The organism is Bacillus sp. 7894-2, from assembly GCF_002272225.1.
Lineage (GTDB): Bacteria > Bacillota > Bacilli > Bacillales > Cytobacillaceae > Cytobacillus.
Genome location: NZ_NPDG01000037.1, coordinates 1 through 44425 on the forward strand (window position 1 = coordinate 1; position 44425 = coordinate 44425).

Below are 44425 nucleotides of genomic sequence, written 5' to 3' on the forward strand. Positions count from 1 at the left end.
AAAGCGAGTGCCTGCAGCGGAAATCAACACCCCCCACTTCAACAGACAATATCTCCTACTTTTAATTGATAACACACTGTAATGTTCCAGCAAAACCAGTGTAACCAAGCAGCGTTATACTCCTATATAAGGGAAACTATTGTCTGGAAACAGAAGGGGAGGTCATTATGGAGGATTATTTAGCGAAGTCACTGGAAGAATGGAAAGAAGATATTTCTGAAGTTTTAGACCAGATTAATAATGAATACGAGGATGTTAAAAAAGAGCTGAAAGTATATTCCTACAAATACGGAATTACAAAGCAGGTTATCCAGTCTACTGTGAACGAAGAGATCATTGATAATATCCGTGAAATGTATCATAAGCCTTTTGAAGAAAAGTATAACGAATTGAAAGAATACATACGTGATTTGGATGAAAAACGAAAGGTTTTCCAGATGTTTGTCAATAAAATCGACGAAGTGAAAAAGAAGGAAGCGCCGCGCACCGACCTGGCAGCTGCCTATAAATAGCCAAAAAACCGTCTTTGAATAAAAGGCGGTTTTTTTATAAGTAAAGCTATGAGACTTGAGGCCATGGAACCCATCAGCCTGCAGATGTATTTTTAAAAATATGGAGGTAAATGCTCCGTTGATTTTCTATAATGAAGAGGAAGCTGAAACTTTTACCGCACCAGTTCCGTATTACAGACATAAAGGAGCTGAGAACATTGGAAACAAGAAAGGTTCTATCTGCTTTAAGTTATTTTAGCATTATGTTCGCAGGATTTATTTTTCCGCTTATTGTATTTTTTGCTTCAGAAGACAGGGAAGTGAAGCGGCATGCAAAGAGTGCATTCTTATCACATTTGATCCCGCTAATTCCTGTTCCATTCATTGTTTTTGCAGCGGTTACTCAGTTTACAGTTAATGATCAGGAAATTCCGGTATTTTTTCTTGCAGCTGTCGGCATCACAATCATTCTGCTATTAATTGTATTTATATGGAATATCATTAAAGGGGTAAAAGTCCTGATACAGGAATAGAACTAATAGAGGAGGGCCAGAAAATGAAAGAGGAACGCAAACGTATTTTGAAAATGGTCGAGGATGGAAAGCTTACAGTTGATGAAGCTTTAACTCTGCTGGAACAGCTTGAACAAACAAATCAGACGATGGAGCAGAAGCAGGAGGACTTAATTAAGGAGCTATCTGCTGAGGTTAAGTTTGAAGAAGCTAAAAAAGGCGAGCCATATAGCTCAAAGCATCAAAGTGCCAAGGAAAAGATCATTGATTTTGTAGATTCAGCATTTAAGAAAGTGAAGGATCTGGATCTAGATTTTAATTTTGGGAAAAGTGTTGAAATCTCTCATATATTTCAGCATGCAGACGCATACTTAAAAGATCTGGACATTGATGTTGCCAATGGAACAGTTAAGGTAATTCCGTGGGATCAAAGTGATGTGCGTGTTGAATGCAAAGCCAAGGTCTATCGTGTGGATAATCAGGATGAAGCCCGCAGGAATTTTTTGAAGGATGTTATTTTTGCCATTGAAGGGCAGAGGCTGAGATTTTCGACTCAGCAAAAATGGATGAAGCTTGAAGCAGTCATCTATATTCCAAAGTCGGAATATGAAAATGTGAAAATCCGCATGTTTAATGGGCCGATTGAAAGCCAAAACTTATCAGTGGAAAACTTTAAAGCGAAAACAGCTAATGGAAAAATAACGGTTAGTGATTTGAACAGCCGTAATGTGGAGGCTGAAACAGCCAACGGGCAGATTACCATTCAAAAAAGCCGGATCGATCATGTGGAAGCCGAAACGTTAAATGGTGCCATTCTGGCTGATGGCGACTTCAAAAAAGCTGAACTGCAATCCTTTAATGGAAATGTAACATGCAGGGCAGAAAATGAGCGCTGCGAATGGATCGAAGCGAAGGCGGCGACGGGCAGCATTGATCTGTTTGTTCCGGATTTCGCTGTTGTCAGCGGAGAGCTGCGCACCAATCTGGGCAGTTTTCATCCTGACATTGAGGGTATTGAAGTAATAGAAGAAAAGAGCGAAGTGATTCAGAAAATGATGCGTTTTAAATCTGTGAAAGAAAGCGGCAGCGGACTTAAGCTGCGGGCTGACTCCAAAACAGGTGCCATCACAATCAAGCGGACAACAGCCTGGTAAAACGGGGCGGAAGGGCGCCTTCCGCTTTTCCAGATAGGAGGGATTCTTAATGAACAAATTAATTCGCTCCCGCAGCAACCGGAAGTTAGCGGGAGTATTGGGCGGCTTATCAAAATCGATCGGGATAGACGCTACCATACTCAGGGTCATTTTCATTGTTTTATTATTTACAACAGGTGTTTTCCCAATGGCACTCGTTTATGCTCTGCTTGTGTTTGTGCTTCCTAATGAAGAGGTGCTGTAGGACATGAGATGGATCCTGGGAATATTGATAAATGCGGTCCTGTTTGTAGCGATCGCAGGTTTTTTTAAGGATTCGTTTTACTTGTCGGGATTTGGGGCTGCCGTTGGTGCCAGCTTCATGCTTTCCATCCTGAACATTCTTGTGAAGCCTATCCTGATTATTTTAACTCTGCCCGTTACTGTTTTAACGCTCGGCTTGTTTCTGTTCGTCATCAATGCTGTCACGCTTATGATAACGGATGGATTTATGGGTGATTCATTTGAAATTGCCGGGTTTGGCACAGCGATTCTTGTATCGGTGATTATGTCAATCGTTAACCTGATCATTCAAAAAGCAATCCTGGAACCGGCGAGGGAAAAGTAAATGCGATAAAAAGCCAGCATGCGTAATGCTGGCTTTTTTCTTATTCTATAATCGTGGCATTAAAGCCGTCCTTCTTCAGGTTCCCGGCGAGATTCTCAGCAAGCTGCTTTTCGGAAAAGGCAACTTGAACTTTGTATTGTTTGATTCTATCATGCTTTCTTAAGCCATATTGTTCGGCAATTGCTTTTACAATAGCCTGTGCACAGCGTTTTCGGTAGATGGGGGTCCGAAGAAGGGAGGCTTCCTCTTTATTGGTCATAAACCCGCATTCCACAAGAACGGCAGTAATTTTTGTCTCACGCAGCACATGGAAATCAGCTGTTTTGACTCCCCGGTCCCGCAAACCTGTAGAACTGATTAAGTTTCGCTGGATCTTTTGGGCCAGTGCCAATGCTTCCCGGGGTTTGGAAGGGTAGACATATGTTTCAATTCCGCCTGCGCTGTTCCATTCGCCTGTTCCGTACGCATTGGCATGGATGGACACATAGCAGTCAGCGTTTTGATTATTTGCGAGAGAGGTCCTTTCGGCAAGCGGCACGTCCCGCTCATCGGAGTGGGCAAAGTGAACTTCTGTGTTTTGATACTTTCCCAGCATCTCCTTTGCCAGGCTGGCGACTGCCCGGTTGAATTCAAATTCTCTCATTCCATCAGGGCTCCGTTTGCCGGGGGTGCTATAGCCATGTCCGGCATCCAATATGATTTTCATCTAATCGCTCCTTTCTGTTAAAAATATCTTCATCTATATAATATGGACAAACCTTTCAAAAGGACATGGTAAAATGAAAATAGGAGAAAACCCTAAGGGCTTTCTCCTATTTTGCAGCGCGCTGCATCGTATGAACAAATTTGTAGCGGTCTGCGCGATATGCTGATTTTACAAGCTCAAAAGGCGTGCCATCCTCTAAGAAGGAAGTGCGGGCGATAAGGAGTACAGGAGATCCAGGATCTACCTGCAGGTGGTTTACCTCTGTTTCCTTAGCGATTGAGGCTTCAATCTGCTGGGTGGCTTCCCTGATGGTGAGTGACAGTTTTTCTTCGATATGCTGATAAAGTGACTTGTTGATGATTTCCTCTGTAAGCCCTTTAACGAGATTAGCAGGCAGGTAGGTGGTTTCCAGGGCCATTGGCAGGTTATCTGCCATCCGCACCCGTTTAATTTCATAAACCGGTGTGTTTTCTTTTATATCAAGCTTTCTCGCCAGCTGCGGCTCGGCCGGGATGATTTCAAAGGATATGAGGCGGCTGCTCGGCACCATGCCGCGCTCTTTCATATCCTCAGTAAAGCTCGTCAATCCCTGAAGCTTTTGTTCGACCTTCTGTTTGTTGACAAAAGTTCCGCGTCCTTTTTGCCTGTATAGATAACCATCGTTGACAAGGTTATTTAATGCCTGTCTGACTGTCATTCGGCTGATCTGATATTGCTCCGAATATTCGCGCTCAGAAGGAATGGCTTCATCAGGCTTTAACTTGCCGTTATCTATTAAATGTTTAATATACTCTTCCAATTGGTGATATATCGGGATGGGTGATTGCTTATCGATCATGAAAATTCTCCTATCACTATTAGTACTGATCATCAGTCCTGACTGACAAGGCTAAGTGCTTCTTCATCGGCGATGATGGTTACATTCGGATGAAGCTTCAAGGCTGAAGCGGGAAACTGTTCATCAGGCTCTCCGTTAACCAATTGTCTGATGGCTTCTGCCTTGGCTGAACCTGATGCGAGCAGGATGATTTCCCGGCTATCAAGAATCGAAGCGATTCCCATTGTAATGGCCTGGGCTGGAACGTCTTCTATAGAACTGAAAAATCTTGCGTTAGCCTTGCGCGTGCTTTCCGCAAGGTCCACGACATGCGTACGGCTGTTAAAAGCAGTGCCAGGTTCATTGAATCCGATATGTCCGTTGCGGCCGATTCCGAGCAGCTGGAGGTCGATATCCACCAGATCCTTGATCAGCTGTTCATACCGTTCGCATTCCCTGGACATATCTTCTGCGGAACCATTGGGAAGATGCGTGTTTTCGAGCTGGATGTCCAGATGATCAAATAGTTCGCTATTCATGAAATGCCTGTAGCTATTAGGATCAGTTGGAGGCAGGCCGATATACTCGTCCAAATTAATCGTCGTGATTTTTTCATAAGAAGTGCCATTTTCCTGATGATCTTTAATCAGTTCGGCATAAACTCCTTTTGGTGTACTTCCGGTAGCAAGCCCTAATGTCATATCAGAATGCCGGCGGACTTTATCAATTATAAGCCTGGCAGCTTTTCGGCTCATATCGTGATAATCGGCTGTTCGAATGATTTTCAATTCCCTTTCACCTCACGTTCAAAGGCTTTGACGCCTCGGCAGAAGGTCATGGCAACCTCAAGGTTCTCATCGAGTACAACCAGGTCCGCATCCTTGCCTTCTGAAATGCTGCCTTTCCGGTCGAAAATATTGAGCTGTCTGGCCGGGTTGGTGCTTGCAAGCCGGACAGCTTCATGCAGCTGTATATCTGTAAAGTCAATCATGTTTTTTATGGAGTCTTTCATTTTTAAAATGCTTCCGGCCAATGTGCCGTCAGCAAGCAGTGCCTGGCCATTTTCGACCTTTACATCCTGTCCGCCAAGATCATAATGGCCATTCTTCAGGCATTTGGCTCTCATCGAATCTGTTATCAGGATCATACCACCTGTGCCTTTGGCGTTTAGTGCAAGCTTGATCATCTCCGGACGGACATGGATGCCGTCAGCGATCATTTCAACGATCAATTCCTTAAATAAAAGAGCAGCGCCGGCAACACCAGGTTCACGGTGATGCATGCCTCTCATTCCGTTAAACAGGTGGGTCACCTGTTTAGCTCCAGCCTGAACAGCTTTTTCCATTTCGGTAAAAACGGCATCACTATGGCCGATTGAAGGGACAACGCCATTTTCACTTAAATAGCGGATAAATTCATAGCCATTTGCTTTTTCCGGTGCTAGTGTGATCAGTTTGATCGTCCCGTCCGCTGCTTCCTGCCAGCGCTTAAAGAGTTCAATATCAGGCTCAAGGATATGATCCTTCGGCTGGGCTCCGCCTCTTGCTTCATTAATAAACGGGCCTTCGAGATGGATTCCGATTACTTCCGCCTTGCCGGGAGTATTTTGTTCTTTTTGAAAGTGAGCTGCATTGACCAGCGCTGCTTCTATTTTTTCTTTTTCCTGTGTGATGGTTGTGGCCAGGAAGCTTGTAGTTCCTTCTTCAGGCAAAACGCCGGCCATCGTGTTCAGCGCTTCAAATGTGGCATCCATCGTATCGGCACCGCCAGCGCCATGAATGTGGACATCAATAAACCCCGGACTGATTGTGTGCTCAGGGGAAAGCTCTATAATTTCTGTATCCTGGAAGCTGGCAGGAAGTTCCTCCAAGGTTCCAGTCTGCAGGATTTGCTCATTTTCTATTAAAATAAACCCTTTATCAATCGTGCTGTTCTCCAGAAGAATTCTGGCATTTTTCAGTAATAGACGGCTCATTTTCAGTTCATCTCCGTTTGAATGATACTTTTATTATAAAAGGTTTGCACTAAGATGTCTATACCAGTTAGCGGATTTAACTCCCTATAACTTTTTGGTCTATACAACCAAAAAAAGGATAGAAGGCGATCGGACGCTTTCTATCCTATTTATTTGAGTTTTAGAAGAAATACATGCAAAAAATGATTATTTTGTATCTGCAGCTGCTTCCCGTAAATAGCCATTATGCTTTTTCAGAAGCTCGGCGGCTGCTTCACCTTTTAATCCTGTTAAAATCTGAAGAATGGCTGCCTTTGTATGATAGTTTTGTTCTTTAAGTGCTTCCCGGGCTTCTTCATCTGATGCACCAGTAGCCATTTTAACGATATTTTCCGCACGCTTAAACAGCTTCTCGTTTGTCATCTGCACATCTACCATTAAATTGCCGTACACTTTTCCCAGCTTGATCATGGATGCTGTTGTCAGCATGTTCAGGACAAGCTTTTGTGCAGTGCCTGCTTTCATTCTTGTAGAGCCTGTAACGACTTCCGGACCTGTGATAGGTGCAATCGTATATTTAGAGATTTTCCCCATTTCGGAATCCTTGGTGCAGGCAACTGAAACAGTAACAGCACCGACTTCATTTCCGTATTGAAGAGCTCCGATCGTATATGGCGTACGGCCGCTCGCGGCAATGCCGACAAGCACATCCTTGTCAGATAATTGAATATCGGCGACATCCTGGCGTCCCTGTTCACTGTCATCCTCAGCGCCTTCAACCGCCTCGGTCATGGCTTCCTTGCCCCCGGCGATAATGCCGACAACCATTTCTGGGTCTGTTCCATAGGTCGGCGGGCATTCTGAAGCATCGATAATCCCGAGGCGTCCTGAGGTGCCGGCTCCAACATAAATTAAGCGGCCACCTTTTTTGAAGCTCTCCGTAATTTCATCCACCACTTTGACAATGTGAGGGATTTCTCTTGCGATGGCATTAGGAACAATTGTATCCTCCTGATTGATGATTGTAATAATTTCTTCTGTTGTCATTAAATCGATTTCCATTGTTTTTGGATTTCGCTGCTCTGTATTCAGCTTTGTAATATTCATTATTTATCCCTCACTATTAATTGAAATTTAGTTCCTGCTTTAATCTGATCCAGCAGGGGCATGTCTTCTTCTATTACTCTGGCGATTACATTCACGCGTTCATCCCGAGGGAGATCTGTCAGTGTAATTTGCAGCTCTCCTGCGTATCGGCCGTATAGTATGTTATCAACTGTGACACTGCCTTTTTTACGTTCCAGCTGGTTCACAGGTTCCCATTTATTTGATCCCTGCCCGGCGTAAGATCTTGATTCAACCGACCTGACAACATCCCTGGCAGGATCCATCCGGTTTGTATGAGGTTTATTATAAAGATCTTCATAGATTTGTCCGCCGATCAGCTCGATTCGGAGAGGCACAGCATCTTCCGAGATTTTCTCCAGCTGTGCAAGAGTCCCGTCTTTTACTGAATGGTCACCAATCAGTACTTTGTCTGTATAACAGCTGTTCATCAGTTCAGCCGCCGCAGCAGCAGGTGACGAGCCCCGGTGTTTTTCAAGAGTAGGCAAACTGGCAAAAAGGGGCCCGCGAAGTTCCCCGTCACCAGGCACAAATGCCATGGTAGTTATTCCTATGCCTTTTAGGAGCTTATTTCGCTCTATTAAAAAGTCTTTATCCAAACCGGTTTCCGGCCGCGGGTAAAAGTTATGCCAGGCTTCTATATTATTGGAGTTTAATCCCATTTCCATCCATTCCCGCAATTCTTCAGCAGAGATGGTACTGGCATTGATTCCAAGTTTCATTTTTTTTGAGAGTTCAACAATCTGTTCAGAAGTGAAGCCGTAATCAGCCCGGATTCCGGTAAGGCCCCATTCGAGAAGTGTATCAATCGAATCCCAGCCCAATCCTAAATGGCCCAATGACTGGGGGGAAACATCTGCGAGGAGTTCCATATGATGCTGCTTTGCCAAGGCCCCAAGATTCTGAAGCAAATGTTTATAAGTACTGTGGTCATCTTCGGGAATATGGAGGGATGTGAAAATGGATGTGAGGCCATGAGTAGCCGCCCTTTCTATCCATTCCGCATTTTGATATTGGCGCTCTTCTGATAAGTAAACTGATATTCCAAACATCCTGGTCACCTCTACAAATCTGAATTTTATAAAAATGGGGACTCATAAGTAAAGAAGGAGGAATGCTCCTCCTTCTCCTTGTTTATTATATGTTTTTCGCCATTTCCTCTTTGAATCCGAACAGCCATGTGAACAGGAAGCCAAAAGCATAGGCAATTAATAGGCCAATCAGATACAGTATGATTTGATGGGTATGAACGAGGAAGGCAAGCGGTATGCCTGAAACCCCGATGGCTACTGTAGCAATTTTGAAGAACGCCTGGAAAGCGCCGCCGACAGCAGCTCCGAGACACGCTGTCAGGAAAGGACGTCCCAGCGGCAGGGTAACCCCGAAAATAAGCGGTTCGCCGATTCCGAGTATTCCAACCGGAAGTCCGCCTTTAATGACTCTTTTCAGACGCGCATTTTTGGTTTTGAAATAAATGGCGAATGCCGCACCTACCTGGCCTGCGCCGCCCATTGCAAGAATCGGAAGCAGCGGGTCATCGCCGATTGAGTTAATCAATTCCATGTGAACTGGTGTTAAACCTTGATGCAAACCAGTTACAACTAAAGGAAGGAATGTTCCGGCAAGTACTAATCCAGCCAGGATGCCGCCGACATCAAGTATGCCAAGCAAGCCTTTAGTAATGATATCTGACAGGAATCCGCCAACAGGCTGCAGGATGAAGAAGGTTGCAAAGCCTGTAATTAATAATGCGAGCGTCGGTGTTACGATTATATCAATAGCTGAAGGAACGAATCTGCGGATTCTTTTTTCCAAGAAGGCCACCAATGCAGCAGCGAGCATGACTCCGATAAGTCCTCCGCGGCCTGGCACCAGCGCTTCACCGAATAAAGTGATATTGGCAAGGCCTGGATTGATTAATAGAATACCGGCCGCACCGCCAAGAGCAGGAGATCCTCCAAACTCCTTAGCCGTGTTAATACCAACAAACACACCCAGGTAACCGAATAAACCCCAGCCAATCAGATCAAGCATTTGCACAAGAGTAGATTCCGGATCTCCGCCTGATTTGATGATTACATTATTGATCCCTGCAATCAAACCGGAAGCAACGATAGCCGGGATCAGCGGGATGAAGATACTTGCAATTTTTCGTAAAAACAGCTTGAAAGGAGTAGCATTTTTCTCATTGAGTCCGGCTTTCGTCCGGGCTGCCAGTCCTTCCAATGAAGTGTCAATCTCTTCTTCATCATCAACGGAAGAAACATTTTTGCCTGTCATTCTGGAAACTTCGTCAGCTACTTTGGTGACGATTCCTGGTCCCAGTATGATTTGGAGTGTTTCTGCTTCCACAACACCCATAACGCCGTCAATATCCTTGATGCCATTCAGATTGACTTTGCTTTCATCGACCGGCTTCACGCGAAGACGGGTCATGCAGGAGGCCAGTTCCGCAATATTGCCGGTGCCGCCCAACTGCTCCGTAATCTCTTTCGCCAAGCGTTCTTCTTTACGCATGAGCTTTTCCCCCTCTTTTTTTTAAAATGAATAAACGTAATAAGAGCCAAAAAAAATAAATGAATTCGCTTACATCCCCATATTAACAAGGTTAAGTCTAGTTGTCTATACCATTTATAAATTTTTATATGGGCATGTCACCATATTTATACGCAGAACAATCCGGAAAATTGTCCTTTTTAAACAGGATTAAGCATATGGGCCTAGTGTTAATTTTGAAAAAATCGATTTCAGAAATTTGGTTCTGGGTTAAAAAGTGCTAAAATAAAGAGAACTTCAGTATGAACTTAATTAAAGAGTTACATATAAAGAGATCATCCGGCAGTGCCAGCATTAAAGGAGGAACCTATTTTGGTAAAAGTGCGCACGAAAGATATTATAGAAAAATTTGGGCTTGAATTGATTGCCGGAGAGGAAGGCATTAACCGGCCGATTACAACGAGTGATATTTCACGTCCGGGCTTGGAGATGGCAGGTTATTTTGATTATTATCCGGCTGAACGCGTTCAATTGATCGGAAAAACGGAACTGTCTTTTGTTGAAACGCTGACTAATTCTGAGCGGGAAATCCGGCTTGAACGCCTCTGTACAGATATTACGCCAGGCATAATCGTGACAAGAGGGCTTGATATCCCGGAAGAACTGATTGAAGCAGCCGAGAGGGAATCAGTTCCTCTTCTTCGATCCAAGCAAAAAACGACCCGTTTTTCCAGTTTGCTGACCAATTTTCTGGAAAGCAAGCTTGCTCCAACAACAGCTGTTCACGGCGTCCTTGTTGATATTTATGGGGTAGGAGTGCTGATAACAGGTAAGAGCGGAGTAGGTAAAAGCGAGACGGCACTTGAATTAGTAAAACGCGGACACCGCCTTGTTGCAGATGACTGTGTGGAGATCAGGCAGGAGGATGAAGATTATCTGGTGGGAAATTCACCAGAATTGATCGAACATCTGCTTGAAATCCGCGGTCTCGGTATCATCAATGTTATGACACTGTTCGGTGCTGGAGCTGTCCGCAGCTATAAAAAAATCTCTGTGGTTATGAATTTGGAGCTGTGGGACCCGAAAAAACAGTACGATCGTCTCGGCCTTGATGAAGAAAAAATGAAAATCATCGATACGGAGATTACGAAGCTGACCATTCCGGTAAGACCCGGACGAAATCTCGCTGTCATCATTGAGGTGGCTGCCATGAATTTCCGCTTAAAGAGAATGGGAATGAATGCGGCGGAACAGTTCACGAACCGCCTTTCAGATGTGATCGAGGACGGAGACCATGATGATCGTTAATCTGTGAAAACAGATCAATCATTTTTCAATCAAACGTTTGATTGAAAGCTGTTAATCCTCACCAGGCTTCAAAAAAGAATAGATAAAGGGCGCAGCCGCGCTTTTCGAAAGGAAAAGTGATCATGGACAACAATATTCAGCCGTTAGATCCGATTGCCATTTCTCTTGGGCCGATTCAGGTCCACTGGTATGGCCTGATTATCGGCCTAGGCATTGCTCTGGCTCTCATTATCGCGATGAGGGAAGGGGAAAAAAGGGGACTCCCTAAGGACATCTTTGCCGATTTAATGCTTTGGGCCATTCCTATTGCGATTATTTCCGCCAGGATCTACTATGTTATTTTTCAATGGGATTTTTATTCGCAGAACCCGGGTGAAATCATCAAAATATGGAATGGCGGAATTGCCATTCATGGAGCCTTGATTGGTTCTGTCATCACCGCTTATGTTTTTGCAAAGAAAAAGAAAATATCGTTCTGGAAGCTTGCTGATATTGCAGCGCCAAGCATCATTTTGGGGCAGGCAATCGGCCGCTGGGGAAACTTTATGAATCAGGAGGCGCACGGGAGGGAAGTCAGCCGGGCGTTTCTGGAGAACATGCATCTGCCTGAATTTATCATTAACCAGATGTATATTAACGGAGCTTATTATCATCCTACGTTTTTGTATGAATCCATCTGGAATATCATTGGATTTATCATCCTTATCTTATTAAGAAGAGCAAACTTAAGGCGCGGGGAGCTTTTCCTCTCGTATGTCATCTGGTATTCGATCGGACGTTTCTTCGTAGAAGGCCTCCGTACCGACAGCCTGATGCTTACTGAGAATTTAAGAATTGCTCAGACGATATCTATCGTTCTTATTATAGGGGCTCTGGTACTGATTTTTTATAGAAGAGCAGAGGGCCATGCCAAAGCTCGTTATCTGGATAAAGCCGAGGGGAAATAAAGAATAGGGGAGAGTAGAAATGCTGGTTGAATCATCCAAAAGGGGGCTGATGGCCGGCTTAAAAACAACATGGACACTCGGGAAAGTCATATTCCCGGTCACGCTGATTGTGGCACTGCTGCAGCATACGCCGGTGCTTCCATGGGTTATCAAGCTGATCACGCCCCTTATGAATCTGATCGGGCTGTCAGGAGATGCAGCCATACCGCTTGTTTTGGGGAATTTCTTGAATTTGTATGCCGGAATTGGAGCTATTCTTACGCTCGATTTAACGGTTAAAGAAGTATTTATTATTGCTGTCATGCTGTCGTTCTCACATAATATGCTGATTGAAACGGGAGTCGCTTTGAAGGTTGGCGTTAAGCTTTGGGTCGTTCTTACCGTCCGTTTCGGATTGGCGCTGTTGAGTGCCATTGTTATCAACCTTGTTTGGCAGGGCGGATCCGAAACGGCTAAGTACGGATTTATACCGGCAAAGGAAGAGCAGGTGTCGGGGGCATTGCCAATCCTGCTGGATGCACTGCTGACGGCTTTGCTTGGCATTCTACAGCTTGCCATCATCGTCATCCCGCTGATGATCATCATTCAGATCTTAAAAGATAAGCAATGGCTTGCTGTCTTTTCAAGATGGATGGCGCCTGTGACCAGGGCACTTGGAATGAAAGAAAATACGTCTACAACCCTTGCGGCCGGATTGGTGATTGGCCTTGCCTATGGGGCGGGTGTCATGATCCAGGCTGTAGAGGAAGATGGCGTCAGCAAAAAAGATGTAACGATCGCATTTATTTTCCTGGTAGCCTGCCACGCAGTCGTTGAAGATACACTGATTTTCGTACCGCTTGGCATTCCGGTCTTGCCGCTTCTGCTGATCCGTCTGGGTGTGGCGGTCATTCTGACACTGGTGGTGGCGATGATTTGGAACCGTGCTGAGCTGGCAAAAAGAAAGGAAGCAACATATGAGCATTAACACACTATTATTTGATTTAGATGGAACATTAATTGACACAAACGAATTGATTATTTCCTCGTTTTTGCATACACTCGGAAAATATTATCCTGACCGCTATCAGCGGGAAGATGTTCTTCCGTTCATGGGGCCGACCCTGCATGAAACATTTGAGACCATCAACCCTGAAAAAGTGGATGAAATGATCTCAGTTTACCGGGAGTACAATATTAAGAACCACGACTTGCTTGTGAAGGAATTTGCCGGCGTGTTTGAAACGGTTCGGACTTTAAAAGAATCAGGATATAAACTGGGCATTGTTACGACGAAAGTTTCCAATGTAGTTGAAAAGGGCTTAAAGCTGACAAATCTTGATCAGTTCTTCGATGTGGTTGTCACGCTTGATCATGTGGAGAAGCCAAAGCCGGATCCGGAGCCAATCTTGAAGGCGTTGAGCCTGCTGGATGCGAAGCCGGAGGAAGCCATTATGGTCGGTGATAATTCACATGATATCGATGGCGGAAAAAACGCCGGCACGAAAACGGCTGGTGTAGCCTGGACAGCAAAAGGCCTTGAATTCCTGGCGCGCTTTGAACCGGATTATATGCTGGACAATATGGCTGACCTGCTCGATATTCTTGAGGCAGAAAACCAATGAGAAAAACGGAGCGTTTTCCGGTAGAGGGAGGCAATTCACTCTGGCATGTTTATAAAACGGTTCCGTTCCTGAAGGTTGTCAAAAACTTTATTGTGATTCAGCTTGCGCGCTATACGCCATTTCTGGGCATGAAGAATTGGCTCTACCGTAACTTCCTGAGAATGAAGGTGGGGGATCAGACATCATTTGCACTCATGGTGATGCTGGATGTCATGTTTCCGGAAAAAATAAGCGTCGGCCGCAACACGGTCATCGGCTACAACACGACAATCCTCGCTCATGAATATCTGATTAAGGAATACCGCCTCGGCCGGGTTGAAATTGGAAGTGAAGTCATGATTGGCGCTAATTCAACTATACTGCCGGGTATCACAATCGGTGATGGTGCGATTATTTCAGCCGGAACGCTTGTCCATAAAGATGTCCCTGCTGGAGCTTTTGTTGGCGGCAACCCGATGCGTGTCATTTATACAAAGGAAGAGCTAGCCGCTCGCTGGGCGGACGATCCGATATATGGTACAGATAAAAATAAAACTCCGCTTGCTTAGGCTGGCGGAGTTTTTATAATCAATAACTTCAAATAACCTATAGAAAAAAGAACAAACTATATAAGTAAGCTCCTTTTTAAAAAAAGGAGTCTTTTTTATTTTTCTGTCTCTTTTGGTTGACGGAGCCGTGAATGCGCGTTAAACTACATATAACTTCAATCTACTACCATATTAGCGAACTAAAGGATTCGGAATTTTTAAGTCATAGAGGTGAATGGTTTGAGCCGATTATTTATGTTTGAAAAGCCGTTAGGCATGAGAGATACATTACCTGATCTATACGAAAGAAAAGCTGCAGTCCGTACATCCATCCAGGAGGAAATGAAACGCTGGGGCTATCAGTTTATCGAAACGCCTGCACTTGAATACTACGAAACAGTCGGGGCGGCTTCAGCGATATTGGATCAGCAGCTGTTCAAGCTGCTTGATCAGCAGGGCCATACCCTGGTGCTCCGGCCGGATATGACAGCGCCGATTGCAAGGGTTGCAGCAGCCCGTCTCTTAAAAGACGAGCTGCCGATCAGGCTTGCGTATTCCGCCAATGTATACCGCGCACAGCAGCGGGAGGGCGGCAGGCCGGCTGAGTTTGAGCAAATCGGTGTAGAATGCATTGGCGATCATACGATTAGTGCGGATGGAGAAGGAATGGCACTCATGATCTCTGCTCTAAAAGAAGCAGGGCTTCAGAACTTTCAGCTTTCAGCAGGCCACATCGGCTTTGTCCGTGACTTTTTCCAGCAGATTTTAGGAACGGAAGAACGAGTGGAAAACCTGACACGATTTTTGTATGAGAAAAATTATGTAGGATACAGGGAGCATGTAAAGAGTCTGGCCCTTTCGTCCATTGATAAACAAAGGCTTCTTGATTTCCTTAAATTAAGGGGCGGGGAAGAAGTCATTGAGATTGCCTATGGCCTTCTGGAAAACGGCACAGGAAAAAAGGCATTAGCCGAGCTTGAACAGCTTTGGAGCATTATGCAGGACTATGGCCAGGAAGGCACAGTTAAATTTGATTTAACGCTCGTAAGCCATATGAGCTACTATACGGGTATTCTTTTTGAAGTATATGCAGGAAATGTTGGTTTCCCGATCGGAAATGGAGGCCGCTATGATCTGCTGCTTCAAAAATTCGGAAAAGATACGGGGGCAACCGGCTTTGCCATCAGATTGGACCGCCTGCTGGAAGCGCTGGAAGACAGCCAGGAGGCTGAACCTGTTTACTGCATTTTATACAGTCCGGAACGCCGCAAAGAGGCATTCGATTTTGCGAAGAAAGAACGTTCTGCGGGAAAGAAAGTGGTCCTGCAGGATATTAGCGGTGTTAAGGACATAGATGCCTGCACCAGCCAGTATGAGGACATTACCTTTTTAGTCGGTAAAGCTGGAAAGGAGAGCATAAAATGAGTGATGTTTTAACGATTGCGATGCCAAAGGGCCGTATTTTTGAAGAAGCAGCTGAATTGCTCCGCCGTGCAGGCTTTCAATTGCCGCCGGAATTTGATGATTCACGCAAATTGATCATCGATGTGCCGGAAGAAAATTTCCGCTTTATCCTGGCAAAGCCGATGGATGTGCCAACATATGTGGAACATGGTGTAGCAGACCTTGGGATTGCCGGAAAGGACGTCATGCTTGAAGAAGAGCGGGATGTCTACGAGCTTCTTGATTTGAAAATCAGTGCCTGTTATCTCGCTGTTGCGGGACTGCCAAACACCAGGCTGAATGATGTGGCCCCTAAAATTGCTACAAAGTATCCGCAGATTGCGGCAGCGTATTTCCGTGAACAGGGGGAGCAGGTGGAGATCATTAAATTGAACGGCTCAATAGAACTGGCCCCGATGATCGGGCTGGCGGACCGGATCGTGGATATCGTATCAACCGGCCGGACACTGAAAGAAAACGGGCTCGTTGAATACGAAACCATTGTCGGAATCACATCAAGATTGATCGTCAATCCAGTCAGCTACCGTATCAAGGATGAACGCATCAGCGAGCTGGTTGGCCGGCTGACAGAAGTTATTTCAGGAGAAGAAATAAGCTCTTAAAAGGATGTAGAACCCTATGAAAATTTTAAAAGTAAATGACCAGATTTCAATAAAACGGTCTGTTGATAACGGAACAGAAGAACAGCGGGCGATTGTAAAAAATATTATTGAATCAGTCCGCAAAAACGGCGATCAAGCATTAAAAGAGTACACAGAAAAATTTGATGGGATCTCTCTGGATCAATTAAAGGTACCACAGGCTGAAATAGACGAAGCTTTGAGTCAAGTAGATGGAAAAATCCTTGAGATCATTAAAGAAGCTGCCGGGAACATCCGGTCTTTTCATGAAAAACAGCTCCGTCCTTCCTGGATGACAACAGAAGAGAACGGTTCGATCCTGGGGCAAAAAATAACACCCCTCGATTCTGTCGGCTTATACGTACCGGGTGGAACGGCTGCGTATCCATCTTCGGTCCTTATGAATGTGATCCCGGCAAAGGTTGCGGGGGTTAAGAGAATCGTGATTACCTCTCCTCCTGATAAAAAGACTGGAAAGCTGCCTCCGGCTGTTCTGGCTGCAGCACACATCGCCGGTGCGGAAGAAATCTATAAAGTCGGCGGAGCTCAGGCGATTGCTGCACTGGCATATGGAACTGAATCGATCCGGCCTGTCGACAAGATCACAGGTCCGGGGAACATCTACGTGGCCCTTGCAAAACGCGAAGTTTTTGGGGATGTTGATATAGATATGATCGCAGGTCCTAGTGAAATCGCTATATTGGCAGATGACACAGCACATGCGGATGAAGTGGCGGCAGATTTATTATCACAGGCAGAACACGACCCGATGGCAAGCGCAGTCCTTGTGACACCATCATCTGCTTTGGCGGAAGCGGTGTCAGCAGAAGTGGAACGCCAGCTTGCCGAGCTGCCCCGCAAGGAAATTGCCGCTGGGTCCATCAGGAATTACGGAGCTATTTATGTGACGGAAAGCATGGATGAAGCGGTTGAAACGGTTAACAGCCTGGCTCCTGAACATCTGGAGATTTTAACAGAGAATCCAATGGAGCTTCTCGGACGGATTCGTCATGCAGGAGCGATCTTCCTCGGAAGATTCAGCCCTGAACCGGTCGGCGACTATTTTGCCGGTCCAAACCACGTCCTGCCGACAAACGGGACAGCCCGTTTTTCAAGCCCGCTTAATGTGGAGGATTTTCAAAAGAAATCAAGCATTCTTTTATACAGTGAAAAAGCATTAAAGGATAATGGGGAAAAAATTGCAGCCTTTGCGCGTCTGGAAGGCCTTGAAGCCCATGCCAGATCCATTGAGACGAGACTAAGAAAATAAGCTGGAGGAATAATCATGGCCAGAACTGCTGAAATTTCACGTAAAACCAATGAAACGAATATTACACTTTCCTTGAATATAGACGGAGAAGGCAAAAGCGATCTGGAAACAGGCGTGCCATTTATGACACATATGCTGGACCTGTTCGCCAAGCACGGACAATTCGACTTGAACATCGTTGCAAATGGCGATACAGACGTGGATGATCACCACACAACAGAGGACATTGGCATCTGCCTTGGCCAAGTGCTGAAGGATGCTTTGGGAGATAAAAAAGGCATCAAGCGCTATGGAAATGCTTTTGTTCCGATGGACGAAGCGCTTGCTCAAGTGGTGGTTGACCTCAGCAACCGCCCTCATCTGGAGATGCGTGCCGAGTTTCCGAGCCAAAAAGTGGGTACATTTGATACCGAGCTTGTTCATGAGTTTCTTTGGAAACTTGCACTTGAAGCGAGAATGAACCTGCATGTTATCGTGCACTATGGACAGAATACACACCACATCATTGAGGCGATTTTCAAAGCGCTAGCTCGTGCATTAGATGAAGCAACGACGATCGATCCGCGGATTAAGGGAGTTCCCTCAACGAAAGGGATGTTGTAAATGATCGGCATCATCGATTACGGAATGGGGAATTTATTCAGTGTCAGTAAAGCACTGGAACGTTTGGAGGTCCCTTATTTCCTCTCTGAAAATAAAGCGGAGCTCCTGAAAGCAGACGCTTTAATTCTGCCGGGTGTCGGCTCTTTCAAGGATGCAATGAGTATCTTAAATTCTACTGGCCTGGCATATCTGGTAAAGGAGTTTGCTGATACAGGCAAGCCGCTCCTTGGCATTTGCCTTGGCATGCAGCTTTTATTTGAGAGCAGTGAAGAGAATGGACTGACAGAAGGATTGCAGCTTCTGCCTGGCCAAGTGAGGCGGTTTCCCGGTTCAACAGCAGAAGGTGAAACGTACAAAGTTCCGCATATGGGCTGGAACCGTCTTGAATTCCTGCAGGGCTCGCCGATTTTAAAAGGGCTTGATGAAGATTATGTCTATTTCGTCCACTCTTATTTTGTAGATACAAATGATAAAGAAGTAGTTATCAGCAGCAGCTTGTATGATGTAGATGTGCCGGCAGTAGTAGGCAGAGGCAATGTGTTCGGCATGCAGTTCCACCCGGAAAAAAGCAGTTCGCTCGGCATGGCGCTTTTACGCAATTTTACCGAGCTGGTTGAAGAAAGGATGTCTGTAAAATGAGTTTTACGATCTATCCGGCAATCGATATGAGAGGCGGCAAATGCGTCCGGCTCCTGCAGGGGGATTATGATAAGGAAACGGTGTATGGCGACTCTCCGTTTGATATGGCCAAAAAATTTGCTGATGAAGGAGCAGACTGGATTCATATGGTCGATCTCGACGGGGCAAAGGATGGTAAGCGGGTTAATGATCGCTATGTCATCCAGGCTGCCCGCGAACTTGGCGTCTCTGTTCAGATCGGTGGTGGCATCCGTACAGAAGAAGACATCCTTCATTATCTTGATAACGGTGTAACACGCGTAATTATTGGAAGCATTGCCATCTCCAATCCTGAGTTTGCTATTGAGATGATCCGCAAATATGGCAAAGCCATAGCGGTAGGGCTTGATGCGAAAAATGGCTATGTGGCCACACACGGCTGGCTTGAAACTTCTGAAGTAAAGGCAGTTGACTTGGGTAAGCGATTTGCCGACGCCGGTGCGGAAACATTTATTTTTACGGATATCGCAACAGATGGGATGCTATCTGGGCCGAACGTGGAAGCTGTTCGCCTGCTTGCACGGGAAACCGGAAAAAGTGTAATTGCATCCGGCGGGGTCAGTCAGCTGGCTGATTTGGCGGAACTTCAGGAATACGCATCAGAAGGTGTCGCCGGGGCCATCGTTGGAAAGGCAATATATGAAGGCCGGTTTACCGTAGCGGAAGCTCTGAAAGAGGTGAAGGCATAATGCTGACGAAACGCATCGTTCCCTGTCTGGATGTAAAGGACGGCCGTGTAGTAAAAGGAGTGCAATTCGTGCAGCTGCGTGATGCCGGAGACCCGGTTGAGCTTGCCCGCTTTTATGATGGGCAGGGAGCTGATGAGCTGGTTTTCCTCGATATCTCCGCTTCACATGAAGGGCGGAAGACAATGGTTGAAGTTGTGAAGGCTGTTGCGTCTGAGCTGGCCATTCCCTTTACAGTCGGCGGAGGGATAAACGCGCTTGAAGATATGAAGCGAATTTTGCGGGCGGGGGCTGATAAGGTTTCTCTTAATACAGCTGCCGTAAATAATCCAGATCTAATTACAGAAGGGGCAAATTTCTTCGGATCACAGTGCATCGTTGTGGCAATTGACGCTAAATACGATGAACAGCTCGGTTCCTGGCGCGTGTACACACATGGCGGACGGACACCGACTGATCTTGAAGTCATTGCCTGGGCCCGTGAAGCGGCCGAGCGAGGGGCTGGAGAAATTTTACTCACAAGCATGGACTCGGACGGTGAGAAAAAGGGCTTCGATATCCATCTGACGAAAGCAGTAAGCGAGGCGGTTTCGATTCCGGTTATTGCTTCTGGCGGGGCAGGAAACGCCGATCACTTTGCGGAAGCATTCATCGATGGAAAAGCGGATGCCGCATTGGCAGCATCTATTTTTCACTATAAAGAAACATCTGTTGCAGAAGTGAAATCTTTCATTAAGGAAAAAGGGGTGGTAGTCCGATGAATATCGATGGTGTAAAGTTTGACGAAAAGGGACTGATCCCTGCCGTTGTGCAAGATGCGAACACAAAAGAAGTATTAACATTAGCTTATATGAATCGGGAATCTCTTTTAAAATCAGCGGAAACAGGGGAGACCTGGTTTTTCAGCCGTTCCCGCAATGAGCTCTGGCACAAAGGGGCAACAAGCGGAAACACGCAGAAAATTGCAGAAATGAAGCTTGACTGTGACCAGGATGCCATTGTGGTTCTGGTTGAACCTGCGGGACCTGCCTGCCACAAGGGAACAGTCAGCTGCTTTGAGGAAAGAGTATACGGGGAAGAGTCAGGCGGTTTATCTGACTACGAAATCCTTAATACACTTGAAAAAGTCATTGAAGAACGCGAAAAGACACGCCCAGAAGGAGCCTACACAACCTATCTTTTTGAAAAAGGCGTGGATAAAATTCTGAAGAAGGTAGGCGAAGAATCCGCAGAAGTCATCATCGCTGCGAAAAACCGTGACAAAGAAGAACTGAAATGGGAAGCGGCTGACCTGATTTATCATTTGATGGTGCTGCTGCGCGAGCAGGAACTGCCTTTTAGCGAAGTCTTGAAGGTGCTTACTAAACGGCATGAAAAGAAAGAACCGGCCTCCGAATAGGGAGGGCGGTTTTCTTTGTCAAATGTAAGATAAATTCTCGAAGATGCCAGATAAATTTTAGAACATGTTAGATAAAAGAAGAATGATGCTAGATAAATTATGAAATGTGCTAGATATAATTGAAAACATGCCAGATAAAAATATAACAAAAATCTAAGCAGGAAATTACGCTTCTTCAGAAGAATATTTATATAGCTAATAGAAGGAGTGATGCTTTTGATCATGAAACATCGAACAATTCCAATAAGAATTCAGAAAAATGAAGTGCTTCTAAGAAGACTTCCGAAAAATCATAAAGTTCGTGCTGAAATTGAAGAAGACCAGGCAAAAAGGTGGGCAGGATATCGGGGAGAAGCAGCTTTAGACTTCCATTTAAGCAAACTGCCGGCAGATGAATATATGATTTTTCATGGATTGCGACTGACAAATGGACAATACTTCTTCCAAATCGATACACTCATCCTCTCTTCGAAATTCGCCCTCATTTTAGAAGTAAAAAATATCTCCGGAAAACTATACTTTGAATCACAGTTTAATCAAATGATCCAGACAACACATAACGGTGAACAAAAGGGCTATTCTAACCCAATCGAGCAAGCCAGCCAACAAGCAAGGGAATTAGAGAAATGGTTAATGAAACGCAGCATCCGTCTACGGGTCGAATTCTGTGTTGTGATTAGCAGGCCTTCTACAATCCTGCAATCGTCCTCAGAAAATATTCTAATCCACCAAAAAATCACACATGTCCAATATTTACTGAACAAAATTGAAAAGTTAGATATGACAAGTAAACAAACCCCACTCACAAATAAGGAGCTCAAAAAGATTTCTAAAACTTTTTTAAAGGAGCATACTCCTGAGAAATTTGATATCTTAAATTTTTATAAAATATCACAAGATGAAGTTATTAAAGGGGTTCTCTGTCCAGTATGCATCTCAGTTTCCATGAAAAGAATAGGTGGTGTTTGGATATGCCAAAGGTGCACATTGAAAAACAGTGACGCTCATCTTAAAGCCGTAACTGATTTATTTCTATTAAATAATGATCAGCCGATTTCGAATCAGGAATTTCGAGATTTCCTTCAAGTAAATTCTCCTCATATATCTAGAAGGCTATTAAAATCCCTCAACCTCCCCCAAACCGGCACCAACAAAGGCCGTCGCTACCACCCGCATCCAAACTTCCACTTAATCTCCGAATTAAACACCATCACCGCTAAATCAACGCAATAACCCTTTAAAACATTACCGCGGCAAGATTTCCAATAAAAAATTACGATTGGAAATAGTATTGTCATATCTTCCCTTCTCCCGAGGCTTGTTCGTGTGATATACTACTTTAGTTACTAACATTTATGGAGGATTTCATGAGTAAAGACTCTAAAGCTAGACACCAAAAGGGAAAGTTACTGTCATTTATCCCGAATGGTGAGTACTATTTTTCCAAAGGGATTAAGGCGTACCACCGCAGGGATTTTCATAAAGCGAAGAAATATTTAATGCGGGCTATGCAGCTTGAGCCGGGTGAACCGATGATTGTCTGCCAGCTTGCGATTGTTCAGTCAGAAGTGGGTGAGTATCAGGAGTCCAACCTGCTGCTTCATATGATATTGGAAGAGCTTGATGAGGATATGTCGGAATGCCATTATTTCCTTGCCAACAACTATGCTCATATGGGCCTTTTCAAAGATGCTTACACGCATGCCAATACGTATCTGGAGTTGGATCAGGACGGAGAGTTTACGGACGATACAGAGGATCTGCTGGAGCTTCTTACGCTTGAAGCGGATGATCTGGATGACGAGCTGTACGAGCAGGATGACTTGATTACGAAGCAGGAACATGCACGGGAATTGCTGGAGTCCGGCCATTTTCCAAAAGCGGTTGAGATTCTGAACTCTGTTATTGATGAGTATCCGGAGTATTGGTCCGCATACAATAATTTGGCCCTGGCGTACTTTTACCTGGGAGAAGTGCAAAAGGCGGCAGATATTTTAGAGAAGGTACTGGAAGAAAATCCGGGTAATCTTCATGCGCTTTGCAACAAGCTGGTCTTTGCTTTTTACGAGCGGGATTTCCGGCAGGTGCGCCTGTTGAAAGAGGCTCTGAAAAAAATCAAGCCGCTTTCGGTTGAACACCAGTTCAAGCTTGGTGCCACATTTGCTTTAACCGGCGAGTATGAGGCTTCCTTTGCATGGCTTCGCAAGCTTCAGAAGAAAGGCTTTGAAGGGGACGGACCATTTTATTACTGGCTATCCTATTCCGCCTATTTCACAGGGCGTGAAGAGCTGGCGAAATCAGCTTGGAAGAAGGCAATTGAAATCAATCCGGAAAAAGAAGGCTTCGAGCCATGGAACGATGAAAAAGTAACCGGCAGCGGCTTTGAAGACCATTACTCTTCCATATTGAAAAAGCTGGAAAGCGACTATATTGAAGAGCGCTTATTCGGCCTCTTCCTAACATCGGTATCCAGCAGACGGGATGAAATACTCATCTCTGAAGCAATTGTAGGAAACAATAAGTTCTCAGCTATAGAGAAGGATTATCTTTCTTACGTTAAAACTGAGCAGGAAGCGCCTGCCCAGGTTCAGGCTGCACACGAAACGGCCCGGCTGTTTTATGAAAACTTCCACCCGATCGGCACGGTGGAAGCCGGACTTTATTTAATGTGGTTTACTATTTTTGCAGAATTGACAAATAACCGGCAGAATATTAAAAACAAAAATGCCTGGGCTGCAGCCATTGAGTATGTCTGGCATAAGCTTCGCAACGAAAAGGTTTCCCAGTCAAAGATTGCAGGAAGATACGGCATTTCCGCTTCAACGATGGGCAAATATGTAAAATCGGTGAATGACCGCCTTCAGTGAGCAGATATTTGGACGGAACACGTGCCAATTTTATAGGATAACAGTAAGAAGGTCATACTATAATATGCGTACTTATAAAGTGTTTTATTAATTACTGGATTTCTGATTACTGAAGGAGTGAATCGCTGTGACTGAAGAAAAAATTTATGATGTCATTATTGCTGGTGCAGGACCGGCAGGGATGACTGCTGCTGTATATACATCTCGTGCAAACTTGTCTACTCTAATGATCGAACGCGGTGTTCCGGGCGGACAAATGGCCAATACAGAAGAAGTGGAAAACTATCCTGGTTTTGACCATATTTTAGGTCCGGATTTATCCACCAAAATGTTCGATCATGCTAAGAAGTTTGGCGCTGAATATGCGTATGGAGATATTAAAGAAATCATTGACGGTGAAGAATACAAAACGGTTGTTGCCGGATCAAAGCAATATAAAACACGTTCAGTCATTATTTCTACTGGTGCCGAGTACAAAAAGCTTGGCATTCCTGGAGAGAAAGAGCTTGGCGGACGCGGTGTATCTTATTGCGCGGTCTGTGATGGAGCATTCTTTAAAGGCAAAGAGCTTGTGGTTGTCGGCGGCGGTGACTCTGCTGTTGAGGAAGGCGTATATTTGACTCGTTTCGCCTCTAAAGTAACAATCGTTCATAGACGGGACCAGCTTCGTGCGCAGGCAATTCTGCAGCAGCGCGCGTTTGACAATGAAAAAATTGACTTCATCTGGAACACGACAGTGAAGGAAGTCAATGACAAGGACGGAAAAGTGGGAAGCGTAACACTTGTTTCTGCTGAAACCGGCGAAGAAAGAGAATTCAAGGCGGATGGTGTATTCATCTATATCGGCATGGTTCCTCTTTCCAAGCCATTTGAAAGCCTTGGCATCACAAACAGCAGCGGCTATATCGAAACAAATGAAAGAATGGAAACAAAGGTGGAAGGCATTTTTGCAGCAGGAGATATCCGCGAGAAGTCCCTTCGCCAAATCGTTACAGCTACAGGTGATGGAAGCATCGCTGCCCAAAGCGCCCAGCACTATGTGGAAGAATTAATGGAAAGCCTGAAAGCGAAGAAATAATTTTTAGAAAAAATAGCCACTGGTTGAAAAGTTTTACAAAAAGTCATGGGGTTTTAATTCTCCTGTAACCTTGATGAAATAAAATTCGGGTAGTATAGGAATAGAAATTGACCCCCTTTTAAAGATATAATCCTTTTTAAAGCACAGGCACATGCCTGTGCTCTTTTTTTGCGTAAATACAGTATGATTTGAAGAAGTTTTTTAGAAACCTGTATTCATTGTGGCTCTAAGACAAAAATAGTATAATGAAAAGAATAATAAAAGTACGTTAGCCAGCCTTTGCTTTTATGAAAAGGGCGGCAGCGGCCTGATTTTGAAAATTAGAGGTGAAATGTGTTGCAGCGAGTCACGAACTGTGTGTTACTGAAAGACGATAAAGTATTGCTTTTACAAAAGCCGAGAAGAGGCTGGTGGGTGGCCCCGGGCGGTAAAATGGAGCCGGGTGAATCAGTGAGGGACTCGTGCATCCGTGAGTTCAGGGAGGAAACAGGCATCTATCTGCGCAATCCGAATATTAAAGGCATTTTTACGTTCATCATGAAGGATGGCGAAAAGGTTGTGCAGGAGTGGATGATGTTTACTTTTCTGGCTACAGCTTCTGATGGGCTGAACCTGGATGAATCAGAGGAAGGCAAGCTTCGCTGGCATCCGTTTTCAGAGATAAAGAATCTGCCGATGGCTGCCGGTGATTCGCATATTTTGGAGTATATGATTCATGGCCAGGGAATGATTTATGGAACATTTACGTATACGCCGGATTTTGAATTGCTTAGTTACAGGCTGGATCCAAGCTGAATTTGACAGATACAGGGGGAAATAAAAATGAGTACGGGTGCAGTTAATGATACTCAAATGGTGATTATTACGGGAATGTCAGGGGCGGGGAAAACAGTAGCCATCCAAAGCTTTGAAGATCTTGGCTTCTTCTGTGTAGACAATTTGCCGCCGACGCTGCTTCCTAAATTCCTTGAACTTATGAAGGAATCCGGGAATAAAATGAATAAGGTGGCATTGGTGATGGATTTGCGCGGACGTGAGTTTTTTGACCACCTGTTTAAGGCGCTCGATGAATTGTCCGAGACATCCTGGGTCACTCCGCAGATTTTATATCTTGATGCGGATGATTCCACACTCGTCAGAAGATATAAAGAAACAAGACGGTTCCATCCCCTTGCACCATCAGGATTGCCTCTGGAAGGCATCAAGCTTGAACGTGAGCTGCTCGAGGAATTAAAAGGCAGGGCACGGCTGATTTATAATACTTCACAAATGAAACCGAGGGAATTGCGCGAGAAAATACTTACGGAATTCTCATTGAATAAAAAAACAATATTTACGGTTAACGTCATGTCTTTTGGCTTTAAGCATGGAATTCCAATTGATGCCGACCTGGTATTCGATGTCCGGTTCCTTCCGAATCCCCATTATATTGAACATATGAGGCCGAAGACAGGTTTGGATGCAGAGGTATCGGGCTATGTGCTGAAATGGACGGAAACCAGTAAATTCTTGGAGAAGGTTACGGAGCTGCTGAGCTTTATGCTTCCGCATTATAAGCGGGAAGGGAAGGCTCAATTGGTGGTGGCAATTGGATGTACGGGAGGCCAGCACCGTTCGGTAGCGCTGACGGAATATATTGCAGACTACTTCAGCAAGGATTACAATACGGCAATTACCCACCGTGACATCGACAGGAGAAAGGAAAACATCAAATGAACCGACAGCCAAGAATCGTCATCATCGGCGGAGGAACGGGGCTGCCTGTCCTCTTAAGGGGACTGAAGCAGTACCCTGTTGATATTACTGCCATTGTGACAGTAGCCGATGATGGCGGCAGCTCAGGGAGATTACGGAATGATCTTCATATCCCGCCGCCCGGTGACATCCGCAATGTGCTGGCCGCTCTTTCAGACGTTGAGCCGCTCATTGAGGAAATGTTCCAGCATCGCTTTGCGACTTCTAATGAATTGTCCGGGCACTCGCTTGGCAATTTAATTCTCGCGGCAATGACCTCGATTACCGGAAACTTTGTTCATGCAATTCAGGAAATGAGCAAGGTGTTAAACGTAAGGGGAAAGGTACTGCCTGCTGCCAACCAGAGTGTGGTTCTTCATGCTGAAATGGAAGACGGGACCATCGTATCGGGAGAATCAAAGATTCCTTATTCCGGCAAAAAAATCAAGCGGGTGTTTTTAACTCCTAAAAATATTAAAGCCCTGCCTGAATCACTGCAGGCAATCAGACAGGCTGACATGATCATCATTGGTCCCGGAAGCTTATATACAAGTATTCTTCCAAACTTGCTTGTTCCCAGGCTCGGACGTGAGGTCTGTCAATCGAAAGCGAAAAAAGTTTATATATGCAATTTAATGACACAGGCAGGCGAGACGCTCGACTATACAGCGAGTGACCATGTCAAAGCGCTGTATGCTCATATGAGCTGTGCTTTTATCAATACCATCCTGGTAAACAATGAAGAAATTCCTGCTCATATTCAGGAGCGGTACAGCGAGGAAATGGCAAGGCCTGTTGTGTATGATACGGGTGCACTTGCCGAATTGGGCCTTGATATTATGCCCGGTGAAATTGTCAGCCACAAAGGCGGGATCATTCGCCATGATACAAAAGAAGTTGCCCAAATGCTTTATGATTTAATTTTACATGAAACCAATAGACGTTTTAACGCGTAATATAAAGGTGTAAAAGGGCTTTTGCCAGTAAAAAAATAAACTGTGCATACGTTTGCTCAGTAAAGAATATCTTTTTATATGTCTCTGGCTAAGCACTTTTACGGATAGGGGGTGAAGGGATGTCTTTCGCTTCGGAAACGAAAAAAGAATTGACGAACCTGGAATTAAAAGACTGCTGCGGCAAAGCGGAATTGTCCGCCTTAATCCGGATGAATGGGTCACTTTCTTTTTCCAGCCGGAAATTGATTGTGGATATACAGACGGAGAATGCAGCCATTGCAAGAAGGATTTACACGCTGATTAAAAGGAATTACAGCGTTCAGGTCGAGCTCCTGGTCCGGAAAAAAATGCGGCTGAAAAAGAACAATGTATATATTGTCAGGCTGACGGAACAGGCCAGCATGATTCTTGATGACCTGAAAATTTTAAGTGAGGGATTCGTATTTACACACGATATCTCCAAAGAGCTCATAAAAAAGAAATGCTGTAAGCGTTCTTATCTGCGCGGTGCATTCCTTGCCGGGGGATCGGTAAACAATCCGGAAACCTCATCCTATCATCTGGAGATCGCTTCACTTTACAAGGAGCATAATGACGCTCTTTGTGAACAGATGAATACGTTCGGGCTGAACAGCAAAACGCTTGAACGGAAAAAAGGCTATATCACGTATTTAAAGGAAGCCGAAAAAATAACGGAATTCCTGAATATTGTCGGGGCACATGCATCTCTGCTCCGGTTTGAAGACATCCGGATTGTCCGCGATATGAGAAACTCAGTCAATCGACTCGTGAATTGTGAAACAGCGAACTTAAACAAAACCATCGGGGCGGCCTTGCGCCAAGTGGAGAATATCCGCTTTATTGACCAGACAGTTGGACTGCAGATTTTGCCCGATAAACTGAGGGAAATAGCCGAATTGCGTGTAACATACCAGGATGTCACCTTAAAAGAGCTTGGGGAGATGGTCTCAGGCGGAAATATCAGCAAATCAGGCATTAATCACCGATTAAGAAAAATAGATGAAATCGCTGAAAAACTCAGAGCAGGCAGCACCATAGATGCTCACTAATGGAGGCATCAGCAGGGAGGAGATATACAATGGCAGAGAAACAGGTAGAAGTTAAGCTGAAGACAGGATTGCAGGCCCGTCCGGCAGCATTGTTCGTACAAGAGGCCAATCGGTTCTCATCCGATATATTCCTGGAGAAGGATGGAAAGAAGGTAAATGCAAAAAGCATTATGGGGCTAATGAGCCTGGCTGTAAGCTCAGGATCAGTTATTACCCTGAAGGCTGAGGGAAACGACGAAAACGAAGCTCTCGAAGCGCTGGCAAACTATATTCAGAAGGAAAACTAAAACAACTCGCATCGGGAAGATGCGAGTTGTTTTTTTACAGCTGTCTAGCTCCAGCGCCTACCCCTCGAGGAGTCGGGGATGAGCAAGGCGCTTCCGCTTTTCTTATTACTTATCTTTCTTTTCTTCCAAAGAGTTTCTGGTAATGATCTGGTCAACCAAACCGTATTCAAGAGCTCTTTCAGCTGTCATAAAGTTATCGCGGTCTGTATCTTTTGCAATGACTTCAAGCGGCTGTCCTGTACGCTCTGAAAGGATCGTGTTTAATTTTTCGCGAAGGAAAAGGATGCGCTTTGCAGCGATTTCAATTTCAGTCGCCTGTCCTTGTGCACCGCCAAGTGGCTGGTGAATCATAACTTCAGCGTTTGGAAGAGCAAAACGCTTTCCTTTTTCACCTGCTGCAAGAAGGAATGCACCCATGGATGCAGCCATACCGATACAAATGGTTTGTACCTTTGGCTTGATGAATTGCATCGTATCATAAATAGCCATACCAGCTGTAATGCTTCCGCCAGGGCTATTAATGTAAATGGAAATGTCCTTTTCAGGGTTTTCAGCTTCAAGGAATAACAGCTGGGCAACAATGGAGTTTGCCACATTATCATCAATTCCGCTTCCGAGCATAATGATGCGGTCTTTTAAAAGGCGGGAATAAATATCATAAGCGCGCTCCCCGCGATTTGTTTGTTCAATAACTGTAGGGATTAAGTTCATTTTCCAATTCCTCCTTCAAGATAAGGTCAACATACATGATGAACAAGCATGTTCTTCCAAGTAAAGAAAATTTTTTAACTCCTATGTATTATCATGATACACTGATGGTCAATTAAGGTCAAACGAATCGCATAGAAATAGCAGCTGATTCGTTCGACACTTTTTTCTGTGCTGTGCTATCTCATTCCATGATACCCATTGTTCCGATTTTTAAAACTAAAAGGAGGCTTGCAAAGTGAATAAACATAGCATATAATAAGTTATCGTAGCGGCTGAGCGCTTAGTCAGCCAGTTTCTATACTATTTGCCCTCGTGGTGCAACGGATAGCACGTAAGATTCCGGTTCTTGAGATGTGGGTTCGATTCCTGCCGAGGGCGCTAGCAAAACTCCTTGTCTGATATGGACAGGGAGTTTTTATTTTTACGCTTTCCGCACGTAAATCTAAAAAACTCTCTTAATTTAAGCCTATCGTTAAAAAAACCTAAAAAATCCGCAGGTTTCACCATAAAAAATGAATATTCCCCCCTCAGCCACGCATATTGTGAAGTATTCAGAAAGAAGTGCCGGTGCGATTGGTGATTGCCAGGATATTTCCATACAACATTTTCTGTGAATATTGTAAAATGGGGACAGGGGGAATGTACGATGAATTTGAAAGCTGGGTTATGGCAGCAGCAGACAATGAAATTAACAATGACACAGGAGCTGACGCAGGCGATTGCCCTTCTGCAATACAGCACACAGGAGCTTTCTGCTTTCCTGGAAAGCAAGGCGCTTGAAAATCCCCTTCTAAAAGTAGAGTCCGGACATGTCCAGACGATGGATCCCCGTTATGACCGTGTCAAACCGACAAGGATAAAAGCCGAAAAAGATAAAATAAATTGGATTGAGCAGATTGGCTGCGGAAAGACCGTGCTGCTTGATGAATATTTGAAATCACAGCTTCATTTGAAATTAAACAGGGATGAACAAAAAGTGATTGAGCATCTTATTGACAGCCTTGATGAAAACGGTTACTTCCGGGCGGACCTGAAGGCATTAGCCGATGCTCTTAACATGCCCCTTGAGAAAGTGGAGCAGATGCTTGAAGAGCTGCAGGAACTTGAGCCCGCCGGCGTTGGTGCAAGAAATCTTCAGGAGTGTCTGTCCCTCCAGATTAAGAGATTGCCGCAAGAAAATGAACTGGCTGAAATCATTATAGATGAATACTTTACCCTGTTTGCTGAGAAGAAGTGGAAAGAAATCGCAAAACAACTCGGTGTGGAGCTTAGAGACATACAGACGGTATTCGACCTTGTTCAGACGTTGAATCCAAGGCCGGCTTCATCCTTCCAGAGCGAAAAATCCGCCTACATAACACCGGACGTGATTATTCAGTGGGATGGCAGCTCTTTTTCAGTCAGTGTGTTTGATGAAGTACTTCCCAAAATCAGCTTTAATGAACCTTATTATAAAAAGTTCTCGGCTAGTGGTGATCGAAATGTCAGCCGTTTCCTGCAGGAAAAGCAGCAGGATTATCAATGGATTATAAGAAGTATTGAGCAGAGGAAAGAGACTCTTGCAAATGTGACTCTTAAAATTGTTGAAAAGCAGCAGGACTTTTTCATTAAAGGGCCAGCACATCTGAAGCCGATGACAATGAAGGAAATATCAGATGAACTCGACATTCATGAATCAACAGTGAGCAGGGCAGTCCGGGAAAAGTATGCGCAAACGCCATTTGGGACGTATGAGCTGAGATCGTTCTTCTCCAGCACGATCAAAACGACATCTGATGAGAATACGTCTTCACAGCAGGTCAAGACGATTATTGGTAAAATGATAGAAAAAGAAAATAAACAAAAGCCTTTATCTGATCAGGAGCTTGTGAAGCTGCTGAAGGAAAAAGAGGGGATGGTTGTCAGCAGAAGAACGATTGCGAAATATCGGGATCAGCTGGGCATCCCGTCATCATCCAAACGGAAAAGGTATGACTGACAAAGGAGATTTGCTGATTGAAACAGCCAGAGCTAGTGTTTTATACACGCAGCAGATGCCCGCTGTGTGATAAAGCTAAGAGTGTGTTAGTTGAATTAAAGAGAGAATATGAATTTACGTTAATTGAAAAAGATATTGATGAGAGCGATGTACTGACTGAGAAGTATGGACTTATGATTCCGGTCGTTGAAATTGAAGGGCGTGAAGTGCAGTTCGGGCATATTGACCCTATTACAGTAAGTGAAGCGCTTACAGAAAAAAACTGAGTTTTATCAGTTGATTTCAATACTCACTCTTGCTATTATTGAGAAGAAGCAAGGGTGATTTTTTTTGTAGTAAGTGGGACATAATATGTCTATGCGGGACAAAAAATGACCACATATGATGAAGGAGCTTTCCGGATGTACTCACTAATTGATATTCAAAAAAGATTATTGCCTGATATGCTTGCGGTTATGCAGAAGCGTTATGGGATTCTTCATTACATTGGGCTGATGGAGCCGGTTGGAAGAAGAAGCCTTGCAGTCAGTATGGGGTTGACGGAAAGAGTGCTGAGAAGTGAGGTTGAATTTTTAAAAGACCAGAACCTGATCCGCATTTCAAGTACAGGAATGAGTCTTTCTCCCGATGGCAAAGAATTACTCGGAGCTCTTGAAGGAATAATGAGAGATATTTCGGGTATAGCCGTAATGGAGCAGGAATTATCCCGAAAGCTTGGCATTCGCCAGGCGATCATTGTTTCCGGAAACAGCGATGAATCTCCATGGGTGAAGCAGGAGCTTGGCAGAGCAACAGCATTGTGTATGAAATCAAGCCTCAAAGGAAAAAATATCATCGCAGTTACAGGCGGGTCCACAATGGCAGCCGTAGCGGAGATGCTTACTCCTGATCTTGCCGAACGTGATTGGCTGTTTGTGCCGGCACGTGGCGGAATAGGCGAAGATGTTAAAAACCAGGCTAACACCATTTGTGCCAAAATGGCTGATCATACTGATTCCAGGCACCGTGTCCTGTATGTGCCGGACCAGGTAAGCAGGGAGATGTATGAAAGCATTATTAAAGAACCCAATATTAAGGAAGTAATCACCCAGATCAAATCGGCAAGCATGGTTTTGCACGGGATTGGGGACGCTATTACAATGGCGGAACGCCGCAAAACCAGTGAAGAAGATTTGGTTAAAATCAAGCAAGCCAAAGCAGTCGGTGAATCATTTGGCTATTACTTCAACGAAGGCGGCGAGGTTGTACATAAGGTTCAGACCATCGGCCTTCAGCTGGATGACCTATCACAAATTGAGCATGTCATTGCAGTGGCAGGCGGCTCCACAAAGGCTAAAGCCATCGCTGCATACATGAAACGGGCACCATCCTCTACCATACTAGTGACAGACGAAGGTGCAGCAAAACAGTTGATAAAAGGGTAATCCCTTTTCAAATATAAAATCTACCTTTTCAAGGAGGAAATAATCATGGCAGTTAAAGTTGGTATTAACGGATTTGGAAGAATCGGGCGCGTTGTTTTCCGTGCAGCTCTTAAAAACCCTAACGTAGAGGTTGTAGCAGTAAATGACCTTACAGATGCAAACATGCTTGCACACCTTTTAAAATATGATTCCGTACACGGAACTATAAATGAAGAAGTAACTGTTGACGGCGACTACCTTGTAGTTGGCGGCCATAAAGTAAAAGTTATTGCAGAGCGCGATCCTGCTCAATTAGGATGGGGAGATCTTGGGGTAGAAGTAGTAGTAGAATCTACTGGACGTTTCACAAAGCGTGCTGACGCTGCGAAACACCTTGAAGCTGGTGCTAAGAAAGTAATCATCTCGGCTCCTGCATCTGACGAAGATATCACAGTTGTTATGGGTGTTAACCATGAGAAATATGATGCTGCAAACCATCATGTAATCTCTAACGCTTCTTGTACAACAAACTGCTTGGCTCCGTTTGCAAAAGTATTGAACGACAGCTTTGGAATCAAACGCGGTATGATGACAACTGTTCACTCATACACAAATGACCAGCAGATCCTTGACTTGCCGCACAAGGACTACCGCCGTGCACGTGCAGCAGCGGAAAACATCATTCCTACAACTACTGGAGCTGCAAAAGCAGTATCTCTAGTATTGCCTGAACTAAAAGGCAAATTGAACGGTGGAGCTATGCGTGTTCCAACTCCAAACGTTTCTCTTGTAGACCTTGTTGTGGAGCTTGATAAAGACGTAACTGCTGAAGATGTAAACAATGCTCTTAGAACAGCTGCTGAAGGCGACCTGAAAGGCATCCTTGCTTACAGCGAAGAGCCATTAGTATCTGGCGACTACAACGGAAACCCTGCATCTTCTACAATCGATGCACTTTCTACAATGGTTATGGAAGGCAACATGGTAAAAGTAATCTCTTGGTATGACAACGAATCTGGTTACTCTAACCGTGTAGTTGACCTTGTTGACTACATCGCTCAAAAAGGGCTTTAATTCTCACAAAAATATTCGTTATACGAAGCATTCACAAGCTGACTTTTTTCTCTGAAAAAACACCTCATCTTGTTGGATATTCAAATCGCTAGCGTCTATAATGGATAAGGGTAAAAGGGGAGCAGGGAAACATTCCCTCTCCCCTTTGTTTTAAGTAAAACTATTTAACCGGGATGGTGCTTAGCTCCCGAACCTGGAGGCTTTTAGTCTATGAGCCGTCAGGCAAGGCGCTTCCGCTTTTCTGGTAAGGAGGTCCTTTTGCTATGAACAAAAAAAGCGTTAAAGATGTGGAGTTAAAAGGTAAGCGTGTATTTTGCCGGGTTGATTTCAACGTTCCGATGAAAGAGGGACAGGTAACAGATGAGACTCGCATCAAAGCAGCTCTTCCAACGATCGAATACTTGATGAACCAGGGTGCTAAAGTGATATTAGCCAGCCATTTGGGCCGTCCGAAAGGTTCAGTTGTTGAAGAATTGCGTTTAACACCAGTAGCAAAGCGTTTATCCGAGCTTCTTGGCAAAGAAGTGAAGAAGGCGGATGAAGCATATGGCGATTCTGTAAAAGCTATGGTTGACGCGTTAAGTGAAGGCGATGTTCTTCTTCTTGAAAACGTGCGTTTCTATGCTGGCGAGGAAAAGAATGATCCTGAGCTTGCAAAGGCATTTGCTGAGCTTGCAGATGTGTATGTAAATGATGCATTCGGAGCAGCACACCGTGCCCATGCTTCAACGGAAGGAATTGCGCATCATCTTCCTGCCGTATCAGGACTCCTGATGGAAAAAGAACTTGATGTACTTGGAAAAGCTCTTTCAAATCCTGAACGCCCATTTACAGCTATTATCGGCGGTGCAAAGGTGAAAGATAAGATTGGCGTAATTGAAAACCTTCTTGAAAAGGTAGACAACCTGATCATTGGCGGAGGGCTGGCTTATACTTTTGTAAAAGCAAACGGCCATGAAGTAGGAAAGTCACTATTAGAAGAAGATAAAATTGACCTTGCCAAATCGTTTATGGAAAAAGCGAAAGACAAAGGCGTGAACCTCTACATGCCAGTTGATGTCGTGGTAGCAGACGATTTTTCTGAGGAAGCCAATATTAAAACAGTAGCAATCGAAGAAATTCCTTCTGATTGGGAAGCACTTGATATCGGACCTAAAACACGCGATATTTACAGCGATGTAATCCAGAATTCAAAGCTTGTCATCTGGAACGGACCAATGGGTGTTTTCGAATTGAATAAATTTGCAGGCGGCACAAGAGCAGTGGCTGAGGCTTTAGCAGAAGCAAACGATACATATTCAGTCATTGGCGGCGGCGATTCTGCAGCGGCGGTTGAAAAATTCCACCTAGCAGACCGCATGAGCCATATCTCAACAGGCGGCGGCGCTTCCCTTGAGTTTATGGAAGGAAAAGCCCTGCCTGGCGTTGTTGCTTTAAATGATAAATAATTATTGGTGACAGGCACCACCCGAAATTTGTCGAATGTAGGACACTAATAAAAATGCATGAAAGGACGTGCAACATGCGTAAACCAATTATCGCAGGAAACTGGAAAATGCATAAAACACTTCCGGAAGCGAAAGTCTTTCTTGAAGAAATTAACGGATTAGTTCCTGGGAAGGAGCAGGTAGATACAGTTGTATGTGCTCCTGCCTTATTCCTTGAGCGCCTGGTTGAAAACTCAAAGGATTCAGATGTTGAAGTCGGCGCACAGAATATGCACTTTGAAGAAAACGGCGCTTTTACAGGCGAAATCAGCCCTGTAGCACTTGAAGATCTTGGAGTGAAATACGTAATCCTTGGTCATTCAGAACGCCGTGAGATGTTTAATGAGACAGACGAGGCTGTTAATAAAAAGACCTTGGCTGCATTCAAATACAACTTAACTCCAATCGTTTGTGTCGGTGAATCGCTGGAACAGCGGGAAAGCGGCGAAACAATGGATCTTGTCGGTTCACAGGTTGAGAAGGCACTAAATGGCTTAACTGAAGAGCAGGTAAAGCAAACTGTTATTGCATATGAGCCAATCTGGGCAATCGGAACTGGCAAATCTTCAACATCTGCAGATGCAAATGAAGTATGTGCACATATCCGCTCTGTTGTTGCGAAGCAATTTTCACAGGCTGCGGCAGATGCAGTCCGCATTCAGTACGGCGGCAGCGTAAAGCCTGCAAACATTAAAGAATATATGAGCCAGCCTGATATTGATGGAGCTCTTGTTGGCGGCGCCAGCTTACAGCCTACAGACTTTCTTCAATTATTGGAGGCAGGCAAGAATGAGTAAATCTCCAGTTGCATTAATCATCTTAGATGGTTTCGCATTGCGCGGGGAACGGATGGGAAATGCCGTTGCCCAGGCAAAGAAGCCAAACTTCGAACGCTACTGGAATACCTACCCTAACGCAACGCTGACAGCAAGCGGCGAAGCAGTAGGTCTTCCGGAAGGGCAAATGGGTAACTCGGAAGTAGGACACTTAAACATCGGCGCAGGCCGGATTGTATATCAGAGTTTAACAAGAGTGAACGTGGCCATTCGTGAGGGACAGTTTGAGAAAAACGAAACGTTCCGTTCTGCGATTGACCATGTGAAAAAGAATGGCACGGATCTTCATTTAATGGGACTTCTGTCAGATGGAGGCGTTCACAGCCATATTCAGCACTTATTTGCGCTGCTTCGCATGGCTGCTGAGGAAGGCGTGAAGAATGTCTATGTTCATGGATTCCTGGATGGACGTGATGTTGGCCCGCAAACCGCTGCAGGCTACATTAAAGAAGTACAGGAAAAAATGAATGAATACGGAGTCGGCGAATTTGCGACCATTTCCGGACGCTACTATTCCATGGACCGCGACAAACGCTGGGAGCGTGTTGAAAAGTCTTACCGTTCCATGGTGTATGGTGATGGCCCTGCATACAACAATCCTCTGGATTTAGTTGAAGATAACTATAAAAATGGTATCTTTGATGAATTTGTCATTCCATCTGTCATTACTGCAGAAGATGGCAAACCGGTTGCAACGATTAAGAAGGATGATGCAGTTATTTTCTATAACTTCCGTCCGGACCGGGCAATTCAGATTTCGAATACTTTTACAAATAAAGACTTCCGTTCCTTTGATAGAGGGCCTGGACATCCCGAGAACTTGTTCTTCGTTTGCTTGACCCACTTCAGTGAAACGGTTGACGGCTATGTTGCGTTCAAACCGACAAACCTTGATAATACACTGGGTGAGGTTTTAGCGCAAAACGGAAAAACACAGCTCCGTATTGCTGAAACAGAGAAATACCCTCATGTGACGTTCTTTATGAGCGGCGGAAGGGAAGAGAAATTCCCTGGTGAAGAGAGAATCCTGATTGACTCACCGAAAGTAGCTACCTATGACCTTAAGCCTGAAATGAGTGCTTATGAAGTGACGGACGCGTTGCTGAAGGAAGTGGAAGCTGACAATTTCGATGCGATCATCCTGAATTTCGCCAACCCGGACATGGTGGGACACTCGGGCATGCTTGAGCCAACGATCAAGGCGGTTGAAACAGTTGACGAATGCCTTGGCAAAATTGTTGACCTGATTATTTCAAAAGGCGGAAAAGCGATCATCACAGCTGACCACGGAAATGCCGATGAAGTTGTTACGCTAGAAGGCGGCCCGATGACTGCTCACACAACAAACCCGGTTCCAGTCATCGTCACACAGGACGGTGCAGAACTCCGTACAGACGGAATCTTAGGAGACCTTGCTCCAACAGTTCTGGACCTGCTTGGACTGGAAAAACCGGCTGAAATGACAGGAACATCATTACTGAAAAAGTGACAGGCACCACCCGAATTTTGTCGAAAACAATTTTTTATCATAAAGGAGAGAATTACTATGCCATTTATCGAACAAGTATATGCACGTGAAGTATTGGATTCCCGCGGTAACCCAACAGTTGAAGTAGAAGTTTTAACAGAATCAGGATTCTTTGGACGCGCGATTGTTCCTTCCGGAGCATCAACTGGTGAGCACGAAGCAGTAGAACTTCGTGACGGCGACAAGTCCCGCTACCTTGGAAAAGGCGTTCAAAAAGCGGTAGACAACGTAAATAACCTGATTGCAGATGCTGTAATCGGCTTGGATGTAACAGATCAGGTTGGCATCGACCGCACAATGATCGCGTTAGATGGAACTGAAAACAAAGGAAAGCTTGGCGCAAACGCAATCCTTGGCGTATCCATGGCTTGTGCACATGCAGCTGCTGAGTCTGTAGGACTTCCTTTATACCGTTACCTTGGAGGCTTCAACGCGAAGCAGCTTCCAACACCAATGATGAACATCATCAACGGCGGATCTCATGCTGACAACAACGTGGACTTCCAGGAATTCATGATCATGCCTGTTGGAGCTCCTACCTTCAAGGAAGCCATCCGCATGGGTGCTGAAGTATTCCATTCATTGAAAAAAGTTTTATCTGGCAAAGGTCTTAACACTGCTGTAGGTGACGAAGGCGGATTTGCTCCAAACCTTGGTTCTAACCGTGAAGCTCTTGAAGTTATCATTGAAGCAATCTCTAACGCTGGCTACGAAGCTGGCAAAGACATCTACCTTGCAATGGATGTTGCTTCTTCTGAGTTCTACAACAAAGAAACCGGTAAATACGATCTTGCAGGCGAAGGCCGCACTGGTTTAACTTCAGAAGATATGGTTAACTTCTACGAAGAGCTGGTAAACGAGTTCCCTATCATCTCAATTGAAGATGGTCTTGACGAAAACGACTGGGAAGGCCATAAGCTATTAACTGACCGCATTGGCGGAAAAGTTCAGCTTGTTGGTGACGACTTGTTCGTTACAAACACGAAAAAGCTTGCTCAAGGAATCGAGCAGGGCGTAGGCAACTCAATCCTGATCAAAGTAAACCAAATCGGTACCTTAACAGAAACTTTCGAAGCAATCGAAATGGCGAAGCGTGCCGGCTACACTGCAGTTGTATCCCACCGTTCAGGTGAAACAGAAGATGCTACAATCGCTGACATCGCTGTTGCGACAAACGCTGGCCAGATCAAAACTGGCTCAATGTCCCGTACAGACCGTATCGCGAAATACAACCAGCTTCTTCGCATCGAAGACGAGCTTGGCGACTTAGCTGTATACGATGGCTTAAAATCTTTCTATAACTTGAGCAAGTAATCTTGCTTGTGCAGCCGTCCCGGGTGGGGCGGCTGTTTTTTGGCTTGGCCAAGAGCTTTCTGAACGCACAAAAATAGAATTTATTTTCAGCTCTTGTGCGAACCTCAAAATCTTATTGTGAATACCATTAAAATGTGATAAATTAAGAATAATGTGATTGTACGTTTTCAGGAGGTGGCTTCATGCATACATTATTGATTACCCTTTTAGTCATTGTTTCGATTGCCCTTATTGTAGTTGTACTCCTTCAGTCTGGTAAAAGCGCAGGTCTTTCCGGTGCCATTTCAGGGGGAGCAGAGCAGCTTTTTGGAAAGCAAAAAGCGCGCGGTATTGATCTCGTTCTTCACCGCACTACCGTTGTTCTTTCAGTCTTATTCTTTGTACTTACTGTTTTAGTTTCTTATTTTGCGGTATAAATGAATGCAGCGCCTGGCCTTCAGAAGGTCAGGCTTTTATTTTTCTTCGGCAGTTTTCGCTTAAGAAAGCTTTTTATTGGCATGTTCCCCCGCTGTTTGCTAAAAATAAGGAATGCAGATTCAATCAAACGTTTGATTAATAAAATTATAGGAATCATAAGGTAAAAGGAGTTTTATCAATGAGAGTTGTTGCACCAAAACCGTTTACATTTGGAAATGGAAAAAGAGCAGTCCTGCTTCTGCATGGTTTTACCGGAAATACAGCAGATGTCAGAATGATGGCAAGGTTTCTTGAAACGAAGGGCTATACCTGCCATGCCCCGCAATATAAGGGACATGGGGTTCCGCCGGAAGAGCTTGTTCATACAGGCCCGGAAGACTGGTGGAAAGATGTGATGGAAGGGTACGAATTTCTGAAAAATAAGGGACATAAAGAAATTGCAGTGGCCGGACTTTCACTTGGCGGCGTATTTTCCCTTAAATTGGGTTACACTGTACCTGTAAAGGGTATTGTCCCGATGTGCGCACCAATGTACATAAAAAGCGAAGAAGTCATGTATGAAGGAATTCTGAGCTATGCAAGAGAATATAAAAGACTTGAAGGAAAGACGGAAGACCAAATTGAGCAGGAAATGAAAGAGTTCCAGAAAACACCGATGAATACATTAAAGGCACTCCAGGAGCTGATCGCGGATGTGCGCAATCATGTGGATATGATTTACTCGCCGACATTTGTTGTACAGGCACGACATGACCATATGATCAACACGGATAGTGCCAACATCATTTTCAATGAAGTGGAGAATGACTTAAAGAAACTCAAGTGGTACGAAGAATCCGGGCACGTCATTACTCTGGATAAAGAGCGTGACCAGCTGCATGAAGATGTATATGAGTTTTTAGAAAAGCTTGATTGGGAAGAATAATAACAAAAGAAAAACTCCCTGAGGAGGGATGAAGATATGGAAAATAACATACAACAGCTGATCGACAAGCTGCTTCATTATATGAAGGATGAAGCCTATAAGCCATTGACGGTCCAGGAGCTGGAAGCCGCATTTGGAATTGAGGATTCCACAGGCTTCAAAGACTTCGTCAAGGCGCTTGTTGTCATGGAGGAAAAAGGGCTAGTCGTCAGAACGAGAAGCAATCGTTATGGCCTGCCTGAAAAAATGAATCTGATCCGCGGGAAGCTTTCCGGCCACGCAAAGGGGTTTGCCTTTGTTATTCCGGAAGAGCAGGGGATGGATGATATATTTATCCCGCCCAATGAAACGAATAATGCCTTAAATGGGGATATTGTTCTCGCACGTGTGACGTCTGAGAGTTCAGGCCAGAGGCGGGAAGGCACCATTGTCCGTATCTTAGAGCGCGGTGTGACACAAATTGTCGGAACGTATACGGAAAGCAAGCACTTTGGATTTGTTATCCCCGATGATAAAAAGTTTGCCAGCGATATTTTTATCCCCAAATCAGCATCAAAAGGTGCGGTTGAAGGGCATAAGGTCGTTGTAAAACTGACCACTTATCCAGAAGGCAGAAAGAGTGCAGAAGGAGAAGTCATCGACATACTTGGGCATAAAAACGACCCGGGTGTGGATATTCTGTCTGTTATTCACAAGCATGGCCTTCCGCTTGAGTTCCCGGATGAGGTGCTTAAGCAGGCTGAGGAAACGCCGGATACGATTGATCCAAGTGAGCTTGAAAACCGTCGTGACTTGAGAAATGAAGTTATTGTCACAATAGACGGTGCAGATGCAAAGGATCTTGATGATGCAGTAATGGTTAAAAAACTGGATAACGGCAACTACAAGCTTGGCGTTCATATTGCCGATGTCACGTACTATGTCCGTGAGGATTCCCCGATTGACAGGGAAGCGGAAGAGCGGGCAACCTCTGTGTATTTAGTGGACCGGGTTATCCCGATGATCCCGCATCGCTTATCAAATGGCATTTGCTCATTGAATCCGAAAGTGGACCGGCTTACTCTTTCTTGTGAGATGGAAATCACATCGGATGGAGAAGTAGTGAATCACGAAATTTTCCAGAGTGTGATTAAAACAACGGAACGAATGACTTATTCAGATGTGAATAAGATCTTAGAAGAGCAGGACGAAGAACTTATCAACAGATACCAACCGCTTGTGCCGATGTTCGAAATGATGAAGGAGCTTTCTCTGATCCTGCGTAAAAAGAGAATGCACCGCGGAGCCATCGACTTTGATTTTAAAGAAGCGAAGGTCATTGTGGATGAAGAGGGCAACCCGACAGAAGTCGCATTGCGTGAACGCTCGATTGCAGAGCGCCTGATTGAAGAGTTTATGCTCGCAGCCAATGAAACCGTTGCTGAGCACTTCCATTGGATGGAAGTACCGTTCATTTACCGTATCCATGAAGATCCAAAAGAAGATAAGCTTAGAAGATTTTTTGAGTTTATTACAAACTTCGGCTATATCGTAAAAGGAACAGCTAATTCCGTTCACCCGCGTGCCCTTCAGGGAATCATTGAAGAGGTTCAGGGAAAACCGGAAGAAATGGTGGTCAGCACAGTGATGCTGCGCTCTATGCAGCAGGCGAAGTACTTTGAAGAGAGCCTTGGGCACTTCGGGTTATCAACAGAGTTTTACACACACTTCACATCACCGATCCGCCGTTACCCGGACTTAATTGTCCACAGACTTATCCGCACTTACTTAATTGAAGGCAAGCTGGATCAGGCGACAAGGGAAAAGTGGAACGTACAGCTGCCAGACATTGCCGAACACTCTTCCAATATGGAGCGCCGTGCAGTTGAAGCGGAACGTGAAACAGATGAACTGAAGAAAGCGGAATATATGGCTGATAAAATCGGCGAGGAATATGATGGGATCATCAGCTCTGTTACAAACTTTGGCATGTTTGTCGAGCTTCCAAACACGATTGAAGGACTTATCCATGTCAGCTATATGACAGACGATTATTACCGCTATGATGAGCGCCAGATGGCGATGATCGGGGAGCGTACGGGTAATGTCTACCGCATTGGCGACGAGATTACAGTCCGTGTCGTTAATGTAAACAAAGACGAACGCTCAATTGATTTTGAAATCGTCGGCATGAAGGGAACCCGCAGACGGGAAAATCGGGATGCGCCAAAGGTGTTCAAGACTGGCAGCACCGAGAAAAAGCCGCGCAGAGGGAAGTCTGATGAGGGCAAAGGAAACAGTCCAGGCGGTCCAAGAAAGAAAAAAGAGAAAAAGCATTACGAAAATGCGCCAAAAGCAAAGCGGAAGAAAAAGAAGCGGTAAATGCGGGAGGGCTTTAAAGGCTCTCTCTTTCCTTCCCGGCAGGGCTCCGCGTTGAGAGGGGCATGCAATTTTGCTATAATAAAGAAACCGATAGAGAACGGATGCTGCATTTCCTGATAACAGGAAAGGGGAGCAAAGGGGGATTCAACATGCCAAAAGGAACTGGCAAAATGGTTGCGCAAAATAAAAAGGCCTATCATGACTATGCTATAGAAGAAACATATGAAGCGGGAATTGTTCTGCAGGGAACAGAAATTAAATCGATCCGGGCGGGCAAGGTGAACCTGAAGGACTCATATGCTAGAATTCAAAACAATGAGCTCTTTCTTTTCGGCATGCATGTCAGTCCTTATGAGCAGGGAAACCGCTACAATCACGATCCGCTAAGGACCAGAAAGCTTCTCCTGCACAGAAAAGAAATCAGCAAGCTGATCGGTGAGTCGAAGGAAGTCGGCTACTCGATCGTTCCATTAAAAATGTACCTCAAGAATGGTTATGCAAAAGTTTTAATTGGCCTGGCAAGGGGTAAAAAGAAATATGATAAGCGTGAGGATCTCAAGAAGAAAGAAGCCAAGCGTGAAGTTGAGCGTGCTTTCCGTGAAAGGCAGAAAATGTAAATCCAGAACCTTACAATTGAAAAATTTGCTCAGTGTGCTATAATAGTAATTGTCACAGCGAGTGACACAAACTTTAGCTCATCTATTTCGAGCTTATCCGAACGTCAGCGTGCTGAATAAGATTCGGCGCAGACCTATTATAATGGGGACGCTACGGATTCGACAGGGATAGTTCGAGCTTAGGTTGCGAGTCGAGGGGATCGGCCTCGTTAAAACGTCAAAGCCAATAACTGGCAAAACTCAAAACAACTTCGCTTTAGCTGCCTAATAGGCCTTTAGCGGTTCGCCCCTCCATCGCCCATGTGGTAGGGTAGCGGACTCACTTTTAGTGGGCTACGCCGGATTCCACCGCCTGAGGATGAAGGAAGAGAACAACCAGGCTAGCTGGTCGGACGCCCGTCGATAGGCATAAGGATCAGCGAATCGCGAATATATCGACTACACTCGTAGAAGCTTAAGTGCCGATATTTCTGGACGTGGGTTCGATTAATTATTAGTCGCCTTGTGTGGCAACACACAAGTGAAAATTCGGCTTTATCGGTGAAACCTAAGTCGCCATTGGCGATAGGGCAATGCCGAGCGGTATGTGGAGCAATCCAACAGCCGTGTATCGACTTATAGGCTGCCACAGAAGTGGTGGTACTAGGATGCGGAATCCTGCCTGAGCATCAGGTAAATTTATATTTCGCATAATACGCCGAAGGACCTGTTAAGACAGGTTCAAGATATAGTCAGTGCCATGACGAAAGCATGGAAGTGCACGTCCCACCGTCTCCACCAAATACATATTTGGTGGTTTTTTATTTGTCATTTT

The 44425-nt window shown here is 44.9% G+C and carries 46 protein-coding genes, 1 tRNA gene and 1 other RNA gene; 40 read left to right on the forward strand and 8 right to left on the reverse strand.

All coding sequences use genetic code 11. From position 1 onward, the window contains the following. Window positions 1–167 precede the first annotated feature (167 nt). From CHI10_RS06385 to CHI10_RS06405, 5 genes are all read left to right on the forward strand, one after another. Complete coding sequence (locus CHI10_RS06385) at window positions 168–512, forward strand: hypothetical protein (RefSeq protein ID WP_035329260.1); 345 nt, start codon at window positions 168–170, stop codon at window positions 510–512. Between the two features lie 197 nt (window positions 513–709). Then, complete coding sequence (locus CHI10_RS06390) at window positions 710–1024, forward strand: magnetosome magnetite crystal formation protein family (protein WP_095243514.1); 315 nt, start codon at window positions 710–712, stop codon at window positions 1022–1024. A gap of 23 nt (window positions 1025–1047) precedes the next feature. Further along, the gene (locus CHI10_RS06395; RefSeq protein WP_095243478.1) at window positions 1048–2157 is read left to right on the forward strand and encodes a DUF4097 family beta strand repeat-containing protein; all 1110 of its coding nucleotides are present in this window, start codon (window positions 1048–1050) and stop codon (window positions 2155–2157) included. Window positions 2158–2206: 49 nt separating this feature from the next. Beyond that, window positions 2207–2401, forward strand: coding sequence for a PspC domain-containing protein (locus CHI10_RS06400; RefSeq protein ID WP_095243479.1), 195 nt, complete (start codon window positions 2207–2209; stop codon window positions 2399–2401). Between the two features lie 3 nt (window positions 2402–2404). Beyond that, window positions 2405–2764 carry a phage holin family protein gene (locus tag CHI10_RS06405; RefSeq protein WP_048009336.1) on the forward strand — a complete coding sequence of 120 codons (360 nt, stop codon included), beginning with the start codon at window positions 2405–2407 and terminating at the stop codon, window positions 2762–2764. Window positions 2765–2804: 40 nt separating this feature from the next. Here the strand turns inward: CHI10_RS06405 and CHI10_RS06410 are convergent, their stop codons facing one another. The 7 genes from CHI10_RS06410 to CHI10_RS06440 form a co-directional block, all read right to left on the reverse strand. After that, window positions 2805–3470, reverse strand: coding sequence for an N-acetylmuramoyl-L-alanine amidase (locus CHI10_RS06410; RefSeq protein ID WP_095243480.1), 666 nt, complete (start codon window positions 3468–3470; stop codon window positions 2805–2807). A 106-nt stretch (window positions 3471–3576) separates the two neighbouring features. Next, complete coding sequence (locus CHI10_RS06415) at window positions 3577–4308, reverse strand: GntR family transcriptional regulator (protein WP_095243481.1); 732 nt, start codon at window positions 4306–4308, stop codon at window positions 3577–3579. Between the two features lie 32 nt (window positions 4309–4340). Beyond that, window positions 4341–5075, reverse strand: a complete 735-nt coding sequence (gene nagB / locus CHI10_RS06420) for a glucosamine-6-phosphate deaminase (RefSeq protein ID WP_095243482.1) — start codon at window positions 5073–5075, stop codon at window positions 4341–4343. After that, window positions 5072–6262, reverse strand: a complete 1191-nt coding sequence (gene nagA, locus CHI10_RS06425) for an N-acetylglucosamine-6-phosphate deacetylase (RefSeq protein ID WP_095243483.1) — start codon at window positions 6260–6262, stop codon at window positions 5072–5074. The genes nagB and nagA overlap by 4 nt, the downstream gene beginning before the upstream one ends. Window positions 6263–6448: 186 nt before the next feature. Further along, on the reverse strand, window positions 6449–7348 hold the full coding sequence (gene murQ, locus CHI10_RS06430; protein ID WP_095243484.1) for an N-acetylmuramic acid 6-phosphate etherase: 900 nt from the start codon (window positions 7346–7348) through the stop codon (window positions 6449–6451). Further along, window positions 7348–8418 carry a DUF871 domain-containing protein gene (locus CHI10_RS06435; RefSeq protein ID WP_095243485.1) on the reverse strand — a complete coding sequence of 357 codons (1071 nt, stop codon included), beginning with the start codon at window positions 8416–8418 and terminating at the stop codon, window positions 7348–7350. The genes murQ and CHI10_RS06435 overlap by 1 nt, the downstream gene beginning before the upstream one ends. A gap of 85 nt (window positions 8419–8503) precedes the next feature. Then, window positions 8504–9883, reverse strand: coding sequence for a PTS transporter subunit EIIC (locus tag CHI10_RS06440; protein WP_095243486.1), 1380 nt, complete (start codon window positions 9881–9883; stop codon window positions 8504–8506). A 351-nt stretch (window positions 9884–10234) separates the two neighbouring features. Between CHI10_RS06440 and hprK the strand changes: the two genes are divergently transcribed. The 21 genes from hprK to CHI10_RS06545 all read left to right on the forward strand — a co-directional run bounded on the left by hprK (window position 10235) and on the right by CHI10_RS06545 (window position 28960). Beyond that, on the forward strand, window positions 10235–11170 hold the full coding sequence (hprK, locus tag CHI10_RS06445; RefSeq protein ID WP_061793405.1) for an HPr(Ser) kinase/phosphatase: 936 nt from the start codon (window positions 10235–10237) through the stop codon (window positions 11168–11170). A gap of 122 nt (window positions 11171–11292) precedes the next feature. Next, window positions 11293–12117: a prolipoprotein diacylglyceryl transferase gene (gene lgt, locus CHI10_RS06450; protein ID WP_095243487.1), complete on the forward strand. Its 825-nt coding sequence runs from the start codon at window positions 11293–11295 to the stop codon at window positions 12115–12117. A gap of 19 nt (window positions 12118–12136) precedes the next feature. Continuing rightward, complete coding sequence (locus CHI10_RS06455) at window positions 12137–13084, forward strand: nucleoside recognition domain-containing protein (protein WP_095243488.1); 948 nt, start codon at window positions 12137–12139, stop codon at window positions 13082–13084. Next, on the forward strand, window positions 13074–13721 hold the full coding sequence (gene ppaX, locus CHI10_RS06460; RefSeq protein ID WP_095243489.1) for a pyrophosphatase PpaX: 648 nt from the start codon (window positions 13074–13076) through the stop codon (window positions 13719–13721). The genes CHI10_RS06455 and ppaX overlap by 11 nt, the downstream gene beginning before the upstream one ends. After that, window positions 13718–14269: an acyltransferase gene (locus CHI10_RS06465; protein ID WP_095243490.1), complete on the forward strand. Its 552-nt coding sequence runs from the start codon at window positions 13718–13720 to the stop codon at window positions 14267–14269. Before ppaX ends, CHI10_RS06465 begins: the two co-directional genes overlap by 4 nt. A gap of 219 nt (window positions 14270–14488) precedes the next feature. Further along, window positions 14489–15673: an ATP phosphoribosyltransferase regulatory subunit gene (locus tag CHI10_RS06470; RefSeq protein WP_095243491.1), complete on the forward strand. Its 1185-nt coding sequence runs from the start codon at window positions 14489–14491 to the stop codon at window positions 15671–15673. Next, on the forward strand, window positions 15670–16314 hold the full coding sequence (hisG, locus tag CHI10_RS06475; protein ID WP_035329276.1) for an ATP phosphoribosyltransferase: 645 nt from the start codon (window positions 15670–15672) through the stop codon (window positions 16312–16314). The genes CHI10_RS06470 and hisG overlap by 4 nt, the downstream gene beginning before the upstream one ends. A gap of 16 nt (window positions 16315–16330) precedes the next feature. Beyond that, complete coding sequence (gene hisD / locus CHI10_RS06480; RefSeq protein ID WP_095243492.1) at window positions 16331–17602, forward strand: histidinol dehydrogenase; 1272 nt, start codon at window positions 16331–16333, stop codon at window positions 17600–17602. 15 nt (window positions 17603–17617) lie between these two features. Further along, window positions 17618–18205, forward strand: a complete 588-nt coding sequence (gene hisB, locus CHI10_RS06485) for an imidazoleglycerol-phosphate dehydratase HisB (RefSeq protein ID WP_035329278.1) — start codon at window positions 17618–17620, stop codon at window positions 18203–18205. Further along, window positions 18206–18844, forward strand: coding sequence for an imidazole glycerol phosphate synthase subunit HisH (gene hisH / locus CHI10_RS06490; RefSeq protein WP_095243493.1), 639 nt, complete (start codon window positions 18206–18208; stop codon window positions 18842–18844). After that, window positions 18841–19572 carry a 1-(5-phosphoribosyl)-5-[(5-phosphoribosylamino)methylideneamino]imidazole-4-carboxamide isomerase gene (hisA, locus tag CHI10_RS06495; protein ID WP_095243494.1) on the forward strand — a complete coding sequence of 244 codons (732 nt, stop codon included), beginning with the start codon at window positions 18841–18843 and terminating at the stop codon, window positions 19570–19572. The genes hisH and hisA overlap by 4 nt, the downstream gene beginning before the upstream one ends. Continuing rightward, window positions 19572–20330 (forward strand): imidazole glycerol phosphate synthase subunit HisF, encoded by a 759-nt coding sequence (gene hisF / locus CHI10_RS06500; protein ID WP_095243495.1) that lies wholly within the window; start codon window positions 19572–19574, stop codon window positions 20328–20330. The genes hisA and hisF overlap by 1 nt, the downstream gene beginning before the upstream one ends. Further along, on the forward strand, window positions 20327–20968 hold the full coding sequence (gene hisIE / locus CHI10_RS06505; protein WP_095243496.1) for a bifunctional phosphoribosyl-AMP cyclohydrolase/phosphoribosyl-ATP diphosphatase HisIE: 642 nt from the start codon (window positions 20327–20329) through the stop codon (window positions 20966–20968). The genes hisF and hisIE overlap by 4 nt, the downstream gene beginning before the upstream one ends. Before the next feature lie 222 nt (window positions 20969–21190). Then, entirely contained in the window at window positions 21191–22201 is a 1011-nt protein-coding gene (locus CHI10_RS06510) for a nuclease-related domain-containing protein (protein ID WP_286137209.1), read from the forward strand. A 134-nt stretch (window positions 22202–22335) separates the two neighbouring features. Then, on the forward strand, window positions 22336–23835 hold the full coding sequence (locus tag CHI10_RS06515) for a tetratricopeptide repeat protein (protein ID WP_095243498.1): 1500 nt from the start codon (window positions 22336–22338) through the stop codon (window positions 23833–23835). Window positions 23836–23962: 127 nt separating this feature from the next. Further along, window positions 23963–24913, forward strand: coding sequence for a thioredoxin-disulfide reductase (gene trxB / locus CHI10_RS06520; RefSeq protein ID WP_095243499.1), 951 nt, complete (start codon window positions 23963–23965; stop codon window positions 24911–24913). Window positions 24914–25249: 336 nt separating this feature from the next. Then, on the forward strand, window positions 25250–25708 hold the full coding sequence (locus CHI10_RS06525; RefSeq protein ID WP_035329286.1) for an 8-oxo-dGTP diphosphatase: 459 nt from the start codon (window positions 25250–25252) through the stop codon (window positions 25706–25708). Window positions 25709–25735: 27 nt separating this feature from the next. After that, entirely contained in the window at window positions 25736–26629 is an 894-nt protein-coding gene (gene rapZ / locus CHI10_RS06530) for an RNase adapter RapZ (RefSeq protein ID WP_095243500.1), read from the forward strand. Continuing rightward, window positions 26626–27603 (forward strand): gluconeogenesis factor YvcK family protein, encoded by a 978-nt coding sequence (locus tag CHI10_RS06535; RefSeq protein ID WP_095243501.1) that lies wholly within the window; start codon window positions 26626–26628, stop codon window positions 27601–27603. Before rapZ ends, CHI10_RS06535 begins: the two co-directional genes overlap by 4 nt. Window positions 27604–27722: 119 nt before the next feature. Further along, entirely contained in the window at window positions 27723–28673 is a 951-nt protein-coding gene (whiA, locus tag CHI10_RS06540) for a DNA-binding protein WhiA (protein ID WP_095243502.1), read from the forward strand. Between the two features lie 29 nt (window positions 28674–28702). Continuing rightward, window positions 28703–28960, forward strand: coding sequence for an HPr family phosphocarrier protein (locus CHI10_RS06545; RefSeq protein ID WP_009331822.1), 258 nt, complete (start codon window positions 28703–28705; stop codon window positions 28958–28960). A gap of 105 nt (window positions 28961–29065) precedes the next feature. Here the strand turns inward: CHI10_RS06545 and clpP are convergent, their stop codons facing one another. Next, the gene (gene clpP, locus CHI10_RS06550) at window positions 29066–29671 is read right to left on the reverse strand and encodes an ATP-dependent Clp endopeptidase proteolytic subunit ClpP (RefSeq protein ID WP_095243503.1); all 606 of its coding nucleotides are present in this window, start codon (window positions 29669–29671) and stop codon (window positions 29066–29068) included. A 306-nt stretch (window positions 29672–29977) separates the two neighbouring features. Between clpP and CHI10_RS06555 the strand changes: the two genes are divergently transcribed. The 14 genes from CHI10_RS06555 to ssrA all read left to right on the forward strand — a co-directional run bounded on the left by CHI10_RS06555 (window position 29978) and on the right by ssrA (window position 44100). Next, a tRNA-Arg gene (locus tag CHI10_RS06555) sits at window positions 29978–30049 on the forward strand. A 268-nt stretch (window positions 30050–30317) separates the two neighbouring features. Continuing rightward, a complete protein-coding gene (rpoN, locus tag CHI10_RS06560; RefSeq protein ID WP_095243504.1) occupies window positions 30318–31649 on the forward strand; it encodes an RNA polymerase factor sigma-54 in 1332 nt (443 codons plus the stop codon). 17 nt (window positions 31650–31666) lie between these two features. Beyond that, window positions 31667–31915, forward strand: coding sequence for a glutaredoxin family protein (locus CHI10_RS06565; RefSeq protein WP_095243505.1), 249 nt, complete (start codon window positions 31667–31669; stop codon window positions 31913–31915). Window positions 31916–32050: 135 nt separating this feature from the next. Next, complete coding sequence (locus CHI10_RS06570; protein WP_095243515.1) at window positions 32051–33073, forward strand: sugar-binding transcriptional regulator; 1023 nt, start codon at window positions 32051–32053, stop codon at window positions 33071–33073. A 45-nt stretch (window positions 33074–33118) separates the two neighbouring features. After that, window positions 33119–34126 (forward strand): type I glyceraldehyde-3-phosphate dehydrogenase, encoded by a 1008-nt coding sequence (gap, locus tag CHI10_RS06575; protein WP_095243506.1) that lies wholly within the window; start codon window positions 33119–33121, stop codon window positions 34124–34126. A 263-nt stretch (window positions 34127–34389) separates the two neighbouring features. Continuing rightward, window positions 34390–35574, forward strand: coding sequence for a phosphoglycerate kinase (locus tag CHI10_RS06580; protein ID WP_095243507.1), 1185 nt, complete (start codon window positions 34390–34392; stop codon window positions 35572–35574). Window positions 35575–35648: 74 nt separating this feature from the next. After that, window positions 35649–36410: a triose-phosphate isomerase gene (gene tpiA, locus CHI10_RS06585; protein WP_095243508.1), complete on the forward strand. Its 762-nt coding sequence runs from the start codon at window positions 35649–35651 to the stop codon at window positions 36408–36410. Further along, window positions 36403–37938, forward strand: coding sequence for a 2,3-bisphosphoglycerate-independent phosphoglycerate mutase (gene gpmI / locus CHI10_RS06590; RefSeq protein ID WP_095243509.1), 1536 nt, complete (start codon window positions 36403–36405; stop codon window positions 37936–37938). The genes tpiA and gpmI overlap by 8 nt, the downstream gene beginning before the upstream one ends. A gap of 57 nt (window positions 37939–37995) precedes the next feature. Next, window positions 37996–39291, forward strand: coding sequence for a phosphopyruvate hydratase (gene eno / locus CHI10_RS06595; protein WP_061791814.1), 1296 nt, complete (start codon window positions 37996–37998; stop codon window positions 39289–39291). A 182-nt stretch (window positions 39292–39473) separates the two neighbouring features. Continuing rightward, on the forward strand, window positions 39474–39707 hold the full coding sequence (secG, locus tag CHI10_RS06600) for a preprotein translocase subunit SecG (protein ID WP_095243510.1): 234 nt from the start codon (window positions 39474–39476) through the stop codon (window positions 39705–39707). Between the two features lie 179 nt (window positions 39708–39886). Further along, window positions 39887–40633 carry an alpha/beta hydrolase gene (locus CHI10_RS06605; protein WP_095243511.1) on the forward strand — a complete coding sequence of 249 codons (747 nt, stop codon included), beginning with the start codon at window positions 39887–39889 and terminating at the stop codon, window positions 40631–40633. Window positions 40634–40669: 36 nt separating this feature from the next. After that, a complete protein-coding gene (rnr, locus tag CHI10_RS06610) occupies window positions 40670–42994 on the forward strand; it encodes a ribonuclease R (protein ID WP_095243512.1) in 2325 nt (774 codons plus the stop codon). A gap of 149 nt (window positions 42995–43143) precedes the next feature. Continuing rightward, window positions 43144–43611 carry an SsrA-binding protein SmpB gene (smpB, locus tag CHI10_RS06615; protein ID WP_095243513.1) on the forward strand — a complete coding sequence of 156 codons (468 nt, stop codon included), beginning with the start codon at window positions 43144–43146 and terminating at the stop codon, window positions 43609–43611. Window positions 43612–43763: 152 nt separating this feature from the next. Then, window positions 43764–44100, forward strand: a transfer-messenger RNA (tmRNA) gene (gene ssrA / locus CHI10_RS06620). The last annotated feature ends 325 nt before the right edge of the window (window positions 44101–44425 follow it).

Excerpts from the sequence above, each read along its gene's own strand:
- CHI10_RS06385 (WP_035329260.1), top strand. The coding sequence starts at position 168 with ATGGAGGATTATTTAGCGAAGTCACTGGAAGAATGGAAAGAAGATATT.
- CHI10_RS06395 (WP_095243478.1), top strand. The coding sequence starts at position 1,048 with ATGAAAGAGGAACGCAAACGTATTTTGAAAATGGTCGAGGATGGAAAG.
- CHI10_RS06400 (WP_095243479.1), top strand. The coding sequence starts at position 2,207 with ATGAACAAATTAATTCGCTCCCGCAGCAACCGGAAGTTAGCGGGAGTA.
- CHI10_RS06405 (WP_048009336.1), top strand. The coding sequence starts at position 2,405 with ATGAGATGGATCCTGGGAATATTGATAAATGCGGTCCTGTTTGTAGCG.
- CHI10_RS06410 (WP_095243480.1), bottom strand. The coding sequence starts at position 3,470 with ATGAAAATCATATTGGATGCCGGACATGGCTATAGCACCCCCGGCAAA.
- CHI10_RS06415 (WP_095243481.1), bottom strand. The coding sequence starts at position 4,308 with ATGATCGATAAGCAATCACCCATCCCGATATATCACCAATTGGAAGAG.
- nagA (WP_095243483.1), bottom strand. The coding sequence starts at position 6,262 with ATGAGCCGTCTATTACTGAAAAATGCCAGAATTCTTCTGGAGAACAGC.
- murQ (WP_095243484.1), bottom strand. The coding sequence starts at position 7,348 with ATGAATATTACAAAGCTGAATACAGAGCAGCGAAATCCAAAAACAATG.
- CHI10_RS06435 (WP_095243485.1), bottom strand. The coding sequence starts at position 8,418 with ATGTTTGGAATATCAGTTTACTTATCAGAAGAGCGCCAATATCAAAAT.
- CHI10_RS06440 (WP_095243486.1), bottom strand. The coding sequence starts at position 9,883 with ATGCGTAAAGAAGAACGCTTGGCGAAAGAGATTACGGAGCAGTTGGGC.
- lgt (WP_095243487.1), top strand. The coding sequence starts at position 11,293 with ATGGACAACAATATTCAGCCGTTAGATCCGATTGCCATTTCTCTTGGG.
- CHI10_RS06455 (WP_095243488.1), top strand. The coding sequence starts at position 12,137 with ATGCTGGTTGAATCATCCAAAAGGGGGCTGATGGCCGGCTTAAAAACA.
- ppaX (WP_095243489.1), top strand. The coding sequence starts at position 13,074 with ATGAGCATTAACACACTATTATTTGATTTAGATGGAACATTAATTGAC.
- CHI10_RS06465 (WP_095243490.1), top strand. The coding sequence starts at position 13,718 with ATGAGAAAAACGGAGCGTTTTCCGGTAGAGGGAGGCAATTCACTCTGG.
- hisG (WP_035329276.1), top strand. The coding sequence starts at position 15,670 with ATGAGTGATGTTTTAACGATTGCGATGCCAAAGGGCCGTATTTTTGAA.
- hisD (WP_095243492.1), top strand. The coding sequence starts at position 16,331 with ATGAAAATTTTAAAAGTAAATGACCAGATTTCAATAAAACGGTCTGTT.
- hisB (WP_035329278.1), top strand. The coding sequence starts at position 17,618 with ATGGCCAGAACTGCTGAAATTTCACGTAAAACCAATGAAACGAATATT.
- hisH (WP_095243493.1), top strand. The coding sequence starts at position 18,206 with ATGATCGGCATCATCGATTACGGAATGGGGAATTTATTCAGTGTCAGT.
- hisA (WP_095243494.1), top strand. The coding sequence starts at position 18,841 with ATGAGTTTTACGATCTATCCGGCAATCGATATGAGAGGCGGCAAATGC.
- hisF (WP_095243495.1), top strand. The coding sequence starts at position 19,572 with ATGCTGACGAAACGCATCGTTCCCTGTCTGGATGTAAAGGACGGCCGT.
- hisIE (WP_095243496.1), top strand. The coding sequence starts at position 20,327 with ATGAATATCGATGGTGTAAAGTTTGACGAAAAGGGACTGATCCCTGCC.
- CHI10_RS06510 (WP_286137209.1), top strand. The coding sequence starts at position 21,191 with ATGAAACATCGAACAATTCCAATAAGAATTCAGAAAAATGAAGTGCTT.
- CHI10_RS06515 (WP_095243498.1), top strand. The coding sequence starts at position 22,336 with ATGAGTAAAGACTCTAAAGCTAGACACCAAAAGGGAAAGTTACTGTCA.
- rapZ (WP_095243500.1), top strand. The coding sequence starts at position 25,736 with ATGAGTACGGGTGCAGTTAATGATACTCAAATGGTGATTATTACGGGA.
- CHI10_RS06535 (WP_095243501.1), top strand. The coding sequence starts at position 26,626 with ATGAACCGACAGCCAAGAATCGTCATCATCGGCGGAGGAACGGGGCTG.
- whiA (WP_095243502.1), top strand. The coding sequence starts at position 27,723 with ATGTCTTTCGCTTCGGAAACGAAAAAAGAATTGACGAACCTGGAATTA.
- CHI10_RS06545 (WP_009331822.1), top strand. The coding sequence starts at position 28,703 with ATGGCAGAGAAACAGGTAGAAGTTAAGCTGAAGACAGGATTGCAGGCC.
- clpP (WP_095243503.1), bottom strand. The coding sequence starts at position 29,671 with ATGAACTTAATCCCTACAGTTATTGAACAAACAAATCGCGGGGAGCGC.
- rpoN (WP_095243504.1), top strand. The coding sequence starts at position 30,318 with ATGAATTTGAAAGCTGGGTTATGGCAGCAGCAGACAATGAAATTAACA.
- CHI10_RS06570 (WP_095243515.1), top strand. The coding sequence starts at position 32,051 with ATGTACTCACTAATTGATATTCAAAAAAGATTATTGCCTGATATGCTT.
- gap (WP_095243506.1), top strand. The coding sequence starts at position 33,119 with ATGGCAGTTAAAGTTGGTATTAACGGATTTGGAAGAATCGGGCGCGTT.
- CHI10_RS06580 (WP_095243507.1), top strand. The coding sequence starts at position 34,390 with ATGAACAAAAAAAGCGTTAAAGATGTGGAGTTAAAAGGTAAGCGTGTA.
- tpiA (WP_095243508.1), top strand. The coding sequence starts at position 35,649 with ATGCGTAAACCAATTATCGCAGGAAACTGGAAAATGCATAAAACACTT.
- gpmI (WP_095243509.1), top strand. The coding sequence starts at position 36,403 with ATGAGTAAATCTCCAGTTGCATTAATCATCTTAGATGGTTTCGCATTG.
- eno (WP_061791814.1), top strand. The coding sequence starts at position 37,996 with ATGCCATTTATCGAACAAGTATATGCACGTGAAGTATTGGATTCCCGC.
- secG (WP_095243510.1), top strand. The coding sequence starts at position 39,474 with ATGCATACATTATTGATTACCCTTTTAGTCATTGTTTCGATTGCCCTT.
- CHI10_RS06605 (WP_095243511.1), top strand. The coding sequence starts at position 39,887 with ATGAGAGTTGTTGCACCAAAACCGTTTACATTTGGAAATGGAAAAAGA.
- rnr (WP_095243512.1), top strand. The coding sequence starts at position 40,670 with ATGGAAAATAACATACAACAGCTGATCGACAAGCTGCTTCATTATATG.
- smpB (WP_095243513.1), top strand. The coding sequence starts at position 43,144 with ATGCCAAAAGGAACTGGCAAAATGGTTGCGCAAAATAAAAAGGCCTAT.